General features: G+C 69.7%; 45 protein-coding genes (2 of these 45 only partly in view). 22 read left to right on the forward strand and 23 right to left on the reverse strand.

Annotation, left to right across the window (positions count from 1 at the left end):
- A protein-coding gene (locus tag ACN6M5_RS18125) for a GtrA family protein (protein WP_434951989.1) crosses the window boundary here: on the reverse strand, positions 1-361 show its 5' portion. Its footprint begins 182 nt before the window's first position; the window shows 361 of its 543 coding nt (coding positions 1-361); the start codon lies at positions 359-361; its stop codon lies off the left edge, out of view.
- A gap of 117 nt (positions 362-478) precedes the next feature.
- Between ACN6M5_RS18125 and ACN6M5_RS18130 the strand changes: the two genes are divergently transcribed.
- The 4 genes from ACN6M5_RS18130 to ACN6M5_RS18145 all read left to right on the forward strand — a co-directional run bounded on the left by ACN6M5_RS18130 (position 479) and on the right by ACN6M5_RS18145 (position 4,881).
- Entirely contained in the window at positions 479-1,618 is a 1,140-nt protein-coding gene (locus ACN6M5_RS18130; RefSeq protein WP_434951991.1) for a 5-(carboxyamino)imidazole ribonucleotide synthase, read from the forward strand.
- Positions 1,619-1,685: 67 nt separating this feature from the next.
- Positions 1,686-2,201 (forward strand): 5-(carboxyamino)imidazole ribonucleotide mutase, encoded by a 516-nt coding sequence (gene purE, locus ACN6M5_RS18135; RefSeq protein WP_085369147.1) that lies wholly within the window; start codon positions 1,686-1,688, stop codon positions 2,199-2,201.
- Positions 2,198-3,556, forward strand: coding sequence for an LCP family protein (locus ACN6M5_RS18140; RefSeq protein WP_434951994.1), 1,359 nt, complete (start codon positions 2,198-2,200; stop codon positions 3,554-3,556). Before purE ends, ACN6M5_RS18140 begins: the two co-directional genes overlap by 4 nt.
- A 98-nt stretch (positions 3,557-3,654) precedes the next feature.
- Positions 3,655-4,881, forward strand: coding sequence for an acyltransferase family protein (locus ACN6M5_RS18145; protein ID WP_434951997.1), 1,227 nt, complete (start codon positions 3,655-3,657; stop codon positions 4,879-4,881).
- On the opposite strand, the gene ACN6M5_RS18150 is transcribed toward ACN6M5_RS18145, so the two are convergent.
- Genes ACN6M5_RS18150 through rfbB form a run of 4 tightly spaced genes read right to left on the reverse strand, consistent with a single transcriptional unit; the run spans position 4,858 to position 9,111 of the window.
- Positions 4,858-6,066: an acyltransferase family protein gene (locus tag ACN6M5_RS18150; RefSeq protein WP_434952000.1), complete on the reverse strand. Its 1,209-nt coding sequence runs from the start codon at positions 6,064-6,066 to the stop codon at positions 4,858-4,860. The two genes, ACN6M5_RS18145 and ACN6M5_RS18150, sit on opposite strands and share 24 nt — an antisense overlap.
- 60 nt (positions 6,067-6,126) lie before the next feature.
- The gene (locus ACN6M5_RS18155; RefSeq protein WP_434952003.1) at positions 6,127-7,272 is read right to left on the reverse strand and encodes a glycosyltransferase family 4 protein; all 1,146 of its coding nucleotides are present in this window, start codon (positions 7,270-7,272) and stop codon (positions 6,127-6,129) included.
- Complete coding sequence (gene rfbD, locus ACN6M5_RS18160; protein WP_434952006.1) at positions 7,247-8,122, reverse strand: dTDP-4-dehydrorhamnose reductase; 876 nt, start codon at positions 8,120-8,122, stop codon at positions 7,247-7,249. Before rfbD ends, ACN6M5_RS18155 begins: the two co-directional genes overlap by 26 nt.
- Complete coding sequence (rfbB, locus tag ACN6M5_RS18165; protein WP_085369142.1) at positions 8,122-9,111, reverse strand: dTDP-glucose 4,6-dehydratase; 990 nt, start codon at positions 9,109-9,111, stop codon at positions 8,122-8,124. The genes rfbD and rfbB overlap by 1 nt, the downstream gene beginning before the upstream one ends.
- 128 nt (positions 9,112-9,239) lie before the next feature.
- On the opposite strand from rfbB, the gene ACN6M5_RS18170 reads away from it, so the two are divergent.
- The 5 genes from ACN6M5_RS18170 to ACN6M5_RS18190 all read left to right on the forward strand — a co-directional run bounded on the left by ACN6M5_RS18170 (position 9,240) and on the right by ACN6M5_RS18190 (position 17,403).
- Entirely contained in the window at positions 9,240-11,132 is a 1,893-nt protein-coding gene (locus ACN6M5_RS18170; protein ID WP_434952010.1) for a cell wall-binding repeat-containing protein, read from the forward strand.
- Positions 11,133-11,141: 9 nt separating this feature from the next.
- A complete protein-coding gene (locus ACN6M5_RS18175) occupies positions 11,142-11,753 on the forward strand; it encodes a dTDP-4-dehydrorhamnose 3,5-epimerase family protein (protein ID WP_434952011.1) in 612 nt (203 codons plus the stop codon).
- A 5-nt stretch (positions 11,754-11,758) separates the two neighbouring features.
- Positions 11,759-12,628 carry a glucose-1-phosphate thymidylyltransferase RfbA gene (rfbA, locus tag ACN6M5_RS18180; RefSeq protein WP_085369139.1) on the forward strand — a complete coding sequence of 290 codons (870 nt, stop codon included), beginning with the start codon at positions 11,759-11,761 and terminating at the stop codon, positions 12,626-12,628.
- 175 nt (positions 12,629-12,803) lie between these two features.
- Positions 12,804-15,143, forward strand: coding sequence for a cell wall-binding repeat-containing protein (locus ACN6M5_RS18185; protein ID WP_434952014.1), 2,340 nt, complete (start codon positions 12,804-12,806; stop codon positions 15,141-15,143).
- A 172-nt stretch (positions 15,144-15,315) separates the two neighbouring features.
- The gene (locus tag ACN6M5_RS18190) at positions 15,316-17,403 is read left to right on the forward strand and encodes a cell wall-binding repeat-containing protein (protein ID WP_434952017.1); all 2,088 of its coding nucleotides are present in this window, start codon (positions 15,316-15,318) and stop codon (positions 17,401-17,403) included.
- On the opposite strand, the gene ACN6M5_RS18195 is transcribed toward ACN6M5_RS18190, so the two are convergent.
- The 6 genes from ACN6M5_RS18195 to ACN6M5_RS18220 form a co-directional block, all read right to left on the reverse strand.
- Positions 17,390-18,208: a glycosyltransferase family 2 protein gene (locus ACN6M5_RS18195; RefSeq protein ID WP_434952019.1), complete on the reverse strand. Its 819-nt coding sequence runs from the start codon at positions 18,206-18,208 to the stop codon at positions 17,390-17,392. The genes ACN6M5_RS18190 and ACN6M5_RS18195 overlap by 14 nt on opposite strands.
- Positions 18,190-19,032 (reverse strand): glycosyltransferase family 2 protein, encoded by an 843-nt coding sequence (locus ACN6M5_RS18200; protein WP_434952022.1) that lies wholly within the window; start codon positions 19,030-19,032, stop codon positions 18,190-18,192. The genes ACN6M5_RS18195 and ACN6M5_RS18200 overlap by 19 nt, the downstream gene beginning before the upstream one ends.
- Before the next feature lie 33 nt (positions 19,033-19,065).
- Entirely contained in the window at positions 19,066-20,325 is a 1,260-nt protein-coding gene (locus ACN6M5_RS18205) for an ABC transporter ATP-binding protein (protein WP_434952025.1), read from the reverse strand.
- A 2-nt stretch (positions 20,326-20,327) separates the two neighbouring features.
- Positions 20,328-21,224: an ABC transporter permease gene (locus ACN6M5_RS18210; protein WP_434952028.1), complete on the reverse strand. Its 897-nt coding sequence runs from the start codon at positions 21,222-21,224 to the stop codon at positions 20,328-20,330.
- 47 nt (positions 21,225-21,271) lie between these two features.
- Positions 21,272-22,669 (reverse strand): glycosyltransferase, encoded by a 1,398-nt coding sequence (locus ACN6M5_RS18215; RefSeq protein ID WP_434952030.1) that lies wholly within the window; start codon positions 22,667-22,669, stop codon positions 21,272-21,274.
- A gap of 173 nt (positions 22,670-22,842) precedes the next feature.
- A complete protein-coding gene (locus tag ACN6M5_RS18220) occupies positions 22,843-23,928 on the reverse strand; it encodes a glycosyltransferase family 2 protein (protein ID WP_434952032.1) in 1,086 nt (361 codons plus the stop codon).
- A 66-nt stretch (positions 23,929-23,994) separates the two neighbouring features.
- On the opposite strand from ACN6M5_RS18220, the gene ACN6M5_RS18225 reads away from it, so the two are divergent.
- Positions 23,995-26,937 carry a rhamnosyltransferase WsaF family glycosyltransferase gene (locus ACN6M5_RS18225; protein WP_434952035.1) on the forward strand — a complete coding sequence of 981 codons (2,943 nt, stop codon included), beginning with the start codon at positions 23,995-23,997 and terminating at the stop codon, positions 26,935-26,937.
- Between the two features lie 28 nt (positions 26,938-26,965).
- Here the strand turns inward: ACN6M5_RS18225 and ACN6M5_RS18230 are convergent, their stop codons facing one another.
- Complete coding sequence (locus tag ACN6M5_RS18230; protein WP_434952037.1) at positions 26,966-28,447, reverse strand: DUF2142 domain-containing protein; 1,482 nt, start codon at positions 28,445-28,447, stop codon at positions 26,966-26,968.
- A gap of 6 nt (positions 28,448-28,453) precedes the next feature.
- Entirely contained in the window at positions 28,454-29,818 is a 1,365-nt protein-coding gene (locus ACN6M5_RS18235) for a hypothetical protein (RefSeq protein WP_434952040.1), read from the reverse strand.
- Between the two features lie 137 nt (positions 29,819-29,955).
- On the opposite strand from ACN6M5_RS18235, the gene ACN6M5_RS18240 reads away from it, so the two are divergent.
- A complete protein-coding gene (locus ACN6M5_RS18240; RefSeq protein ID WP_434952043.1) occupies positions 29,956-32,433 on the forward strand; it encodes a glycosyltransferase in 2,478 nt (825 codons plus the stop codon).
- 2 nt (positions 32,434-32,435) lie between these two features.
- A complete protein-coding gene (locus tag ACN6M5_RS18245; RefSeq protein ID WP_085369126.1) occupies positions 32,436-33,425 on the forward strand; it encodes a glycosyltransferase family 2 protein in 990 nt (329 codons plus the stop codon).
- Here ACN6M5_RS18245 and ACN6M5_RS18250 read toward each other — a convergent pair.
- From ACN6M5_RS18250 to ACN6M5_RS18270, 5 genes are read right to left on the reverse strand one after another with little or no spacing between them, the layout of a single operon-like run.
- Complete coding sequence (locus tag ACN6M5_RS18250; protein WP_434952046.1) at positions 33,400-35,112, reverse strand: DUF2142 domain-containing protein; 1,713 nt, start codon at positions 35,110-35,112, stop codon at positions 33,400-33,402. The two genes, ACN6M5_RS18245 and ACN6M5_RS18250, sit on opposite strands and share 26 nt — an antisense overlap.
- Before the next feature lie 25 nt (positions 35,113-35,137).
- Entirely contained in the window at positions 35,138-36,727 is a 1,590-nt protein-coding gene (locus ACN6M5_RS18255; protein WP_434952049.1) for a DUF2142 domain-containing protein, read from the reverse strand.
- A gap of 6 nt (positions 36,728-36,733) precedes the next feature.
- Entirely contained in the window at positions 36,734-37,111 is a 378-nt protein-coding gene (locus ACN6M5_RS18260; protein ID WP_085369123.1) for a DUF2304 domain-containing protein, read from the reverse strand.
- A gap of 2 nt (positions 37,112-37,113) precedes the next feature.
- A complete protein-coding gene (locus ACN6M5_RS18265) occupies positions 37,114-37,848 on the reverse strand; it encodes a glycosyltransferase family 2 protein (protein ID WP_434952053.1) in 735 nt (244 codons plus the stop codon).
- A gap of 30 nt (positions 37,849-37,878) precedes the next feature.
- Positions 37,879-39,435, reverse strand: a complete 1,557-nt coding sequence (locus ACN6M5_RS18270) for a DUF2142 domain-containing protein (RefSeq protein WP_434952056.1) — start codon at positions 39,433-39,435, stop codon at positions 37,879-37,881.
- Between the two features lie 91 nt (positions 39,436-39,526).
- On the opposite strand from ACN6M5_RS18270, the gene ACN6M5_RS18275 reads away from it, so the two are divergent.
- Positions 39,527-41,398, forward strand: coding sequence for a hypothetical protein (locus tag ACN6M5_RS18275; protein WP_434952059.1), 1,872 nt, complete (start codon positions 39,527-39,529; stop codon positions 41,396-41,398).
- A 15-nt stretch (positions 41,399-41,413) separates the two neighbouring features.
- Here ACN6M5_RS18275 and ACN6M5_RS18280 read toward each other — a convergent pair whose 3' ends face one another.
- Complete coding sequence (locus ACN6M5_RS18280) at positions 41,414-42,310, reverse strand: glycosyltransferase family 2 protein (protein WP_434952062.1); 897 nt, start codon at positions 42,308-42,310, stop codon at positions 41,414-41,416.
- Between the two features lie 80 nt (positions 42,311-42,390).
- Here ACN6M5_RS18280 and ACN6M5_RS18285 point away from each other — a divergent pair, with 80 nt between their 5' ends.
- Complete coding sequence (locus ACN6M5_RS18285; RefSeq protein WP_434952065.1) at positions 42,391-43,773, forward strand: lipopolysaccharide biosynthesis protein; 1,383 nt, start codon at positions 42,391-42,393, stop codon at positions 43,771-43,773.
- Here ACN6M5_RS18285 and ACN6M5_RS18290 read toward each other — a convergent pair.
- From ACN6M5_RS18290 to manA, 3 genes are read right to left on the reverse strand one after another with little or no spacing between them, the layout of a single operon-like run.
- Positions 43,715-45,004, reverse strand: a complete 1,290-nt coding sequence (locus ACN6M5_RS18290; protein WP_434952068.1) for an exopolysaccharide production protein — start codon at positions 45,002-45,004, stop codon at positions 43,715-43,717. The two genes, ACN6M5_RS18285 and ACN6M5_RS18290, sit on opposite strands and share 59 nt — an antisense overlap.
- Positions 45,005-45,014: 10 nt before the next feature.
- Positions 45,015-46,340 carry an O-antigen ligase family protein gene (locus ACN6M5_RS18295; RefSeq protein ID WP_434952071.1) on the reverse strand — a complete coding sequence of 442 codons (1,326 nt, stop codon included), beginning with the start codon at positions 46,338-46,340 and terminating at the stop codon, positions 45,015-45,017.
- Positions 46,341-46,364: 24 nt separating this feature from the next.
- Positions 46,365-47,585 carry a mannose-6-phosphate isomerase, class I gene (manA, locus tag ACN6M5_RS18300; protein ID WP_434952073.1) on the reverse strand — a complete coding sequence of 407 codons (1,221 nt, stop codon included), beginning with the start codon at positions 47,583-47,585 and terminating at the stop codon, positions 46,365-46,367.
- 128 nt (positions 47,586-47,713) lie between these two features.
- Between manA and ACN6M5_RS18305 the strand changes: the two genes are divergently transcribed.
- From ACN6M5_RS18305 to ACN6M5_RS18325, 5 genes are all read left to right on the forward strand, one after another.
- A complete protein-coding gene (locus ACN6M5_RS18305) occupies positions 47,714-48,892 on the forward strand; it encodes an acyl-CoA dehydrogenase family protein (protein ID WP_085369114.1) in 1,179 nt (392 codons plus the stop codon).
- A 72-nt stretch (positions 48,893-48,964) separates the two neighbouring features.
- Positions 48,965-49,927, forward strand: coding sequence for a UDP-glucose 4-epimerase GalE (galE, locus tag ACN6M5_RS18310; RefSeq protein ID WP_434952076.1), 963 nt, complete (start codon positions 48,965-48,967; stop codon positions 49,925-49,927).
- 194 nt (positions 49,928-50,121) lie between these two features.
- A complete protein-coding gene (locus ACN6M5_RS18315; RefSeq protein WP_082581223.1) occupies positions 50,122-50,442 on the forward strand; it encodes a WhiB family transcriptional regulator in 321 nt (106 codons plus the stop codon).
- 62 nt (positions 50,443-50,504) lie between these two features.
- Positions 50,505-53,894, forward strand: a complete 3,390-nt coding sequence (locus ACN6M5_RS18320; protein ID WP_434952078.1) for a glycosyltransferase family 2 protein — start codon at positions 50,505-50,507, stop codon at positions 53,892-53,894.
- A complete protein-coding gene (locus ACN6M5_RS18325) occupies positions 53,887-55,317 on the forward strand; it encodes a DUF5719 family protein (protein WP_434952080.1) in 1,431 nt (476 codons plus the stop codon). The genes ACN6M5_RS18320 and ACN6M5_RS18325 overlap by 8 nt, the downstream gene beginning before the upstream one ends.
- A gap of 24 nt (positions 55,318-55,341) precedes the next feature.
- On the opposite strand, the gene ACN6M5_RS18330 is transcribed toward ACN6M5_RS18325, so the two are convergent.
- Positions 55,342-55,785: a metallopeptidase family protein gene (locus ACN6M5_RS18330; RefSeq protein WP_085371336.1), complete on the reverse strand. Its 444-nt coding sequence runs from the start codon at positions 55,783-55,785 to the stop codon at positions 55,342-55,344.
- Between the two features lie 42 nt (positions 55,786-55,827).
- Between ACN6M5_RS18330 and ACN6M5_RS18335 the strand changes: the two genes are divergently transcribed.
- The 3 genes in view from ACN6M5_RS18335 to ahcY are tightly spaced (at most 59 nt apart) and all read left to right on the forward strand, a layout consistent with a single transcriptional unit that may run on beyond the window.
- Positions 55,828-56,049: a DUF3499 family protein gene (locus ACN6M5_RS18335; protein ID WP_085371335.1), complete on the forward strand. Its 222-nt coding sequence runs from the start codon at positions 55,828-55,830 to the stop codon at positions 56,047-56,049.
- A complete protein-coding gene (locus ACN6M5_RS18340) occupies positions 56,046-57,482 on the forward strand; it encodes a phosphomannomutase/phosphoglucomutase (protein ID WP_434952083.1) in 1,437 nt (478 codons plus the stop codon). Before ACN6M5_RS18335 ends, ACN6M5_RS18340 begins: the two co-directional genes overlap by 4 nt.
- A gap of 59 nt (positions 57,483-57,541) precedes the next feature.
- Positions 57,542-57,671, forward strand: partial view of an adenosylhomocysteinase gene (ahcY, locus tag ACN6M5_RS18345; protein WP_434952085.1) — the 5' end (the start) only. It continues 1,361 nt past the right edge of the window; 130 of the gene's 1,491 nt are visible here — the first part of the coding sequence; the start codon lies at positions 57,542-57,544; the stop codon falls past the right edge of the window.

Below are 57,671 nucleotides of genomic sequence, written 5' to 3' on the forward strand. Positions count from 1 at the left end.
TGTCGGCGAGGCGGCCATCGAAGCCGAGGACGACGCGGGACACGTAGACGCAGAGCACAGGGATGACGAGCCCGCAGATGCTCACGATCAGGAACTCGACACCCTCGCGGGCGACGTTCGACCTGCGCTCCTTGGCGAACGCCCAGTAGCGGTTGCCGACGTAGTTGGTGGCGATGGCGACGGCATTGGCGATGACCGTCGCGATCAGCGCACCCCCGTGCGACGCGGACATCGGCGTGAGCAGCAGCAGGTTGAACACGGCGAGGTTCACCACCACGCCGACAGCCCCGACCGCGCCGAACTTCGCCAGCTGCGGCAGCAGCCGCGAGCGGCGGGTTGCCGGGGGAGTGTCGATCGTCATGCGTCCAACCTGATCTGCGCGAAGATAGATGAGTGCGTGGCGAGCATACGCGCGAACGGTATCCCCAGTCTGGGAGTTGCCCCCACCCACCCTGAAGAGTATCGAGGAGACGATCAGATGGCGAAGAACACGGTCGGCGTTATCGGCGGAGGGCAGCTGGCCCGCATGATGGTCCCTCCCGCCATCGAACTCGGGATCGACATCCGCGTGCTCGAAGAGGCGGAGGGGATGAGCGCCGAGATCGCCGCGACCGGCGTCGGAGACTACCGCGACCTCGACACCGTCCTGGCGTTCGCCGAGACCGTGGATGTGATCACCTTCGACCACGAGCACGTCCCCCCGGCGATCCTCCGCGAGCTGGTCTCGCGCGGCATCGAGGTGCACCCGGGTCCGGATGCGCTGCTCTACGCCCAGGACAAGCTGCAGATGCGCGCCAAGCTCACCGAGCTCGGCCTTCCCGTCCCGGACTGGGCGGCCGTCGAGTCCGCCGACGAGCTGGGCGCGTTCCTCGCCGACCACGGCGGCCGCGCCGTCGTGAAGACCGCCCGCGGCGGCTACGACGGCAAGGGCGTCCGCGTCGTCTCGGAGGCGGCAGAGGCCGACGACTGGTTCCTCGCGCTCGCCGAGGACGGCAGGGGAGGGGCGCTCCTCGTCGAGGAGCTGGTCTCGTTCAGCAGGGAGCTCGCCCAGCTGGTGGCCCGCCGCCCGTCCGGCGAGATGAAGACCTGGCCGGTGGTCGAGACCGTTCAGCGCGACGGCGTCTGCGCAGAGGTCATCGCGCCGGCCCCCGGCTCGAGCGGCCGTGCCGCCGACCTCGCCGCGGAGATCGCGCGCACCATAGCCGACGGTCTCGGCGTCACGGGTGTGCTCGCCGTCGAGCTGTTCGAGACGACGGACGGCCGCATCCTGGTCAACGAGCTGGCGATGCGCCCGCACAACAGCGGCCACTGGTCGATCGAGGGCGCCGTCACCAGCCAGTTCGAGCAGCACCTGCGCGCCGTGCTCGACCTTCCGCTCGGGTCGACGGAGACGCGCGACGACTGGTCGGTGATGATCAACATCCTCGGCGGCCCAGCTGCCGGATCGCTGCAGGACAGGTACCCCGCTGCGCTCGCCGCACATCCGAGGGCCAAGTTCCACGGCTACGGCAAAGACCCGCGGCCCGGCCGCAAGGTCGGTCACGTCACGGTCGGCGGGGACGACCTGGACGACGTGGCGTACCAGGCGAGAGCGGCCGCGGCCTTCTTCACCGACTGACGCAGCCTTCACGGACTGACGCAGCGCGGGGCGTGCCGTCCGGGCACCGGGCCGGAGCGCATCTAGCATGGTGGTCATGCCCGCAGCCTCCACCAACCCGCTCGTCTCCGTGGTGATGGGGTCGGACTCCGATTGGTCGGTGATGCAGGACGCATCACGGCTCCTCACCGAGTTCGGCGTCGACCACGAGGTCGAGGTCGTCTCCGCCCACCGCACTCCGGAGAAGATGATCGACTTCGGAAAGCGCGCAGCCTCGCGCGGTGTGAAGGTGATCATCGCCGGAGCGGGAGGGGCGGCCCACCTGCCCGGGATGCTCGCGGCCGTCACGACGCTGCCCGTCGTCGGCGTCCCCGTGCCGCTCGCCAGGCTCGACGGCCTGGACTCCCTGCTGTCGATCGTGCAGATGCCGGCGGGGGTCCCCGTCGCCACCGTGTCCATCGGCGGCGCACGGAACGCCGGACTGCTCGCGGTCAAGATCCTCGCCACCTCCGATAACGCGCTCGCGTCTGCGCTCGAGACGTTCGCGGCCGACCTCGAGGCCAGCGTCGAAGAGAAGAACCGGGCCCTCCAAGCAAAGCTATGAGCATCGCGACTCCACTGCGGCACCCGGATGTGTCGTCCGCTCCGATCATGACGAAGCGGGCCTGGTGGCTCGTGGGCCTGAACGTGCTCCTGCCCGGATCCGCGCAGGTGGTCGCGGGCAACAGGACGCTCGGACGCGTCGGCATCGTCGCCACGCTGCTGCTCTGGCTGCTGGCGATCGTCACCCTGGTCGTCTATCTGATCTCGCCGTCGAGCGTGTACACGCTGTTCACCCAGACGGCCGGGCTGCTCGTGCTGCAGGTCATGCTCGTGGCGTACGCCGTGCTGTGGATCGTGCTCACCCTCGACACGCTCCGGCTCGTGCGGCTGGTCAAGGCCCGCCCGAACGCGCGCGGCTGGATCGCGGCGTTCGCGGTGATCGTGCTGGTGGGGCTCACCGGCACGGCCGGGTACGCATCCATTGTCGCCGGATCGGCGAGGGGCGCCCTCGGCGACATCTTCTCCGCAGGCCCGTCGCAGCCGCCCGTGAACGGCCGATACAACATCATGCTGCTCGGCGGCGACGCCGGCCCGGACCGCGACGGCCTCCGCCCGGACAGCATGTCGGTCGTCAGCATCGACGCGAGCACCGGCCAGGCGGTCACGATCGGCCTGCCGCGCGACCTCGACCCCGTTCCCTTCCCGGCGAAGTCGCCGCTGCACACGCTGTACCCGGACGGCTACGGCTACGAGGACCGCTGCGACGTCGACGTCTGCCAGCTCAACTCGATCTACACCGAGGTGGAGCTGTACAAGCCCGACCTCTACCCGAACGCGAAGAAGAACAACAGCGAGCCGGGCATCGAGGCGATGCGGGATGCGCTGGAGGGCGCGACGGGGCTCACCATCCAGTACTACGTGCTGATCGACATGCAGGGCTTCTCCGACCTGATCGACGCGCTCGGCGGCGTCGACATCACCGTCACCGACCGCGTCCCGATCGGCGGCGACGAGAATCTCAACGGTGTCGCGGAGTGGATCGAGCCTGGGGTGCATCACATGGACGGCTACCACGCCCAGTGGTACGCCAGGGCGCGCCACGGGTCGAGCGACTACGACCGCATGGCCAGGCAGCGTCAGCTCCAGGATGCGATCCTCAAGCAGGTCAACCCGGTCAACGTGGTGAGCAAGTTCCAGGACATCGCGCACGCGGGCGCCCAGGTGATGAAGACCGACATCCCGCAGTCGATGCTCGGATACTTCGTCGACCTGGGGATGAAGACCAAAGCGCTGCCGGTGAAACAGCTCGAACTCGTGCCGCCCACCATCGACCCCGAGAACCCCGACTACGGGCAGATCCACGCGCTCGTGCAGCAGGCGGTCGCCCCTACCACGCCGAAGCCCTCCGGCAAATAGGTCGGCGCGCAGCTCACAGCCGACCCCTGAACAGGTCACAGGAACCCGTGAGGCGCACGGGGTACCGTGGTCGGCCTATGTCGAGTACTGGTGTGAATGTGACGAAAAAAACGGGTGGACGGCTGGCCTCCCTCGATGGTCTTCGAGGGGCGGCGGCGCTGATCGTGGTGCTGCACCACGCGATGTACACGAACCCCAACTTCCCCGGCACACCGGGCGGGGGCACGGCTCCGAGCGGTTCTCCGATGTGGTGGATCAGCTACACGCCGCTGAAGCTGTTCACGGCCGGCTGGGAGTCGGTCATCGTCTTCTTCGTCCTCTCCGGGCTCGTCGTGACCCTGCCGGTCGTCCGCAAGCGCGGCTTCGACTGGATCGCGTACTTCCCCCGCCGTGCTGTTCGGCTGATGGTGCCGGTCATAGCGTCCGTGCTGCTCGCGGCCGGGTTCGTCGCGGCCATCCCGCAGGTGAGCACCCAGCCGAAAGGCACCTGGCTCAGCGACTCGTCGACGCCGGCGTTCAGCTGGGAGTACATCGTCAAGGCCTGGGACCTGCTCGGCGGAGACGGCCAGATCAACAACCCGCTCTGGTCGTTGCGCTGGGAGCTGATCTTCTCGCTTGCGCTTCCGGTGTTCGCCATCGCGGCCATCGCGGTGCGCCGCTGGTGGCTGGGCGGCCTCGCCGCCGCCGTGCTGCTCACCTGGCTGGGCGTCCGGACGGACGCCGGCGCACTGTCCTACCTGCCCGCGTTCTTCGTCGGGGCCGTGCTGGCCGTTCGCCTGGACTCGGTGCGGATCTTCGCCGAGCGCCTGAACGCGCGCCGCATCCGGCACCTGGTGTGGGCGGCGATGACGCTCGGCAGCGGCGCGCTGATGATCGCTCCGTGGCTGTTCGGGCCCGGTGTCGCCGACCTGCCGGAGCTCGTCGCCGTGCTCAAGGGACTGATGCCGCTCGCCGCAGCAGGACTGGTGGTCGCCGCGATCGGCTGGAAGCCGCTGCACGCCCTCTTCGAGTCGCGCCCGCTGCAGTACGCGGGAACCATCTCGTTCAGCCTGTACCTGGTGCACGTGCCGATCCTGATCTTCAGCACGTACCTGTTCGCCGGGCAGGCCTGGTACGTGCCGCTGCTGTTCGGCATCCCGCTCGCCGTTCTCGTCGCCATCGGCTTCACCTGGCTGATCGAGCAGCGCAGCCACGGCTGGTCACGCGCCGTCGGCGCCTGGGCGTCCGAGCGCTACCGCGCCTGGTTCGGCCCCGAGCAGGCGAGCGAGGCAGCAGGGACGGCCGAGCAGGCCGCCGTGGAGTCAGGCGCGCGGGTCGGACGCTAGCTCGCGCGCCGGGGTCTGCTGCGCATCCGGTGCAGCCGCTTCGGCGTTCCGGTTGGCGAAGACGCGGGCGACGGCGGCTCCGGTGATCTTCGACAGCGTGTGCGAGCGCTTCTCCACGAGCACGTAGAAACCGGCGGAGACCGCGATGGCCGTGACGACGGCGAGCACGGCGACCACGGGAAGCGACAGCGTCGGGAACAGGTAGTAGAGGGTGATGATGATCGGTACGTGCACCAGATAGAGGCTGAACGACACCAGACCGGCCCAGCGGAGCGGCCCGACCGACAGCAGCCAGGCCAACGGCGCCCACTCCAGGCAGCAGATCAGGATGAGCAGCGCGGCAACGGGCTGGAATCCGGCGAGCAGCATCAGCGGGATCGGCGTCAGTCCCGGGAACAGCCACGTGCCGATCAGCAGCAGCGAAGATCCGACGAACACCACCGCCCAGACCAGGTGCCCGAGCCGCCACGACGAGATCGTCGACCCCAGCTTCCGGATCTGCGGGAACAGCGCTGCTGCGACGGCCCCGACGAAGAAGGCGGGGAGGTAGCGGAAGCTCTTGCCCTGCGAATCGATGCCCAGGAACGTCGACAGGACGGCGAGAGCGAGCACGAGCGGCCAGAAGCGCCGCAGAGCCACCGCGAGCCCGACGAAGAGCGCCAGGGCCATCGAGAACGCCATTTCCCAGTAGATCGACCACAGCGGGTTGTTGAGCGCCACATCCGCGTTCAGCGGGTCGATGTTCACGACGAAACGCTCGATACTCAGCGGGTACACGCTGGTCGACGCCACCCACGCGCTGGTGCCGAACCGCGGGATCTGGGGCACCAGCAGGGCGAGAGCGGCGGCGAACACCAGCGAGCAGAGCACGGGCAGGCCGATGCGGACGAGACGGCGGGGGAAATACGCCATCCAGTCGAATTCCCTGGGCTTCAGAACAGGGAGGCTGAGCACGAAGCCGCTCAGCACGAAGAAGATGATCACGGCTTCCGGACCGGCCGTCAGGAGTTTGAGGGGGGAGTGGCTGAACCACCACGCCCACGATCCTTCGGACGGCAGCGTGCCGCCCACGTACGTCGCGGCCATCGGCTGGTACAGCAGGCTCACATGGTGCGCGACCACGATCAGCGCGGCGACGCCGCGGAGCCCGTCGAGGGAGGTGAGGCGGCGAGAAGAGGAAGACATGACCGGGTCAGAATAGCAACGACGGCCTGGACAGTCTCCGAGCGCGCCGTGCCGGGGTGCCTACAGGTCGGCGTGCAGCTGCCAGACGCGCTCTGCCGAGTCGCGCCAGCTGAACGCGCGGGCGCGGTCGGCGGCCAGGATGCCGAGCCTGCTGCGCAGCACATCGTCGGTCAGCACCCGGCCGATGGCCGCCGCGAGCCGCTCGGAGTACGCGGCGTCGTCCGGGGTGTCCGGTCGTTCCACCACGAGTCCTGCGCCCGCTGCGACCTCGACGAGGGCGGGGTCGTCGGAGTGGATCACGGGCAGGCCGAACTTGAACGCCTCGACGATCGGCAGCCCGAACCCCTCCGCCAGGCTGGGGAAGACGAACACCGTCGCGCGGTCGAGCGCGACGGCGAGGTCGGCGTCGTCCAGGTGGCCGAGCGCGCGCACCCTGTCTTCCGGGAGTCCGGCCGCAGCAGCGACCCCGGTGGCCGAGCCGTCGCCGTACCTGTCCGGTCCGGCGATGATGAGCGGGATGTCCTGGGCGTCCGGCAGGGCGACGGCACGGATGAGCGGTGCGATGCCCTTGCGCGGCATGATCGAGCCGAGCGTGAGCGCGTATCGCTCGGGGAGGCCGAGCCTGGCCGCGCGCTCGTCGGCGTCCGCGGGGAGGCGCAGCGTCGTGGCCGGGGCACCTCCGATGACGCGCACCCTGTCGCCGAAGTCGATGAACTCGCCGAGCTGGTCCGCGATGGCGTGCGTCGGCACCACGATGGCGTCCGCGTGCTTGCGGGCGCGCTTGGCCATCGCCTTGTGCCAGAGGGCGTTGGCGGAGCCGAGCGATTCCGGGTGCAGCCAGGGGAGCACGTCGTGGATGGTCACCGCGATCTGGTCGCCGTCGTTCACCCTGTCGTGCTTGCGCAGCGGAGCCAGCAAGCTGGGCGCGTGCACCATGCCGCTCACGCCGCCGAGCTTGAGCCCGGACTGCCAGGCCATGACGAGTTCGCGCCTGCCCATCGGCAGGGTCGTGATCGACGCGATGCCGGGCAGGAGCATCCGGAGGTCGTCGACGATGTCGTCGGAGACGTTGGGGACGATGCCCTCGACCTGGCACCCCGCCGGCGCCGTGGCGATGAGCTGCCTGGTCAGTTCCTCGGTGTACCTGCGCGCCCCGCCGGGGGCGTCGCCGATGAGCTCATCAACGACCACTCTCAGGGTTGTCATGCTGCTCCAGAACTCCGTGACGCGCTGCGTCTGCCAGTGCTTCGTCCCACGCGCGCATGGGCTCGAGGCCGGCGGCGCGCCATGCCTCGTGACCGAGCACCGAGTACGAGGGCCGAGGTGCAGGGCGGGCGAACGCGGAGCTGTCGGTCGGTGTGACCCTATCAGGGTTCAAACCGGCCTCGCTGAAGACCGCCTTGGCGAAGCCGTACCAGCTCGTCTCGCCCGCGTTGGTGCCGTGGTAGACCCCTACCGGGGCGTCCGCGTCGAGCATGGCGACGATCTGTGCCGCCAGGTCGGCCGTCCAGGTGGGCTGGCCGAGCTGGTCCTCCACGACGCTGACGGTCTCGTGGCTTCCCGCGAGCTTCACCATCGTCTTGGCGAAGTTCGCGCCGCCCGCTCCGTAGAGCCACGCGGTGCGCACCACGTACGTGCCGTCCGGATGCGCTGCGAGCGCCAGCTCCTCGCCGGCGGCCTTCGTGCGGCCGTACGCGTTGATCGGATCGCGCGGGGCGTCCTCGGCGTACGGGGCGCTGCCGTGGCCGTCGAACACGTAGTCGGTCGAGACGGTCACGAGCTTCGCGCCGTGCTGCTTCGCCGCGATGGCGAGGTTCTCCGGGCCGGTCGCGTTGATCGCGTACGCCTCGTCCTCGTGCGTCTCCGCGTCGTCGACCTTGGTGTACGCGGCCGCGTTGATGACCACGTCGTGGCCCGCGACGGCGGCGAGCACGGCATCCCGGTCGGCGACATCGAGGTCTGCGCGGCGCAGAGCGGTGACCTCACGGCCGGCGAGCGCCTGCTGCAGGTCGAGGCCGAGCTGCCCGGCGGCGCCGGTGATCAGGTAGCGCGTCATCAGTTGTCCAGCGCGGCGCGTGCCTTCAGCGGCTCCCACCAGCTGCGGTTGTCGCGGTACCACTGCACGACGTCTGCGAGGCCCTGCTGGAACGGCACGAGCGGCTCGTAGCCGAGCTCTGCGCGGATCTTGGAGATGTCGACCGAGTAACGCAGGTCGTGGCCGAGGCGGTCGGCGACGCGGTCGACGTACGACCAGTCCTTGCCGGTCGCGTCGAGCAGCAGCTGGGTGAGCTCCTTGTTGGTGAGCTCGGTGCCGCCGCCGATGTTGTAGATCTCGCCGGCGCGGCCGCCCACCAGCACCATCGCGATGCCGCGCGTGTGGTCGTCGACGTGCAGCCAGTCCCGGATGTTGTTGCCCTCGCCGTAGAGCGGGACGTGCTTGTCGTCGATCAGGTTCGTGACGAACAGCGGGATGACCTTCTCGGGGAAGTGGTACGGGCCGTAGTTGTTCGAGCAGCGCGTGATCGAGACGTTGAGGCCGTGCGTGCGGTAGTAGCTGCGCGCGAGCAGGTCGCTGCCCGCCTTCGACGCGGAGTACGGCGAGTTCGGCTCGAGCGGCCGCTCCTCGTCCCAGGAGCCCTCGGCGATGGAGCCGTAGACCTCATCGGTGGAGACGTGGACGAAGCGCTTCACGTCGTTGCGCAGCGCCGCGTCGAGCAGCTGCTGGGTGCCGAGCACGTTGGTCTCGACGAAGATGGATGCGTCGCGCACCGAGCGGTCGACGTGCGACTCCGCCGCGAAGTGCACGACGGCGTCGATCTCGGGGAACAGCTCGTCGAGCAGGCCGCCGTTGCGGATGTCGCCCTTGATGAAGGTGTAGCGGGGAGAGTCGGCCACGGGGGCCAGGTTCTCCAGGTTGCCCGAGTACGTCAGAGCGTCCAGCACGACGACCTCTGCGCCTTCGAGGCCGGGGTACGCATCCTGCAGCGTTCGCCGGACGAAGTTGGAGCCGATGAAACCGGCGCCGCCGGTGACGAGAATTTTCATGGAAAGTAGGACCTGCCTCACGGATTCTGGACTGCCGCAGAGATTCTACCCGGTCGCTCCCTGAGAGCCTTCACCGATAGGCAATGCGGATATTGCAGGGGTGCACGGTTCGTTCTAGGCTCGCGCTCGTGACTAACACGGGGGAGCGCGTCCGCACGCGCACGAAATTGTTCGGGATCATCGCGGCGGGGGCCACGGCGATCGCACTGCTCTCAGCGCCGACGGCGGCGGTGGCCGACACGTCGGACGACCAGAGGGCCGCCGCGTACTACGCCCAGGTGCAGGCGGCGGCGGCAGCGGCGGGCACGGCGACGTCGCCGGAAGCCGAGCAGCAGAACGTGATCGACGGGATGGGCGAGTTCCACGCCGCAGGGGCGTCCGACGCTGTCGCGTCGAAGTTCGTCGCGGGCAACCTGGTGAGCGACGCGGTCTTCTACAAGGGGAACGCGTGGAGCGCCGCGACCATCCAGTCGTTCCTGAACACCAAGGGCGCTGGGTGCACGACCACCGCGGCACCCGGATGCGTCAAGAATTTCAAACAGACGACGCCGTCCAAGGCGGCCGACCCGATGTGCGCGGCATACCAGGGGGCGGCGGGGGAGTCCGCGGCCACCATCATCGCGAAGGTGGGCGTCGCCTGCGGCATCAACCCGGTGGTGCTCGTCACGATGATCCAGAAGGAGCAGGGGCTCGTCTCGACCAGCGCTCCGACCCAGTGGATGTACGACCACGCCACGGGCTGGAACTGCCCGGACACGAGCCTCGGCTGTGACAGCAGCGCAGCATCCACCGGGTTCTTCAACCAGGTCTACGGCGCCGCGTGGCAGTTCAAGCGCTACGCGGACCCTGCCGGCACCACACGGTCGTTCGGCTGGATCAAGGTCGGCAAGGTGAACGCGGTGCGCTACAACCTCGACGCCTCCTGCGGCTCTGCCCAGGTCGCCATCTTCAACAAGGCGACCGCCGCGCTGTACTACTACACGCCGTACACGCCGAACGCCGCCTCGCTCGCCAGCTACCCGGGAACCGGTGACAGCTGCTCGGCATACGGCACCCGCAACTTCTGGATGCTGTTCAACGCCTGGTACGGATCGTCCACCGCTGGCTCGGTGCCCGCGCTGTCGCGCCTCTCCGGTGGGGACAGGTACGAGACGTCCGCCGCCATCTCCCGCGCCGCATACCCGAGCCCCGGCGCAGGCGTCGCCTCTGCGTACATCGCGAGCGGCTTGAACTTCCCCGACGCGCTCGCCGCCGCTCCGGCGGCCGCGAAGCTGGGCGGGCCGCTGCTGCTCGTGCAGACCACCGCTGTTCCCGCTCCGATCATGACGGAGCTGCGCAGGCTCAAGCCGGCGAAGATCTTCATCGCAGGCGGAGCGGCCTCCGTGACGGATGGGGTGGTCCAGCAGCTGCGCTCCGTCGCATCGTCGGTGACGCGGGTCTCTGACTACGACAGGTTCACCACCTCCATCGCCATCGCGAACCAGGCGTTCCCCGCCGGAGCCGACACGGCGTACATCACCTCGGGGTTGAACTTCCCCGACGCACTCTCCGCCGGCGGAGCCGCCGGAGCGCAGGGCAAGCCCGTGCTGCTGGTCAACGGCGCGCTCGGCTCGCCCGACAGCCTCACCGTCGCCGAGCTGCGCAAGCTCAAGGCCACCAAAGTGAACGTCGTCGGCGGCCCTGCCAGCGTGTCCGCCGGATTCGCCAACGGCCTGCAGAAGCTCGGCTTCACGGTCACCAGGCTCGCGGGCAGCGACCGCTTCGCCACCAGCGTGGCCGTCAACGCCGCCGCGTTCCCCGGGGCGACGTCCACCGCGCTGCTCGCCTCCGGGGCCGCATTCCCCGACGCGCTGTCCGGAGCGGCGTACGCCGCGGCGGCGAAGAGCCCGCTGCAGGTCACCCCGCAGGGCTGCGTGTACCCGCAGGCGGCGGAGCAGACGCTCCGCGCTCCGACGTACAAGCTCCTCGGCGGAACCACGGCGCTCAGCGATCTCGTGGGGAAGCTCAGCGTCTGCCAGTAGACTCCTGGGGTGCAGATTCGCGAATTGAGTATTCCTGACGCTTACGAGATCACTCCGAAGCAGCACGCGGACGACCGCGGACTGTTCCTGGAGTGGTACCGGTACGACCGTCTGGAGGAGGCCGTCGGCCACTCACTGAACCTCCGCCAGGGCAACACGTCCGTCTCCAAGCGCGGTTCGGTGCGCGGCATCCACTTCGCCGACATCCCCGTCGGGCAGGCCAAGTACGTCACCGCCACGCACGGCGCCGTGCTCGACTTCGCCATCGACATCCGGGTCGGCTCGCCGACATTCGGGCAGTGGGACACCGTGCTGCTCGACGACAAGGACCGCAGGGCGATCTACGTCTCCGAGGCGCTCGGCCACTGCTTCGTCGCCCTCACCGACGACGCGACCGTCAGCTACCTCGTCAGCGACGTGTATAACCCCACCAGGGAGCACGGGATCGACCCGCTCGACGCGGAGATCGGCCTGCGCTTCCCCGAGGAGGCCGGCGAACTGCTGCTCTCCCCGAAGGACACCGAGGCCCCCGGCCTCGCAGAGGCCGCAGCGGCCGGGCTGCTTCCCACCTGGGAGGCCGCCCGCGCGTTCTACGCCTCGCTCGACAACGGAGGTAACTGACCGACATGCGCGGAATCATCCTGGCCGGCGGCTCCGGCACGCGTCTGTGGCCGATCACCAAGGGCATCTCGAAGCAGCTGATGCCGATCTACGACAAGCCGATGATCTACTACCCCCTCTCGACGCTGATGATGGCGGGGATCAACGAGATCCTCATCATCACGACGCCGGAGTACAACCAGCAGTTCAAGGCGCTGCTCGGCGACGGGTCGGAGCTCGGCATCCGGCTCGAGTACGCCGTGCAGCCGTCCCCGGACGGCCTCGCGCAGGCGTTCATCATCGGCGAGGAGTTCATCGGGGACCAGTCGGTGGCTCTGGTGCTCGGCGACAACATCTTCCACGGCGCAGGGCTCGGCTCGTCGCTGCGCAACCACAGTGAGATCGACGGCGCACTGATCTTCGCCTACCACGTGAGCAACCCGACGGCGTACGGCGTCGTCGAGTTCGACGACAGCTTCACCGCCGTCTCCATCGAGGAGAAGCCGGTCAAGCCGAAGAGCAACTACGCGGTGCCCGGCCTCTACTTCTACGACAACTCCGTCGTCGAGATCGCCAAGACGATCGAGCCGAGCGCGCGCGGCGAGCTCGAGATCTCCACCGTCAACGAGCGCTACCTGGATGCGGGCACTCTGCAGGTGCAGGTGCTCGACCGCGGCACGGCGTGGCTCGACACCGGCACATTCGAGTCGATGATGCAGGCCTCCGAGTACGTGCGCGTGATCGAGGACCGGCAGGGCTTCAAGGTCGGCTGCATCGAGGAGATCGCCTGGCGCGCCGGGTGGATCGACGACGCGCAGCTCGCCGTCCTCGCCGCGCCGCTCGTGAAGAGCGGGTACGGTCGCTACCTCAACGGGCTGCTGGCCGTCGACGCCTGAGCGCCACGCGCATCCACGTCGGAAGGCTCCCGCTGTCGCGAACAGCGGGAGCCTTCGTCGTTTCCGCGGCGTGGCGAGCCGTCGCGCACGCGTGTGCTGTCGAATAAGGTGGCTGGTGGCGCCCGACCGCGCTGTCTACCGGCTCGCCCCGGCACACCGTCTCCGAGGAGCTCCCATGACCGACCTCCGTCTGGGTACGGCGATCGTCGCCGCCGTCTGCGCCACCATCGCCCTGGGGATCGCGGGCCCGGCCGCCGCAGCGCCGGCCGCGCCGGCGGCCTCCCTCGCGCGGCAGGCAGCCGACCCGGCCCCGACGCTGCCCGGAGGAACGCCGACAATGGGGGAGTACGCCCCCGAGACCTTCGCCGCAGCGGCGGCCCAGCTTCCCGCCGACCTCACCGACGCCGTCCAGCGTGACCTCGGTGTCACTCCCGAGGAGTACCTGAGCGACGCGGCGGCGGCGACAGACGCAGCAGCGGTCGTGTCGTCGCTGAAGAAGGACGGCGTCGACGTGGTGGCGTCGCGCATCGACGGCACGGACCTCCACGTCACCGTCGCGTCGTCGGCGGACATCGCTCCCGCGGAGGCGACGGGAGCGACCGTGACCGTCGGGTCCGCCCCTCCCGCCATGAGCGGTCTCCGGCTGAACGCGGCGGCAGCGCCCCTGCTCGGCGGGACGGCGTGGGGCTACCTCGTCGACGCGAACAGCGGGGAGCGCTGCTCGATCGGCTTCAACGGCACGGACGCGAGCAACCAGCAGCAGTTCGTGACGGCAGGGCACTGTGTGCAGGGAACGCCGTATTCCTCGATCATGCAGATCGTCCAGAGCAGGCCGAGCGACCCGGCCGCGCAGTTCGGAGCGACCATCGGCTCTCCCGTCGCCGGGACGTTCCGGTTCGGCGGCGGCTTCGACTCCGGCCGGATCGCGGTGACGAACACCGCGTTCGCCCCCCAGGCGGCCATCTCCACCTGGGGCGGTGCGCAGGGCGCGCCGACCGCGAGTTCGCTCGGCATCAAGGGCGACACGACGGCCGTCGTCGGGGCCTCGATGTGCAAGTCGGGGTCGAGCAGTGGCTGGACCTGCGGAAAGGTGCTCGCCGTCGACGCGATGGTCGACGTGGACGGCCAGGACGTCAACGAGATCATCAGCGACGCGTGCGTGCTGAAGGGCGACAGCGGCGGTTCGGCCGTCGTCGGTGCGTACGCCCTCGGCGTGACGAGCGCCAGCTCGCAGTCGGACACCTGCGGCTCAGGACAGCTCGGCGCCTTCTTCCCGCTGCGCTCCTCCGCATCGTCGAGCGTCGCATCGCAGCAGCCCGGCTGGAAGCTATCGGTGGCCGTCTCGGCGCCCGTGCCCTCCGTGCACGACGGTTCGACCGTGTTCGCTCCCGGATCGCTGACCGGAACCGTCGCGGGCGGGAACGCCCAGACGACTGTGTCCGTCTACTACGACGGCCGCACGGACGCCTCCGGCGCGAACACGACGGCCACGGTGTCGTCGGCGGGGGCGTGGAGCGTTCCCCTGCCCACGACGCCGGGGAAGCACACATACCGCCTGGTCTCGCGGTGGGGCACCACCGCGGCCGCGACCTCGACGGGGACGATCACGACCGTCGCCAAGCCCGCCGTCGCGCGGCTGTCCGGCAGCGACCGCTTCGACACCGCCGTGCAGATCTCGCGCGCCGGATTCCCCGGCACGGCGAAGGCGGTGGTCGTCGCCTCCGGAGTCGACTTCCCGGATGCGCTCTCGGCAGCACCCGCCGCGGTCGCGCTCGGCGCCCCGCTGCTGCTGACGATGCCCGGGGCGCTCCCCGCATCCATCGCCGCCGAGATCGCCCGGTTGAAGCCCACGAGGATCATCGTGGTCGGCGGGGTCAACGCCGTATCCGCCGGTGTCGCGAAGACCCTCTCGTCGTACGGCACGGTCACCCGGCTGGCCGGGGGCGACAGGTACGAGACGTCGAGGAAGGTCACGGCGTTCGCCTTCGGGAGCGCGAAGCGGGTCTACATCGCCACGGGGACCTCGTTCCCGGATGCGCTGTCGGCCGGAGCGGCGGCCGGATCGTTCGCGAATCCCGTCGTGCTCGTTCCCGGCTATGCCGCGGGAGCGGACGCGGCGACCTCGTCGCTCATCACGAAGCTCGGCGCGACCTCGATCGCCGTGGTCGGCGGCCCGGTGAGCGTATCCAACGCGCTCGCCACGTCGCTCGGCCGGATCGCCCCGGTCACGAGGCTCGGGGGCAGCGACCGCTTCGAGACCGCGCAGGTGGTCAACAAGAACGTGTTCTCCTCGGACACGGCCCTGTTCGTCGCCTCCGGGGTGACCTTCCCGGACGCCCTGGCCGGATCGGCGCTCGCGGGAGCGAAGGGCGCCCCGCTCTACGTCGTGCAGACCGGATGCGTCGCCCAGAGCACCGTGGCGGAGGTCGGCAGGCTCGGCGCGACCGCCATGACCGTCCTCGGCGGGACGGCGGCGCTCTCGTCCGGCATCTCGTCGCTCAGCGTCTGCCCGTAGCCGTTTCACCCCCGAACGGGGTGCGGCAAAACTGAGGCAAATTCAATAAACGAGCGTTCGACGCAATTTGCATGCAATTCCTTTGCGTCAGAGGGCCCGAACGCTGCGTATCCTGGCTAGGCTCGACGATGTGTTGACCCGCCACGCTCGCGCGCGCCTTCTCGCAGCGCTCATGACGACCATCGCCGTGACGCTCGGAGGCGCGATTCTCGGCGCGCCTGCGCAGGCCCAGGAGCCGGGGTCCGCATCGGCAGCGGTGTCCGCATCCCGACCGGCCGCCGGGGTTCTCGGCCCGGTGAAGACGGCTGTCGCCTCCGGGTTCGATCCGGGCAACATCATCAGCGACTACAACTTCTACAACGGCTCGGCGCTCGACGCCGGCGCCATCCAGGCGTTCCTGAACACCCAGGTCACCACCTGCCGCGCCGGATACACCTGCCTCAAGGACTACCGCCAGAGCACGTTCTCCCGGGCCGGAGACGCCATGTGCGCGGCATACACCGGAGGCGCGAACGAGACCTCGGCGACGATCATCGCCAAGGTCGGCGCCGCGTGCGGGATCAGCCAGAAGGTGCTGCTCGTGCTCCTGCAGAAGGAGCAGGGGCTGGTCAAGGACACCTGGCCGACCACGGGACAGTACAACAAGGCCACCGGGTACGCCTGCCCGGACACCGCGGCGTGCGACTCGCAGTATTTCGGTTTCTACAACCAGGTCTACATGGCGGCCTGGCAGTACAAGCGCTACGGCAACCCGCCGGGGACCAACAACTCGTTCACCTGGTTCCCGGTCGGCCAGGTCAGCGCCATCCGCTGGAGCCCCAACGCCGCGTGCGGCGCCGGCAACGTGCTGATCCAGAACAAGGCCACCGCCGCCCTCTACTACTACACGCCGTACCAGCCGAACGCCGCGGCCCTCGCCAACCTGTACGGCACGGGCGACGGCTGCTCCGCATACGGCAACCGCAACTTCTGGGTGCAGTACACGGACTGGTTCGGGCCCACCTCCGGTGGCGTCCCGCCGACCGGCAACTACGAGTCGGCCACGCTCACCGCGTCGTCGTTCTCGGTCGCGGGATGGGCGATCGACCTCACGCTCGCGACCTCGGTGGTGAGCGTGCAGATCACCTGGAACACCCCGTCCGGAGTCAGCACGCAGACGGTGGCTGCGTCGGCGTCCAGGCCGGATGTCGGCAACGCCTTCCCGGCGGCAGGCGCCAACCACGGGTTCAGCGCGAGCATCCCGCGCTCGGGCGACGGCCAGTACTCCGCCTGCATCACCGCCATCGCGGCACCGGGCAACACGGCGGGGAACGCGCCGTTCGGCTGCAGGACCGTGCTGTTCTCCTCCGGCATCAACGGCAGCCCGACGGCGGGCAGGGTGCAGGGAGCAGACCGGTTCGACACTTCGGTGGCCGTGTCCAAGGCCGCGTACCCGGCCGCGGGCGTTCCTGTGGCGTACATCGCATCCGGCGCGAACTTCGCCGACGCGATCAGCGCTGGACCGGCTGCGGCCGCCCAGAAGGGACCGCTGCTGCTCGCGAACGTCGGCTTCGTCCCCTCCTCGGTGCTGACCGAGCTGAAGCGGCTCGCGCCGAAGAAGATCGTGGTGGTCGGTGGAGCAGCAGCGATCGGGGACGACGTGCTGGCGACCCTGCGCACCGTCCAGCCCAACACCGTGCGGGTCGCGGGCTACGACCGCTTCGAGACCTCCAGGCAGCTTGCGAAGTACGCCTTCCCTGCGGCCACCGGCGCGTACTTCGCGTCCGGCGTCAACTTCCCGGATGCGCTCTCCGCCGCGGCAGCAGCTGGCGTCGCCGCGCAGCCCATGCTGCTGGTCACCGGCTCTGCTGCCCTGGATGCGCCGACGGCGTCGTACCTCGCCGCCTCGGCCGTGAAGACGGCCACGATCATCGGCGGGCCCAGCGCCGTCGGGAACGGCTACGAGACGGCGCTGAAGAACGTCGGAGTGACCGCGACGCGGATCGGCGGAAGCGACAGGTTCGAGACGAGTCACCTGATCAACGCGTCGAAGTTCCCGACCGCATCCACGGTCTACATCGCGGCGGGCACGACCTTCCCGGACGCGCTCTCCGGCTCGACGCTCGCCGGGGCGACCAGAGGCCCGCTGTTCGTCACACCCGGCTGGTGCGTCCCCCGCTCGATCGGCAACGACATCGCGAAGATGAAGGCGACGAAGGTGGTCTTCATCGGTGGCCCTGCCGTGCTGTCCGCTGACGCGGTGGCGTTCAAGCCGTGCTGACGTCGTCCAGCTGCAGGTAGCGGTAGAACTCCGCCTTGAGCTCGGCCAGGGAGTGGTGCTGATTGGTCTCGTCGAGGACGAACTCGATCGGGGTGTCGACCTTGCGCAGGCGCCAGCCGCGCTTGCGGGCGTAGCCGCACATCCACACGTCTTCGAGGAACGCGAAGTAGCGGGGGAGTTCGGTGAAGAACGACAGGTCGCTGACGATGTCGATGTCGCACGCGCAGCCGCCGGTGCCCACGTAGCTGACCCGGTCGCCAGGCTCTGCCGGCCTGCGGGCCCAGTAGTCCCCGTCCATCGTCCAGGCCCAGAACCCGGCGATGGTGTGCGGCCCAGACGCGGCGAGCAGGTCGGTGACCAGGTGGTCGCTGACGTCCTGGTCGTCGTCGAGCATCAGGAAGGCGCCGCGGTAGCCGTCGACGTAGAGTTTGCGCGCCACGAAGAAGCGGCCGAGGCCGCCCACGTTCACCCTGCTGGTGAACATGCTCACCTCGGCGAGAGCGCCGTGCGGGCGGTACGCGGCGATGCGCTCGCGGTAGTACGCGGCGTCGGCAGGGCGGTTGTTCCAGAACAGCAACCGGATGCGCGTGCCCTGCTGCGCATCCAGCTGGGTGAGGATCGCGTCGATGCGCTCACGGCGGTTCCAGAGGCAGATGATGATCGCGACCTCGCCGCCCTCCGCTGCGCCGTGCAGGCGCTGCGGGCGGAACCGGCCGGAGCGGTAGCGGGCCATCGCCCAGCGCCAGCGCGCGGCGGACACGGCGCGGCGCGCGAACGACGACGCACTCACCGGGAGACCCACCACAGGCGGCCCCACAGGCCGAAGCGGACGGCGAGACGCAGCGGGGCGAAGTACCAGCCAGCGTACTTGCGCGACAGATACCGGTATGCGCTGTCGTGGTGGGCCTTCTCCATCGTGTGCGCGTCGCGCGACGTGGAGTGCGCGCCGGTGTGCGTGACGACGGCGTCCGGGATGTACATGTTGCGCCAGCCCGCTTGCCCGAGCCTGGCGCCCAGGTCCACGTCTTCGAAGTACATGAAGTATCCGGGGTCGAAACCGCCCAGCTCGCGGTATGCCTCCGCACGCACGAGGACGCACGCGCCAGAGAGCCAGCCGGCCGCCCTGCGGGACTCCGTCTCGCGCTCTGCGCGGTAGCGCACCGTCCACGGGTTGGTGGGCCAGATGCGCCCGAACAGCGCGTGGGCGACGCCGGTGCGCAGGGAGGGGAGGCGGCGGGCCGACGGGTAGACGGTGCCGTCCGCATCCAGGATCTTGGGGCCGAGCGAGCCGGCGCCCGGCAGCTCCTGCGCCGCGGAGGCGAGCACGTCGATCGCGCCGGGCTGGAAGATCACATCCGGGTTCGCGACCAGGATCAGGTCGGGGTTCGAGGTCGCGGCGTCGACGGCGGCGCGCACGCCACCGCCGTATCCCTCGTTCTTCGGCAGCTCCACGAACGTGTACCCGGCCGCGCGCACCAGCTCGCCCGTCTCCGCAGCGCCGTCGGATGCGTTGTCGACCACGATGACCTCGACGACGCTCGAGCCTGCCGACGGCAGCGACGACAGGAACGGGCGCATGGCCTCGGTCGAGTTGTACGTCACCGTGACGACGAGAACGGAAGGAGTCATGCGTGCTTTCTTGTGCGGCCTGCTGGCGGGTGGTCAGGAGGAGAGGTCGATGACCTCCGGGACCGCGTGGATGACACCCACCGCGAGCGGGTAGTACGGCACATCGAACGAGCACGCCTGCGGCATGTCGGAGAGGTGACGGCCCGCGCTGTCCATGAGGGAGGCGTTGACGAAGTACTTGCCTGCGCCGAACTGGGCGTCCTTGAGCACGATGCCGACGGTGCGGCGCTCCTTGAGCCTGGACAGGTCGGCGCCGATGCGGGCGGTGGTGGTGCCGTAGACCGCCTGGCCCATCGTGTTGTCGATCTGGATGGCGCACATCCAGTCGTCGATGCCGGAGTCGTGCTCCAGGGTGACCTCGATGCGCACGTCGTCGCCCGGCTGGACGGGTTCGCCGGGTTCGCGGCCGACGGCGAACACGCGGGCGTCCACGACGCGGCCGTGCTCCACGGTGACGCCGGGGTGCTTGTTCGCCTGCACGGCGGCCTCCGCCTCGGCCTCGACGACGCGGCGGTCCTCCAGGATGTTCCTGAACTCCGTGACGGCGTCGCCCGGGTCGCCGTCGAAGACGACCTGGCCGCGGTTGAGCAGCACGGCCCTGTCAGCCAGCTCCGTCACCTGGTTGAGGTTGTGCGTCACGAGGATGATCGTGCGCCCCTCCTCCTGGAACGAGCGGATCTTGTCCAGGCACTTGCGCTGGAACGCCTCGTCGCCGACCGCCAGGACCTCGTCGACCAGGAGCAGGTCGGGGTCGGTGTGCACGGCGACGGCGAACGCCAGGCGCACGTACATGCCGGACGAGTAGAACTTGACCTGCGTGTCGATGAAGTCGCCGATGCCGGAGAAGCTCAGGATCTCGTCGAAGCGCTCCTCGGTCTGCTCCCGGCTGAGGCCGAGGATGGAGGCGTTGAGGTAGACGTTCTCGCGTCCGGTGAGGTCGGGGTGGAACCCGGCGCCGAGTTCGAGCAGGGCGGCGATGCGCCCGCGGCGGGAGACGCTGCCGGAGGTCGGGTCGATGATGCCGCCGATGACCTTGAGCAGGGTGGACTTGCCGGAACCGTTGTGGCCGATCAGCGCCACGGTCGTTCCCGCGCGCATGGTCAGGTTGACGTCTTTGAGCGCCCAGAACTCCTCGCGGTGCTGGCGGCCGCGGCCGAACGCCACCAGCCGCTCCTTGAGGGAGTTGTCCTTGCGGATGACGAAGCGCTTGGAGACGTCGGCGACGCGAACGACCTCGGGGGCCTCGCCCTCCGCACCGGTCGCCGTGTTGCTCTGCGTGATGTTGGTCGTCATCGTCACACCACCTGCGCGAAGTTGCCCTGCAGCCGCGAGAACACCCGCTGGAAGCCGAGGAGGAGGACGATGCCGATCACGAAGGCGATGCCCATGCGCAGCAGGAGGAAGTCGGGGTACTCCGCGACGCCCTGGCCGCCGACCCACATGGCCTTCTGGAAGCCGAGCACGGCGAGGGTCACCGGGTTGTCCGTGTAGATGTCGAGCGCGAGCGAGTGCCCGAGCGCATCCCGGACCATCGTCCAGGAGTAGACGATCGGCGACGCCCAGAGCAGGAGCAGCAGCACGACCTCGACGAGATACTGCACGTCGCGCAGGTACACGTTGATCGCGGACAGCAGCAGGCCGAACGCCGTGCCGAACACCAGCAGCAGGAGCACAGACGGGATGAGGTACCACGTCTCGGCGTGCAGCGGCGGCTTGCCGATCACGATGGTCGCAACCAGCAGGATCACGAACTGGATCAGGAAGTTGAAGATGGCGGAGCCCACGCTCGCCAGCGGGAAGATCTCGCGCGGCAGGTAGATCTTCTTGATCAGCCCGGAGTTGCCGACGATGGATGCCGTGGTGCCGCTGATGATCTCGGAGAACAGCGAGTAGACCGTCAGACCGGTGAAGACGTAGATCGCGAAGTCGGGGATGTTCTTCGCAGCCCCGAGCACCTTGCCGATGACGATCGCGTAGATGAGCAGCTGCGTCAGCGGGCGCACGAGCGTCCAGACGAAGCCGAGCACGCTGTCTTTGTAGCGCGACTTCAGGTCGCGGCGGACGAGGAGGGAGAGGAGCTCGCGGTGGCGGAAGATCTCGCGCAGCGAGTGCCACGATCCGGCTTTGCTGTCGCCTCCGACCGTCACCATCCGCTCTTGGGAGAGCGCAAGGTATCGATCCTGTGCAGTCATTCAGTCGTCAATCTGTGTCGGGGTATCGGTGTCGCGCGCTCGATGGATTATAGCTCGGCGCGTCGGCCGGGCAGTCGTCCCATCACCGCGCGCAGCGGCCGGGTGAGCCGCCAGGACGAGCTGTTCTCGAGTCCGGCGATGCGCTTGTGCAGGTCGTTGTTGATCCTGGTGCGCTCGGAGACGATGCCCCGGACGCGGTCGGGAGCCGGCGTCGGGTTCTTGCAGAACTCGATGAGCGGCGTGAGCGAGGTGGCCCAGGTCATCCCGGCGGCGAAGCGCTCGACGTTCCCGGCGATGCGGGTGCGCTCGTCGGCGTCGAAGAGGAGCTCCTCGATGGCGGTGGCCAGCGCATCCACGTCTTCCGGCGGCACGACGCGGCCCAGCTCGTTGTCGCGGATGAGCTCGGCGAAGGTGTCCCCGCCCGTGCTGACGATCGGCAGCGACGCCCACAGGTAGTCCAGGATGCGCGTGCGGAAGCTGAACGCCGTCTCGAGGTGGTCGTAGTGGGTGCTCACGCCGAGGTCGGCGTCGAGCAGGAAGTCTGCTCGCTCGGTGTACGGCACCCAGGAGTCGTTGAAGAACACGACGCTGCCGGTGAGTCCCAGGTCTTCCGCGCGCTTGCGGGCCTCCACGGCCATCCGCATGGTCGGGATGTTCGGGTTGGGGTGGCTCGCGCCGAGGAAGTAGAGGCGCAGGTCGGGGTGGGCCTTGGCCGCGATGGCGACGGCCTCGATGAGGGTCAGCGGGTCGAACCAGTTGTAGATGCCGCCGCCCCAGATGATGACCTTGTCGTCCGGCCCGATGCCGGGGACGGTGCCCTTGATGCCGTGGGCGCGCTGCACGGGGGCGTCGTTCTCGACGCCGAACGGTGCGACGTCGAGCAGGGAGCGCAGGCTCGGGTCCCTGTCGTACGTGGCCGGGTTGATCCTGGCGAGCCCGGCGAGCTGGCCGAGCCAGAAGTCGCGCTGCTTCTCGGAGGCGCAGACCATGAAGTCCGCGCGTTCCAGCTGGTCGTTCAGCACCTCGACGGTGTCGATGGCGACGGCGAGCCTGTCGGCGGGCCCCAGGTCTTTGCCCTGCTCGAGCTGCTCCAGGTGCATCGGGTCGTAGATGTCGGCCACGATGATCGTGTCGGTGTCTTTGATCCACTGGTGGGTGCGCAGGATGTGCCCCTGGAACACCAGGACCTCCGCCCAGTCCACGTGCTCGTGCAGCCCTGAATCGTCTGCGAAGTGCACGGGGAAGGCGTCGGAGCTGATCTCGGCCCTGTTCGTGGAGACGAGGCGGACGTCGGCGAACTCGGAGAGCGCCTTCGCGATCTCCCAGGCGCGGATCGCCGGCCCGGCCATCAGCTCACCGAGGGTGTCCGGGGTGACGACCAGGATGCGGCGCTTGGTCTCCGCGCCCCCTGCTGCGGTTTCGATCTGCGACGGTGTGGACGTCATGGAATAAGAGTCTCCTGCTTGCACGTGTGGGTGCGCCAGGGCATTCTGGCGTCTGCTGACGTGCTTCTCGCCCGCGTCGGGCACGCCCAGCACGAAAAGCCGTCGGCAGGCTACCACTGCAATCGGGGAGATCGGTGTGACCAGGACGCGCCCGGTCCCGGCTCCGTCGCCGCTCAGCGGCGGCCGCGGCCCAGCAGTCTGGCGGCGCCGTCCGCCATCCGCACGATGCGGCGGGAGGTGAGGCGGTCTATGAACTCTCGCAGACCCTGGTTCTCCGCCTTCAGCTCGTCGACCTCACGCTCCAGGCCTGTCGCCTGGGCGTCCGCGGCGGCGACGCGCCTGTCGAGGTCTGCGATGGCGAGGCCGATCGCGCGCGCCTCGGAGACGGACTCCTCGTCGACCGGGACGTCGGCGACGGGGGAGGGGACGGTGTCCGCGATCCTGCGGTCGAGCACGTACTCTCCGGAGGCGATCCCCTCGGCCAGCTCTGCGTCGTCCGGGTGGCGGCAGAGGTAGAGGGGGAAGAGGACGCCGTCGAGCAGGCGGCGGTAGTCGCGCATCCCGTGGTGGTTGGGGCTGGGGGTGAGGTCCGGCGCGTTCTCGTACGCGCTGCCGGCGTTGCGCACCTTCCTGCTGTACTGCTCCCAGGAGCGCCAGGGGAAGTGCAGCACCTCGACCTCGAAGCCCTCCGGCACAGGGCCGCGGTTCTCCAGGCTGACGAAGTGGTTGCCCTGCACCACCTCGACCTCCGCGTCTCCGATGTGGGCGGCGTCGTGGGTGGCGTGCGCCCTGAGGCCGACGCGGTGCAGTGCATCCACCGACCGCAGGTCACGGTAGGCGAGCCGCTGCAGGCCGGAACCGGCGATGGCCGCAGGCCCGATCATGTCGTGCACGGGCACGTCGAACGCCTGGATGCTCACCGGGATGTTCTCGAACGCCTCTTTCAGTGTGATGCCGGGGCGGGCAGGCAGCCAGAACTCGTCGGCGTCCGCGTTGATGACCCAGTCCGCGCCGTGCACGGTCTTCGCCTCGCGCGCCATCCGGGTCACGGTGACGCCCTGCTGCTTCTGGTGCACGGGATCGCTGCGCAGGTCGACGACGCCGCGCTCCGCATAGCCCTGCAGCAGCTCGTACGTGCCGTCGACGGAGCCGTTGTCGGTCACGATGATCACGTCGACGCCCTGCCGGAGGTGGTGATCGAGCATCGCACCGACGATGTCGACTTCGTCGCGCACCATCATGGTCATCGCCAACTTCACTCGCTGCCTCCTCGCCGCACAGTCTAGATGACCGGCGACAACCACTCCGCCGCTAGACTTGCCCGGATGAACCCCTGGAAGGACAGTGCCGGACGCGCGTTCCGATCGATGCTTCCGCCCGAGTCGGCCCCCCGTCGTGTTCTCCGCGCAACCCGTGGCGCGGCCCGCAGCTTCCGCGACACCTTGCACACGCAGGAGCCCGAGCAGGTCCACGAGGGGCCGGGGCTCACCGACTACGCCGAATGGCGGGCAGAGCAGCCCGCCCTCGAACCGCTGCCCAGCGACCATCAGGAGACGACGTTCGTCGTGGTGGTCGAGTCGTCCGCGCATCCGGACGATCGGGAGCGCGACGCCGTCGCCGCCACCGTCGCGAGCGTCGCAGCGCAGCGCTCGGTCACGGCCAGAACGGTCGTCGCCGTCACCGGAACCCCGCTGGCCGAGGTGCTCTCCGGGGCGGAGGAGCAGTTCGCAATGTTCCTCACCGCCGGCTCCGTCCTCGATCCGGCGGCGCTCGAGCAGGTGGCGAAGGAGCACAGGGTCGACCCCGTGCGCCGGGTGATCGCCTTCGACACCGACCAGGTCACGAGCACAGGCGAGCGCATCGCACCGCGGTTCCGTCCCGCCTGGTCGCCGGAGATCATGCTCGGCGTCAACTACCTCGGCAGGGCCTTCGCCATCCGCGCCGCGGCGGCCGCCGCCGACGAACGCGCCACCCTCGACTCCCACGGCATCTGGAAGCTGCTGCTCGGCACCGAGCTGTCGGATGCGGTCGTCGGCCTCATCCCGCACATCCTGTTGTCGACGCCCGCCGCCCCGATCCGGGATGCGACGGAGCAGGACGCCGCGATGGTGCAGCGCTCCCTGCGCGAGCGCGGCGAAGCGGCCACCGCCCAGGTGAGCAACGGGATCGTGCGCGTCGCGTTCGAGCTGGAGACCTGGCCGAGCGTGTCCATCGTCATCCCGACGAAGCACTCCACCGCCAATTTGGACCGGCTGCTGCCCAGCCTCGCCGGCACCGACTACCCCTCCTTCGACGTCACGGTCGTCGACAACGGGGGAGAGACGGAGGAGCACGAGGCCTGGTATGCGGCGCTCGACGCCGGTCTCCCCATCCGCCACGTCTGGTGGGACGAGGAGCCGTTCAACTACTCCCGCGTGAACACCGTCACCGCGGCGGCCACCGACGGCGACGTGCTGGTGTTCCTCAACGACGACACCGAGATCGTCGACCCGGACTGGCTGCGCGAGCTGGTCGGGATGCTGCACCGCGAGGGCGTCGGCACGGTCGGCTACCAGCACAGGAACGACGACGGCCTCGTGCAGCACGGCGGCGTGATGATCGGCCCTGGCGGGTTCGCTGCGAACCTGTTCGCCGGGATGAGCCCGGACGACGACAGCCTGCTCGGCCCTGTGCGCTGGTACAGGAACACGCTCGCCGTCACGGCGGCCTGCGTCGCGATCCGCCGCGAGCTGTTCGACGAGGTCGGCGGGTTCGACGAGCGCTTCCAGCTGACGGGCAGCGACGTGGTGCTCGGGCTGGACCAGATCATCCGGGGCAGGCGCAACGTCGTCATCCCGTTCGACGCCGTTCGGCACTTCGAGTCGCTGACGCGGGGCGCTCACGCCCCGCGCGCTGACTCGTTCGCGAGCTACTGGCGCTACCACCCGTGGCTCGCGGCGGGCGACCCGTACATCTCGCCGAACGTGTGCCGTCTCACCGAGGTTCCGCGGTTCGCCGCGGCAGACGACCCGTCGCCGCTGCAGCTGGCGATGGCCGGGCTCGGCCGCGAGTACCGCTCCGACGCGCAGAAGTCGACCATCTCGGAGGACGCGACGGCGCTGATGTCGCTCGCGACCATCTCCGCGGAGGAGGTCGCCGCCGTCGTCGAGTCGCACGCCTCCACGACCGGCCGCCGCGAGGTGCGCACGATCAACTGGCTGCTGCCCGGTTTCGACATGCCGTTCTTCGGCGGGGTCAACACCACGTTCCGCATCGCGGACAAGCTCGCGCGCGAGCACGGCGTCGTCAACCGGTTCCTGATCAACGGCCACCCGAACAACGAGTTCTACGAGTCGGCCATCGTCGCCGCCTTCCCCGGTCTGGCGGGGTCGGAGGTCGGCCACTACTACGGGGACGACGCCGGCATCGCCGAGGTCCCTCCCGCCGACGTCGCCATCGCGACGTTCTGGCTGACGGCGGTGGATGTGGCCAAGACGCCGGGCACACCCCGCAAGTTCTACCTCATCCAGGACTACGAGCCCTCGTTCTACCCGGCGAGCACGATGTTCGCGATGACCGAGCAGACGTACAAGCTCGGCCTCTACGGCATCTGCAACACCGAGAGCATGCACGACATCTACGCCGGCGGATACGGCGGTACCGCCACGTACTTCACCCCGGCGGTCGACAGGGGCATCTACCATCCCATCGGCCGCAGGGAGCGCGGTGATGACGAGCCGGTGACGATCTTCGCCTACGCCCGCGACCACTTCCGCAACTGCTGGGAGCTGGTGTTCGCGGCGCTCAGCGAGATCAAGCGCAGGCACGGCGACCATGTGCGGATCATCGCGGCCGGCGCCAAGTACCTGCCGCCGAGCGCCGACTTCATCGACCTCGGCCTGCTCGACTACCGCGCCACCGGCCGTCTGTACCGCGAGACGGACATCGGCGTCACCATGCAGATCTCCCGGCACCCGTCCTATCTGCCGCTCGAACTGATGGCGAGCGGGGTGGCGATGGTCGCGCCCGACTCCGACTGGTTCCGCTGGCTGTTCCACCCGGACGAGAACGCGCGCACCACGATGATGACCTACGACGACGTGGTCGCCGGGATCGACGAGCTGGTGCTGGATGCACAGAAGCGTCGCGCCATCCAGGCGGCGGGCGTCGCCACCATCGACGCCGCGCACTCCGACTGGGACGCCGCCCTCGACCACCTCTACGACTACCTCTGCGACCCGGAGGCCGAGGCCATCCCCTCCACGGCGCCTCGCACCATCGCCCCCTGAAAATCGAGTCCGAAGTTGTTCACGCCCCCTAACGGCGTGTCGCGTGAATAACTTCGGGCTCGATTTTCAGGAGGCGGGGGAGGGACCGGAACGTGCCGACCGTGAAGAAGGCGAGCGCGAGCACGACGGCGAGCGTGAGCGGGACGACGCCGCCCGGGGGCTGCCAGGTGGGGCTGAAGAAGGCCGCAGTCCACGAGGTGGAGCCCGCGGCGTAGCGGCGGAGCGTGAACGCGAACGCGGCGAGCTGGCCGACGGCGAGCACCACGGCGGCGGCGCGGAGCGCGGCGACCGTGTTGCGCGAGCCGACGCCGACCTCCGCCCTGTCGAGTGCCATGCCGCCCCAGATCGCCAGGACCAGCACGATCGCGAGCATGTACCGTCCCTGCCAGACGTCGCCGACCTGACGCCAGAGCGCCACCTGGATGACGACCGGGATCACGAGCAGCGCGCCGACGAAGCCGAGTGCGATCCACCGTTCGCGTCCGCGCCCGAGCACCACGGGGACCAGCACGACCAGCGAGAGCACGCCGAACCAGATCACGATCACCGCATCCGGGGCCCACACATCCACGGTGCCGAACAGCCCGATTAGCTGCTTCCAGTACGAGAACGTGTTCTCCACCATCGTCTGCGCAACGGTGAACAGGCTGCCGGGCGTCGGCTCCAGCTGCGCCTTCACCTGGTTCTCCGGCCGCGTGAACCAGAACAACTGCCCGGCTCCCACGACAGCCAGCAGCGCGAGCACGACCCAGGTGGATGCGCGGCGCAGCAGATACTCCCAGTCCGCCTTCCGCATGGCGAGCACGACGGAGACGGCGATGAGGAGGAGCCACAGCATCCCGAGGCTGCGGCCGCCGGTGACGAGTGCCGCGGAGACCACGGCGGTCACGCCGGACAGCCAAAGCCGCCACCCGGTCGGCCGATGCCTGGCAATGGTCAGCAGCGATACGAGCAGGGCGCCTGCGGACGCCGCTTCGACGGCGTTCGGGTTGATCGCGCCGCCGAGGAAGAACACCATCGGGGTGAGCGCGCCCACCGGGAGCAGCAGCGACCAGCGCGCGCCCGGCCAGGTGCGGACGAGCGCGGCGAGCACCGCGATCAGGGCTGCGGCGACGGCCCCGGAGAAGATGCGCATGGCGTGGATGGCCGCCTCGCCGGAGAACACCAGCGACGGCAGGCCGACCACGAGGTAGTAGACGGGGCTGTTGGTGTACGCCGTGCTGATCGAGCGGCGCGTCTCTCCCGGCGAGGCGTCCGAGCTGCCGACGCACGCAGGCGTGACGCTCGGCTGCCCGGCGAAGCAGCCGCCCGCGCCGGGGATGTAGAGGTAGGCGGGCGCGTCGAAGTACTTCCCGTCGCCCACGATCTGACCGCGAACGGCCGTCGTGGCACGCACGGTGTGCGACGCCTCGTCCGGCACGGCGTAGATCGGCGTCGCGAGCGACCACGCGGTGAGCAGCACGAACAGGGTGCAGAAGACGGCGGCGAACAGTCTCAGTGGAAACCGCATCCCCGGTCAGCCCTGCGGGATGAAGAGGGAGGCGATGAAGACGACGCCGCCGACGCCCGCCATGATCCAGCGCGGAACGGGACGCTTCGCCAGCAGCAGGGCGGCGCAGGCGAGGAAGAACGGGATGAGCGAGATGCCGTAGCGCGCAGGCGGCGGATCGGGGTATGTGCCGAGGGCGGCATACGTCACGATCGACAGCAGCGGGGCCGAGATGACGGCGGCGGCGAACGTGGCCCACGCGACGGCGGCACGACGGCCGCCCCAGCGTGCGACCATCAGCAGGCCGATCACGCCGGCGATGGTGACCCAGGCGACCGCGTAGTTCGAGATGAGGCCGGGCCCCTTGAGGAAGGTGGTCGTGTCGCCGACGCCGCGGGCCGAGCCGTCGATAAAGAGGCCGGACTGCAGGATCAGCGACGTGATCCCGAGCGGTCGCACCTTGCCCATGTCGGGCGCAGGGCCGACCGCGGAGACCGAGCTGTAGACGGTCCAGGCCAGCTGCAGGACCATCGACACCACCACCGAGACGATGCCCGTGATGGTCCGGCCATCGGCGAACGTGCGGCCGATCCAGCCGGCCCGGGATGTGCGGGTGCGGTACGCGTCGATGCCGGCGCGGATGATCAGGAAGAACACGGCCGCGGCGACGGCGGCGAGGTTCTGCACCTTCAGCAGCGTGACGAACGCGGCACCGGCGGCGAACCACACGTAGCCGCGTCTACTGTCGGCCAGGGTGGCGAGGTACAGCATCAGGCCGCCGGCGAACAGCGCGGTCGCATCCGTGCTGATGTACGTGTTCGACCAGTACGCGGGCAGCGAGCCGATCATCAGCAGCCCGACACCGGTCGCGGCCACCGGATGCACCTTCAGCCGTCGCAGCGCCAGATAGAGGAACAGGGCGGCGGCGGCCAGCCAGAGCGCCCCGACGAACCGTCCGGCATCCACCAGGTCGACGCCGAGGAACACCAGCGACTCGGCCAGGATGCGCGTGATGCCGAAGTACAGCGGGGTGTAGATGTACGCAGAGGTGGCGCCGTGGAACGGGAACAGCTCGGCGTTCTTCGCGTTGGAGAGGTCGCAGCGCGCATCCGGGCTCGGGGCGAGCAGCCGCAGCCCGCGGCAGCCCAGCTGCTGGCGGGCGTACGTGCCGGTCGGCTCTCCGCGGTTCACGGTGAGCTGGTGCCCCATCTTGGCGAAGTAGTCGATGTAGACGTACTCGTCGACGGGGGAGACGCCGCGGTGGCCCGGCACCTGCACGATGCCGACGAGCAGCGACGCGATGATGAGCACGGCGGGCGCGATGGCGCTCCGCGAGAACACGCGCGCGAAGAAGCCGCGTCGCCCCTCGGGGGCTGTCGACTCGGTTTCCATGCTGATGTGAGGCCTTACGCTCGTGGGCGGCGAACTGCGCCAGCTTAGCAATCGGTCGCTGGGAGGGGCGCACGACGCGGCCGCCACAGTACGCCTTGGTAAGCTGGCGGGCGCACACGCCCATGCGAAAGGACCGTATGCCTGCAACGCGTCACGGAGTCGTCTCGGTCGTCCTGGTCAACTTCCGGGGAACCGACGACACGCTCACCGCCATCGAACACCTCGGCCGCCTGGACTGGCCGGCCGACCGTCTCGAGATCGTGGTGGTCGAGAACGCCTCAGGCGACGACAGCGCCGCGCGCATCCGGTCGGCGGCGCCGCACGTGCTGCTCGTCGAGTCGAAGACGAACCTCGGGTTCGCCGGCGGCTGCAACCTGGGGGTGAAGGAGGCGAGCGGCGAGTACGTCGCCTTCCTCAACAACGACGCCAAGCCGGATGCGGCCTGGGTTCGTGCCGCCGTCGAGCGGTTCGAGTCGAGCCCGTCGGTCGGCGCTGTCGCCAGTCGCGTGCTCGACTGGGAGGGCCAGAACGTCGACTTCATCGGGTCGGCGATGACCTGGTTCGGCCAGGGATACAAGCCGCTCACCGCCCAGCCGGTGCCGAGCACGCCGGATGTGCCGCACGACGTGCTGTTCGGCACGGGATCCGCGATGTTCGTCCGCCGGTCGGTGTACGACCAGCTCGGCGGGTTCGACGAGCGGTACTTCATGTTCTTCGAAGACGTGGACTTGGGCTGGCGACTCAACCTGCTCGGCCACCGCTACGTCTACGAGCCCGCATCGCTGGCGTATCACAAGCACCACGCATCCATGTCGTCGTTCGGCGCGTTCAAGGAGACGTACCTCCTCGAACGGAACGCGCTGTTCACGCAGTACAAGAACCTCGGGGACGAGGCGCTCGCCAACGCGCTTCCCGCGACGCTCGCGCTGACCGTCCGCCGCGGTGTGGCGAAGGGCGGGCTCGACTCGACCTCGTTCGACCTGCGGAAGGGCGCATCCAACGACCCGACGATGGAGATCTCGAAGGAGACCGTCGCCGCCGTCTACGCGATCGACCAGTTCGTCGAGCACCTGCCGTCGCTGGTGGAGTCGCGCGAGCAGATCCAGCGCAGCAGGGTCGTCTCGGACAGCCGCATCTGGTCGCTGTTCGGCGAGACCGACGCCCCGTCGTACACGGCGGAGCACTACCTCGAGGGCTACGACAAGCTGGTCACGGCGTTCCCGGTCACCGAGACACCGGATGTGACCCGCGTGCTGGTCATCACCGGCGACCCGATCGGCGTCAAGATGGCGGGCCCGGCGATCCGGGCGTGGAGCATGGCGGAGGCGCTCGCGAAGGACAACCTGGTGACCCTCGTGTCGCTGTCCGGCGTCGAGCCGGTGTCCGCGCCGTTCGACATCGTGCACATCCGGCCGGGCGACGACCGTTCCATGCGCAAGCTGGAGCGCGAGAGCGACGTGATCGTCTTCCAGGGCCTCGCGATGGCGCTGTTCGACAGCCTGCGCAAGACGGACAAGATCATCGTCGCCGACGTCTACGACCCGATGCACCTCGAGCAGCTCGAACAGGGCAAGGAACTCGGCCGCGAGCAGTGGGACAAGCAGGTCGGCGACGCGACGGACGTGCTCAACGAGCAGCTCGAACGCGGGGACTTCTTCCTCTGCGCCTCCGAGCGCCAGCGGCACTTCTACCTGGGCCAGCTCGCCGCGCTCGGCCGGATCAACCCGGCCAACTACGCCGACGATCCCGACCTCGACCACCTCATCGACGTCGTTCCCTTCGGCCTGTCCGAGACGGCGCCGGTACACGAACGGGATGTGCTCAAGGGCGTCCTCCCCGGGATCGGCGCCGACGACAAGCTCCTGCTGTGGAGCGGCGGCCTCTACAACTGGTTCGACCCGAAGTCGCTCATCAGCGCCGTCGCGAAGCTGTCGGAGACGCACGACGACGTCCGCCTGTTCTTCCAGGGCACGAAGCACCCGCATCCCGGTGTGCCGGAGATGGCGATCGTCGCGGAGTCCCGTGCCCTCGCCAGCGAGCTCGGCGCGCTCGACACCTCGGTGTTCTTCAACAGCTCGTGGGTCGACTACGCCGACAGGCAGAACTACCTCACCGAGGCCGACGCGGGCGTCAGCACCCACTTCTCGCACGTCGAGACGACGTTCTCGTTCCGCACGCGCATCCTGGACTACCTGTGGGCCGGGCTGCCGATGGTCGTCACCGCCGGCGACCACTTCGCGCAGCTGGTCGAGGAGGAGAAGCTCGGCGTCGTGGTCCCGTCCGGAGACGTGGATGCGCTGACCGCCGCCCTCGAGACCGTGCTCTACGACGAGAAGTTCATCGCGGCCGCCAAGCGCAACATCCAGCGGGTGCGCAAGCGTTACTTCTGGAGCGTGGTGCTCGCGCCGCTCGTCGACTTCGTCTCCGACCCCCGGCATGCGGCCGACCTGGTCGCGAAGGGTGTCGTCGGGACGGGCGGAGCGCCGCGCAAGGCGACGACCAGGCGCAAGAAGCACGGCGTGCGTCACGATGTCGGCCTGTTCTTCCACTACATGAAGAACGGCGGTCCGGCCGTCGTCGTCAAGAAGGTGCGGAGCAGGCTGGGGAGACGCTGACCGTGACCCGACCGGTCTCCGTCGCGCTCTGCACGTTCAACGGCGCGACATACATCCGCAGGCAGCTGGCGAGCGTGCTCGCCCAGACGGTGCCCCCGACGCAACTGGTCGTCTCGGACGACGGCTCGACGGACGCGACCATCGCGATGGTCGAGGAGGAGCTGCGGGCGCACGAGGCGGCGACGGGCTGGAACCCCGAGGTAGTGCTGCTGCGCAACGAGACGCCGCTCGGGGTGACGGCGAACTTCGAGCAGGCGCTGCGCGCATCCACCGGTGAGCTGATCGCCCTGTGCGACCAGGACGACGAGTGGGAGCCGCGGAAGCTGGAGAAGCTGGTCGCGATGTTCGACGCGCGGCCCGGGCTCGGCTTCCTGCACACCGACGCGCAGCTGATCGACGATGACGGTGCACCCACCGGCGGCACCATCTTCGGAGTGCTCGAAGTGTCGGAGGAGGACAGGCAGGCCGTGCACTCCGGACGCGCGTTCTCGGTGTTCGTGCGCCGCAACATCGCCACGGGCGCGACGGCCATGGTGCACCGCGACCTGGTGGCGGCGTGCGCGCCGTTCCCCGCCGAGTGGGTGCACGACGAGTGGCTGGCCATCCAGGCCGCAGCACGCGACAGGCTCGACCTGAGCGAGGAGCCGCTGACGCGCTACCGGCGGCACGCCGCCAACCAGATCGGGGCGGGCGACCCGACAATCGGCCACAAGATCCGCCGCGTGCTCGGCGCCCGCGGCGACCGCAACCGGATGCTCGCCGCGCGGTCGCGCATCCTGGCGGACAGCCTGCGCGGTGCGGACGGCGTCGACTCGTCGAAGGTGGCGCTCGCCGAGGAGAAGGCGGCGTTCGAGGCGACGCGCGCCGAGCTTCCGGCGAACAGGGTGAAGCGGTTCGTGCCCGTGCTCCGGCTCGCGGCGGGCGGGGCGTACCCTCGCCTGGCGAGCCAGGGCTGGATGGATGTGGTCAGAGACCTGTTCCAGCCGGCGTGAGACCGGCGGTGGGCGCCGGCTCGGTCGCGTCCGCCTCCTCCACCGGTTGCACGGCATCCACCGGTTGCACGGCATCCACCGGCTGCGCGGCATCCACAGGTACAGCGGCATCCACCGCCGCAACCTCGTCCTCCTCGGAGCGCGACCACGCGGAGACGTGCAGCAGGAGCGCGGTCGCCAGCACGAGCAGCACGGCGAACAGGGCCAGCCACAGCCAGGTGCCCCCGGGAGGCGTCCACGCGGACTGCCCGAACAGGTAGGTGCGCATCGAGCCGTTGGAGCCGACCGCGTAGCGGCGGAGCGTCGACTCGAAGGCCCAGAACTGCGCCCCGGCGGCGCCGACGGCCACGATCACCGCGATGCGCCGCCAGGCGTACGGGGCGCGCACGAACGCCGTGTCGCCGAGCAGCGCGGCGAGCCCGACGATGAGGCAGAGGAACAGCGGCAGGTTGTACCTGCCCTGCCAGATCATCCCTCCGCCGTGGATGTACGCCGCCTGCACCAGCGCAGGGCAGAGCAGGAAGGCGGCGACGAGCAGCCACGCGACGAGCAGGTGGCGACGTCGCAGCACGACGACGGCGCCGACCACGATGGCCCCGATGGCGAGCCCCCAGAGGTAGAGCACCACATCCGGCGCAGGGGTGTCGAGCCAGCCGAACAGGCCGACGAGGCCCTGGCTGTATCCGACGGTCCCGATGAAGACCTTCTGGAAGCCGACGAGCGGCGACGCCCCGATGCCGGGGAAGGAGAGCGCCTGGTCCGGATGCTCGATGGCGTTGGCGAGCGAGTTGGTGCCGACGGTCCACAGCCCGGCAGCGATGGTGCCGGCGGCGACGACGGCGATGAGCACGATGACGGCGCGTCGTTTGAGGAGCGCGACCAGCGCATCCCGGTCGGCGAGCAGCAGCAGAGGCACCACGAGCGCGAGCGCCACCCACAGGGGTGAGAGCCCGCGCGCGTTGACCGCGACGACGGCCCCGGCCATGACCACGACGGCCCGGCCGGTGAGCCGGGAGGCGTCGGGGGAGAGGGTGATCGCGAGCATCCCGCAGAACACGGCGAGGGTCGCCGTCGCCTCCAGGGCGCTCGGGTTCACCGAGCCGCCGAGGAACAGCAGCATCGGCGTCACCGCCACGGCGAACGCCAGCAGCGGCAGCCTGCGGTTGCGCATCGTGGCCACGATGGCGAACGCGAGCGCGGCGAACAGCGTGGTCAGCAGGCCGCTCAGGATGCGCATGGCGTAGATCCCGGACGCATCGTGGAAGACCAGGGACGGGAGCCCGACGACGGCGTAGTAGAGCGGGTTGTACAGCCCGGCGGTGGTGGGGGCCTCGACGCTCTCCCACGGGTCGGCGCTGGGCGTGTACGCGCAGTTCGCCGTGACGGTCGGGTTGAACGCGAAACAGGTGACGGCGTGCGATTCGGCGATGTAGCGCGGCACCGTGACGATGTGGCCGGCCGGGGACGGCGTCCCGACGAGCTCGCCCCGCACGACGCTCGCGGCGCGCACGATGTGGGCCGGCTCATCCGGGGAGGCGGACGGCGGGGTGGCGAACACCCAGGCGGTGGTGAGCGCGAAGAGCACGGCCCACGCGACGAAGAACGGCTTCAGCGGGATGGAGCGGCGTCTCGGTGCCTGAGCGGCGGCGGGCGCGACCGTGCCGCTTCCCGCCTGTGGGTTTCCCATGAGGCAAAGGTATCGGACCGGACGGTCAGACCGCGGCAGGCTCCTCCGTCGGGGCGAGGCGTGCATCCACACGGGCCACCCGGTCGATGGACCGCAGCACCAGCCAGCCGGCCACCACGACCACCGCCGTGAACACCAGCAGCCACAGCAGGTTGCCGCCGGGCGGCGCCCAGGCCGGCGTGCCGAACAAGAACTGCTTGAGCGAGCCGATCGGGGTCACCGAGTATCGCCGCAGCGTGTTCTCGAAGGCGTAGACCTGCCCGAACGCCAGCACGATCACCACGAGCCAGCCGAACCGCCTCCAGACCGCGGGGGCCCGCTCCACCCGGATGCGCCGGCCGAGCACGACCGAGTGTCCCACCAGCAGACAGAGGAACAGCGGCATGTTGTACCTGCCCTGCCAGATGATGCCGCCTCCGGTGATGTACGCGGCCTGCACGATGGGCGGGAGCAGGATGAAGGCGCCGAACAGCACCCAGGCGAAGACGAGCATCCGGGAGCGGAGGAGCACGAGGGCGGCGGCGAGCAGGATGCCGACGAGGGCCGACCAGATGAAGAACACCTCGGGAGGGGCCGGCGTGTCGAGCCAGCCGAAGATGCCGATCAGGCCGTGGCTGTACTCGGTGGTGCGCACGAGGGTGATGAAGAAGCCGCTCAGCGGGTTGGTGCCGACGCCGAGGAAGCTCTGCGGCGTCTGGTCCGGGTTCTCGACGGCGTTGTAGAGCGAGTTGGTCCCGACGGTCCAGGCCAGGGCGGCGATGGTCGCGAGCACGACGCCCGCCGCCGCGGCGATCACGGGCGGTCGCCGCAGCAGCGAGACGACCTGCCGCCACGGGACGAGCGCGAACGGGATGAGGATGGCCAGCAGCACCCACAGCGGCGAAAGCCCGCGCGTGTTGACCGCCACCGCTCCACCGGCCAGCACGATCATCGCGCGCGACAGCAGCCGGGAGCGGTCAGGGTCGAGCACGGCGGCCATGATGCCGACGAACACGGCGAGGGTGGCCGTGGCCTCGATGCCGTTCGGGTTCACCGAGCCGCCGAGGAAGAGCAGCATCGGCGTCACTGCGACCGCGAAGCCGAGCACCGGGATGGCGCGGCGCCGCATCCCCCACAGGATCGAGAACGCGAGCGCGGCGAACAGCGAGGTGACGATGCCGCTGACGATCCGCATCGCGTAGATGCCGGAGGTGTCGTGCAGGAGCAGCGTCGGCCAGCCGACCAGCAGGTAGTACACCGGGTTGTAGAGCCCGGCGGTGGTGTACGAGGTGGTGAGGGCCCCAGGGTCGGTGAGTGGGGCGAGCCCGCACTCGGCCGGACGCTCCTGATGGAAGGCGAAGCAGGTGTCCAGCTGGGTGCGCGCGACGTACGCGGGGACGGTGACCCGGTGGCCGTCCTTCGATGGCGTTCCGATGAACTGGCCGCGCGCGACGCTCGCCGCCTTGACGATGTGCGCAGGCTCGTCCGGGGATGCACCGATCGGGGTGGCGATCGCCCAGCTCGCGCAGAGGGCGGAGAGCAGCACCCAGACCACCACGAAAGCGCGCCAGACCCTGGGCCGGTCGCCGGGGAGGGTGGATGGGCCGGCGGTCGGCATGCTGGCGGTGGTGCTCACCCTGCGCTACTCCTTTTCGTCGCTGAGTGCGGCGATGCGCTGCTCCAGCTCGGCGATCCGCAGCTCGTGCAGAGCGCTGCGCTCTGCGAGGGTGCGGGTCTTGCTCTCGAGGGTGGTCAGTTCGGAGCTGTGCTGGATGCAGACCAGGAACAGCACGGCGATGCTCACGAAGAACACCAGGTTCACCGGAGCCCCGACGCCGATCAGTCCGGCCGCCCAGTCCAGGATGGTCGGGAAGACGCCGATGATCAGCGCGAGCACACCGGCGATGAGCCACCAGATCGCGTGGCGTTCGCGCATCCGGCCGCGTCGCAGCATCTCGATCACCACAGCGAGGGTGAGCAGGGCTGCGAGGATTCCGAAGATGTAACTGGTGATCGACATGGTCAGGCCGTTGCCGTTTCCTTGATGGCGGTGCGGGGGCGCATGAGCGCGACGAGGAGGGCGATGAAGGCGCGGGCCAGGTAGACGGCCGCCTTGATCGGGTTGTGCGACGGCTGGCCGCCAGCGCGGGGACGCATCGAGGTCGGCACCTGGGCGACGCGCAGACCGCCGCGGGCGGCGATCACCAGCGCCTCGATGGTGTCTCCGAGGTATTCGGCGGGGAAAGAGTGCGCGAACAGGGCGATGGCGCGCGGACCGGCGGCCTTGAAGCCGCTGGTGGTGTCGTTCAGGCGCGTCCGAACGACGCGGCTGAGGACGGTCGAGAGCACGTTCATGGCCCAACGGCGCGGGCCACGAACCTCGTAGTCGCCTTCGCCGGAGAAGCGGGCGCCGATCACCAGGTCTGCGCCGTCGAGGGCAGCGATCAGGGACGGCACGTTGCCAGGGTCGTGCTGACCGTCCGCGTCGATCTGCACGGCGACGGAGAAGCCGTTGTCCCTCGCGAACTGGTAGCCGAGGCGCAGTGCTCCGCCGACCCCCATGTTGAACGGCATGGATGCGACCAGGGCCCCCGCCTCCTTGGCGATGCGCGCCGTGTCGTCGGTCGAGCCGTCGTCGACGACGAGGCAGGTGACGCCGGGAAGTTTGGCGTAGACCTCGGCGACGACGGCTGCGACGGATGCCTCCTCATTGAAGGCGGGCATCACGATCAGCGTCTGGGAGAGATCGAAGGGCATGGAAGTCAACGTACTAGATCGGTGTGGGCGTCAGAGCGGGTGCGACCGGCCGGTCGGGAGCTCGGCTGTCGGTTCGATATTCTCGCACGTCCTGCTGAGCGCCCTGATCAGGAACCAGACGGACAGCCCGGTCGCGATGGCGAACACGACGGCGACGGTCGGCCATCCGCCCGGCGGCTGCCACTGCGGCGCCCTGATCATGTCGATCCAGGTGAGGTTCGGCTGCAGCCCGGTGACGTACCGGCGGAGCATCCACAGGAACGCGGCGAGCTGGCCGATGCCGAGCAGCACGACGGACACGCGCATCACGGCGGTGAGCCGCCTGTCGGCGGCCGGCAGGGCGCGGTCGAGCCCGATCCCCGCGAGGATCGCGAGGAGCACGGCGGGTGCGATGGTGTACCTGCCCTGCCAGATGTATCCGGCGTCGTGGATGACCGCCGCCTGCGAGAACGGCGGCACGAACACGATGGCGAGGCCCAGCAGGAGCGCGCCGATCTTCACGGGGCGGGGGCCGAGAGTCGCGCCGAGCAGGATCACCAGGCCGCCGACGCTCGCCCACACGGCCACGGAGAGCGCAGGCGCCGGGATCTCCAGCCAGCCGAACTGGGCGATCCAGCCGACCATGAAGCTGAACGTGTTGTCGATGGTGTTGGAGAATCCCTGCCACCAGCTGCTGCCCGCTCCTACGGGCGCGTACCCGGGCGTCAGCGACCGTGGCCGCAGGTAGAACAGGGTCGCCGCCACGGCGACGGCGCCGATCACGACGATGCCCACCCAGGTCAGCCACGACCGGAACACCGTGCGCAGCACGTCCCGCCTGCCGAGCAGCAGCGCGATCACGAACGCGAGCGCCAGCCACAGCATCGCGATGCTCCTGGTGTTCACCAGCAGCAGGCTGACCACCACGATGCCCAGGATGCGCAGCACCAGCCACCGCCCGGCCGCCGGCGTTCCGAAGGTCAGCAGCAGGAGCGCGAACGCCGCGGCGGAGGCCGCGACCTCAATGCCGTTCGGGTTGAGCGTCCCGGAGAGGAACAGCACCATGGGGGTGACGCCGACCGCGAGCCCGCCGAGCGCCCAACGGGAGCGGGGGAGGCTCCGCAGTGCCGTGAAGGCGAGCGCGAGCAGGGCGGAGCAGAGCAGCGCGTTCACGAGCCGCATCGCGTACAGCCCCTTCGCGCCGTCGAGGAACGCGGTCGGCCAGCCGACGAGCACGTAGAAGACGGGCGTGTTCACGGTGGTCGACGTGTGGCCGGTGGTCGGCGCATCCGGGTTCTGGATGGGGGTGACGCAGGAGGCCGTGACGGCCACGTTCCTCTTGAAGCACGGCATGTGCGACTCGAGTTTCGCGAAGTAGGTGGAGACGGTCTGGTCGATGGTGCCGGGGATGGTCTTCGACTCCGGCCCCCAGAGCTCGCCGTGGGCCGCGGCGTTGGCGCGGATGGCGTGCGCAGGCTCGTCCGGGCTCGCGCCGGGAGGGGTGGCGACCGAGAAGCTCGCCATCAGGAGGAACAGCAGCCCGAAGGCGATGCCGAACACGGTCAGCGGGCGGCGAGCGGGGCGGATGTCCCCGTCGTGCTGGGTCATGCACCGTCCTGTCGTCGTCCGGATGGCCGATGGCCCGGTGGTGAGGTAGGTTCGGTTCTCGAACAACCGGGTTCCATCGGAGAGGAACACAGTGGACGATATCACCCGTCGCCCCGCGTCCCGCTGGTGGGTGGCCGGTGTGCTGCTCGTCTTCGTCGCGGCCGGGCTGGTCGTCGTCGGGGCTGGCTGGACCGTGTGGGTCCTCGCCGCTGCCGCCGCCCTCTGCCTGGCCACGGGCGTCGCCGCGTTCGCCGGCTGGAGCCTCGGTGTGGTCTCCGCCATCGCCGTCCCGCTCGCGGTCGAGGCGTACGGCATCCGGATCTTCCACAGGATCGGGCTCGGCGTCTTCACCGGCAACCTGCTCGTCCTGGTCGTGATCGCGCTGGCCGGGCTGGTGCTCGTCGCGCTGAGCGGCGACCGGATGCGCCTGCCGGGCAGAGCCGTCTGGTGGGGCGTCCTCCCCGCGGCCGTCGTGCCCGCGATGGTCGGGACGGTCTTCGCGATCCTGCCCGCCCTGCGCGACGGCAACGCGCTCTCCTGGGCGATGCGCAGCGACGCCGTCTGGAACCTGGTGTCCGCGCGCTTCCTGCTCGACGACCGCGGCCTGAACCCGTCGCTGCACCCGAACTCGTCTCCGATGACCGCCATCCTGCTCGCGGCCGGTATGGCGCCGGGCAGGGCCGGGGCGAAGACGACCGAGCTGTTCCACCACGACATCGCCGCGATGGCAGGCGTGTTCGCGCTCGCGACGGTCATCACGAGCCTGCTCGCCGGCCTGATCGTCGCGCAGCTGGTGCGGCCGGAGCATCCGGTGTTCCGTGCGATCGGGGCCGTACTCGGGTCTGCACTGATCGCATCCTGGTTCGTGGCAGGCTTCTCGTTCGAGTTCGGCTTCTACAACGTGATGCCGACGGTCGCCTGCCTGCTCGGCAGCTGGCTCGCCTGGCGGGCGGCGCCGCGGGCTCCTGTGGTGGCCGTCGCGCTGCTGCTGGCGATGACGACCGCACTGCTGGCGCTCTGGGCGTTCCTCGCCATCGTGCCGCTCGCGCTCGCCGCGGTGGCCGCCATCCGGCTCATCCTGCGCCGCCCCCGGTCGTTCGGCTGGCTGTCCTGGACGATCCTCGCCGTCGCGGGCGCCCAGCTGCTGGTGTATGCCGTGCTGGTCTCCCTGCGCGACCTGCGCCGCGACCAGGGCGAGCTGGCCCAGGGCGGTTCGATGGCGCCGGTGAGCCCCGCCCTGTTGTTCATCCTGATCGGCCTGGCGGTAGCGATCACGGCGGTCACCGCCCGCACGGCGGCACACCGCGCCGACCTCACGGGCGTCGTCACGGTGTCCGCGGCGCTGGCCGGGCTGTACGCGTACCTCGGGACGCAGGTGCAGGCCGACGCGTACTGGTGGGGCTACTACCCGGCGAAACTCGTCTGGTTCGGCGGCATCCTGCTGCTGGTGGTGGTGATCGGTCTTGCGCTCGACCGGCTGTCGCGGGTCGACCTCGCCGTATGGCCCCGGGTGGCGGCGACGGCGGGCGTGCTCATCGCCATCGTCGCGATCGCGGCCAGTGTGCTGCCCAAACCGCCGACGCTCGGCGCACTGGTGCCGTACGGCGACATCCTCGCGGGGGAGGGTGTCGCCTCCGGAGACGACGTGCTCCCGGCGATGTTCGCCCTCGACGACCCGACCGACGCCAAGAACATGTTCGTCGGCTATTACGACTGGAAAGCCGACGGCTTCGCCAACCTCTGGCTCCTCGGAGCATCGGCGACCAGCGGCACCGACCCGATCCGCCCGTATTCGTACTACCTGGACGTCCGCTCGCTGAAAGACGTCTGCTCCGCGGTGAAGGCGTGGGACGGCGGCGTGACCATCCGCACGAGGGACGAGACGCTGCGGGCGAAGCTCGCGGCGACCTGCCCCGGCCTGGACGCGACGGTGCTGGTGGGGCGTATCCCGGTCAGCGGGTGAGGTCGGCGGCCCTGCTCACCGCTGTCGCCACCCCAGAAACACGTGCCGCAGCAGCGCCCGCAGCCCGGCCCCGTCGCGCTTCGCGAGCGCCGACGGCAGCTTGGTCGCCGCGTTCAGCCGCGACGACCAGTGCGCCGACGCGACGCGCGCCGCCCTGCGCCAGCCGTGCCGCCGCAGCACGCCCGCCTTCGTGAGGAAGAAGGCGCGCTCCTCGTCGAAGCGGGTGCCGTCCTGCGCCGTCCAGGAGGAGACGCTGCCCGCGTGCCTCCGGTAACGGAACTCGTGGTCGGGCAGCAGCACCAGGCTGCCGCCGTCGAGCACGATGTCGATCTGCAGGTTGAGGTCGAGCACGACGTCGAAGTCGGGGTCGAAGCCGTGGCGTCGCACCGCCTCCGTTCGCCAGCAGATCGACGGGAAGTACGTCCAGTTGCCGCGCAGCAGGCTCACCGCGATGGCTTCCCCGCTGAGCTCGATCGGCGCGCTGTGGGTGGGCCGGTACCAGCCTTTGACCCGGTCGGCGAGGGGGAGCGTCTCGCGGCCGTCGTCGCCGATCACGGTCACCGCCGGCTGGAAGTATGCGCCCGTGGGATGCGCGGCGATGGCGGCGCGCATCCTGGCGATGTAGCCGGGCTCCAGGAGGTCGTCGCAGCCCATCAGGACGAAGTGCTCACTCGTCACCAGCTGCACCGACTTGGTGAAGTTGCCGCTCACACCGAGGTTCGTCTCGTTGCGCAGATAGTGGATGCGCGGATCGCCGAGCGCGCTCACCCACTCGCCGGGCTCCGTGTCCGGGTACACGTCGTCGATCACGACGAGACGCCAGTCGTCGTCCGTCTGGGCGATGACGCTCTGGACGGCGTCGCGGAACAGCTGGGGGTCGCCGTAGAACGGCATCATGATGTCGATGGTCACGGTGGAGGTTTTCGTCCGCTCGGAGCTTTTCGTCGTATGGTTGGCCTGCCGCGCCCGAGGCGCAGAGCATCCATCCTGTCATGCCACCCCTGGAGTCTCCCATCACCAGCTATGAGCCGCTCAACGAGCCGATTCCCGACGAGTGGGAGACGCAGCCGGCCGGGTCGGGCGGGCGTTCGTCCGTCGTCCTGATCCTCGGTGCGACGGTCGTCTCCGGACTCGCGGGATACGTGGTCACCTGGCGTGTGTTCACCTCGGTGGGCGCCGCGGGCTACGGCGTGTTCTCGGTGTTCTGGTCCGCGCTGTTCCTGGTCGTCGGCATCCTGTTCGGGCTGCAGCAGGAGTCGACGCGTGCCGTGGCGCAGACCGCCGTCCAGGCCGTGGATGCGGGCGCCGGCCGAGTGGGCGCAGGAGCGGCGGCCGCGGTCCGCCGCACCTCCATGTGGTCGTTCGCGGCGATGGTCGCGGTGGTCGTCGTGATCGCCGTGCTGGCGACCAGCCTGCTCTGGGCGACACCGAGCCTGGGCGCGCAGAACGCCGGCCTCGCCTGGTTCGTCGCGTTCGGCGCCGGCCTCAACTGCCTGGTGGCCGCCGCATCCGGCGTCATGGCCGGGGCGGGGATGTGGCGGCAGCTCGCCGCGATCGTCGCGCTCGACGGCGTGCTGCGCGTGATCGGCGTCGTCGCCGTACTGGCGTTCACCGACGACCTCGTGGCGCTCGCCATCGCCGTCATCCTGCCGTTCCCCGTCTCGCTGGCGATCGTGTTCGCCTCGGCCCCGAAGGCGCTCGTCGCCAACGCGCGGGTGAGCATCGGGCTCTCCACCCTGATCGCGAACACCGGCAGGACGATGCTGGCTGCGTCCGCGACCGCCGTGCTCATCAACGGCTTCCCTCTGGTGCTGTCGTTCTTCTCCGGACCGGACAACCATGCGGACCTCGGCTCGCTCGTCCTCGCCGTCACGCTGACGAGGGCGCCCATCCTGGTGCCGCTGATGGCGCTGTCGAGCTTCCTGGTCAGCCAGTTCTCGCACCATCCGGAGCGCGCCACCCGCACCATGCTGACGATCATCGCCGGGATCGCCGCGGTGATCGTGGTGCTCTGCCTGGCCGCCTGGCTGTGGGGCGTGCCCGTGATGCAGTTCGTCTTCGGCGCGCAGTTCGACCTCGGCGCCGACGTGCTGGTGGCCCTGATCGCGTCCTCCGGGCTGATCGGCGCGCTCTGCGTGAGCGGCTCCGCCGTGCTCGCGAAGGGGCTGCACGGGGGATACGCGACCGGGTGGGTGGTGGCGTCGCTCGTCTCGCTCGCCGTGCTGTTCATCCCGCTCGACCTGCCGATCCGCGCGGCGCTCGCCCTCGCCTCCGGACCGGCCGTCGGGCTCGTGGTGCACCTGGTGTGGCTGCGGGTCAGCTCTGGTCGTGCCGTGCCAGCCGAAGTCGCCAGCTCATCCCCTGCGAGGCCTTGACCGCGCAGATCACGAGGAGCAGCCAGCCGGCCTCCACCAGGATCGAGCTCTCGAACACGCTGGTCACGAGCAGGGCGACCAGCACGAGGGGCGCCCAGGCGTAGACCACGCTGCGCTTGTTGGACGCGAGCAGCCACGAGCGGCCGAACGCGAGCGCGACCAGCGCGACGAACAGCAGCAGCCCGATGATGCCCACCTGCAGGTAGACGTCGAGATAGGCGTTGAGGCCGTCCGAGTGGTAGACGCCCGTGGCCGCTTGGATGGCCGTGAACGGGTACAGCTCGGTCGGCCAGCTGCCCACCCAGCCCCAGCCGACGGTCTGCTCCACCGGGATGAGTTCCCAGATCTGGATCCACAGCTTGTAGCGCACCTGGAAGTCGGCCCTGGCGTTCAGCAGGTCGATGACCCTGGTGCGGTAGATGTACGCCGAGACGAGGACGGCGATGGTGAACACCGCGAGACCCCACTGGTAGTAGGGCCGCTGGTGCGCAGGCACCTTGCGCAGGCCGAACAGCGCCAGCGTCGCGAGGCCGACGACCACGGCGACCGCCGCGATGACGGGGGAGTGCGCGAACAGCAGACAGAGCACGGCCAGCGAGATGGAGACGGCGGCGAGCGGCGCCCGCACCGACCGCGTCCTCAGCTCGACGAGGAACGTCACGAACGCGATCAGCGCCACGATGCTCAGCGCGTTCCGCGACCCGAACAGTCCCTGGATCGGGCCGCCGAGCGCGATGTTGCCCTGGATGCCGAGGAACCGGATGGGCAGGTCCAGCAGGATTCCGCTCAGCACCTCCAGGGCGAGGGATGCGGTCAACAGCACCCGGAGCACGTCGCCGACGACGCGCACGATCTGGATCGCATCCCGCACCAGGGCGATGTAGACGGCCAGGAAGGCGAAGCTCAGCTGGTAGATCACCCCGGCGAGCGTGGCCCACTGGTACGTGCTCCAGAAGATCGAGATGGCGCACCAGCCGACGAACAGGAGGATCGAGATCGGCAGCAGGCCGTGCCACTCGATCAGCTTCCTCTGCGCGACGAACGACAGTGCGGCGAGCACGACCACGACGCCGAGCGCGCCGATGAGCCCCGGCCAGCCGATGAGAGCCCGGATCGCGTGGGTCGAGAACCCGACACCGACGGCCACCAGCGAGAGCGCCGAATTGAACCGTGCCGAGCCCAGGAATTCGGTCACCGCGACGGGGACCAGGGTTCGACGGGTCGCGGCCATGAACGCAATCCTACGGTGTGCTCTGCTTCGTCTTCACGGACAGCACCACGAGCAGCGCCCACCCCGCTTCGATCAGGATGCGGCTCTCCGCTGCGCTCTGCGCGATGAGCGCGGCGATCAGCAGCAGGGGCAGCAGCCCGAGCGCGGTGTACGGCTTGTCGTCGGCGATCGTGGTCCTCGGCCGGTCGACGGCGAAGAACCAGGAGCGGCCGAGCGTGGTCGCGACCAGCAGGATGAACACCACGAGTCCGACGATGCCGAGCTGCAGCCAGACGTCGAGCCAGGCGTTGTGCGCCTGCAGGTAGGTGACGCCGTTGCGTTCGGCGAGGTTCTTGAACGGGGAGACCCACGGCGCCCAGTAGCTCACCCAGCCCCAACCGAACACCGGGCGTTCCTGCGCCAGTCCGATCACCGAGTGCCAGATGTCGAGGCGCCCCGTCAGGTCCTCGCTCTTGCCGAACAGGGCGGGGATGCGCGAGGCGAACGCGATCAGCAGCCCGGCGGCCACCACGACGAGCGCGGCGGCGGTGAGGTAGACGGGACGGCGCCGGTCCGGCGCGACTCTGCGCATCCACAGGGCGAACGCGAACACGACGGCGGTGGCCAGCCCGGCCACGATCACCGTCGACGAGCGGGTGAGAGCGAGCGTCCCGACCGCGATCACCAGCCAGGTGATGCCCGCCCCGCGGCGCACGGTGCGGTCGGCGAGCTGGATGCCGAACACGATCACGGCCAGCAGCGCCACCATCGCCAGCAGGTTGCTGTTGCCCTGGATGCCCTGAATCTGCCCGCCGTGGAACAGCAGCCCCCTGCTCCAATAGAACGCCGACGGCAGCTTGCCCTCGGGGTACGACGCCCAGAACGGCAGCACAGGATGCCGCACGAACGCGGCCACGACGAACTCGAACAGCAGCGAAAGCCCCAGGATCCAGCGGAACGCGTTCGCCAGCGCGCGCAGCAGCTGCGGCCAGTCGAGGGCGAGCGCCAGGTAGAGCGCGCCGGCAGTGGTCGCGAACTGGGCGATCACGCCGAGCGCGCTCGCGCCGGGGTATGCGGACCACGCGATCGAGACGGTCGCCAGCAGGAGGAACAGCACGAGCATCCTGGGCAGCCTGCGCCAGTGGAAGGCGGGCCGCGTGCGCACCAGGACGACGATGCTCGCGGCGGCGAGCAGCCCGGCCAGCACGAAGTAGCCCGGCCAGCTGATCATGTTGCGCCAGAAATCGCCCGCGAACAGCGTGAACAGCAGCAGTGTCGCGAACGCCGCGGCGCCGGATCCGGACGCGGTGGCGGCCACGCGTGCCCGGACGGACGAAGCGGAGGGTGCGGAGGTCACCTCGGAAGACTAGCGGACGGGAATTCAAGCGTTCGGTGTCGCGACGAACACCGTCCCGTCGCCGGAGAGGGAGACGAACTCCTCGTCCGGCGTGACGAACACCGACTGCCCGCGTTCCAGCGTCAGCCCGCCGTGCGCTCCGGCGAGCTCCACCGTGCCTGCCGTGCAGATCGCGATGGCCGCACCGGGCAGCGGGATGCGCGTGGACGGCGTCCCTGCCCCGACCGCGATGTGGTCGAGCGCGAAGTCGGGCACATCCGGTCGGAACACGTCGACGCCGGGCGCCGGATGCTCCGCGGCCATCGGCGTCGCCACGATCGGACGGAAGTCCAGGATGCTCACCAGCTCCGGCACGTCGATGCGCTTCGGCGTGAGGCCGCCGCGCAGCACGTTGTCGGACGCCGCCATCAGCTCGATCCCGAGCCCCCGCAGGTACGCGTGGATGTTCCCGGCCGGCAGGTACAGCACCTCGCCCGGACGCAGCGTCGCGCGGTTGAGCAGCAGCGCGAGCACGATGCCCGGATCGCCCGGGAACGCCTCCGCGAGCATCCGGACGGTGTCTGCGGCGACAGCGAGATCGTCGCCCGCCGGGTCCGGCTCGACGGAGAGCGCTGTGGCGACGACGGCGCCGACCAGCTCGCCCACCGCAGGATCGCCGCCGAGCAGCCACTCCGTCGCGTCGCGGAGCACCGCGGTCGGCTCACCGGCGAGGGTGCCGGCGAACGACGCGATCACCGCGCGCTCGCCGTCGTCCGCCGTCTCAGCGAGCGCGGAGAACAGTGCTGCGCTGCGCTCGACGTCGCGGAAGCCGCAGAGCGCGTCGAAGGTGTCGCTGAGCGCGTAGATCAGCTCCGGCTTGTGGAACGGGTCCTTGTAGTTGCGCTCGGGGGAGTCGATGGGGATGCCCGCGGCGTTCTCCCGCGCGAACCCGGCGGCGGCCTGCTCGGACGACGGGTGCGCCTGCAGCGACAGCGGGCCGGCGGCGGCCAGCACCTTCAGGAGGTACGGCAGGTGCGCATCCTGCCGACCGAGCGAGGTCTGCGGGTCTGCTGCCGTCCACGCGGCGAGGTCCGCCGCTCCACCGGTCTGCGCCGGGTCGGCGATCACCGACGGCGATCCGGGATGCGCGCCCAGCCACAGCTCCGCCTCCGGTCGTCCGCTCGGTTCGGTGCCGAGCAGCCCGGCGATGGCAGTGGTCGAACCCCAGGCGTAGTCGCGGGGGGTATTGCCGATGCGCACAAACATCCGTCGTGGTCCCTTTCGATTCGTTAGACCAAACTACCAATCGCTTTTGCGCGGCATTGCCGGTTCCCTAGGCTGGCGCTGGTCGCCAGCCGACCCGTCATCCCGCCGTACGACGCAATGGAGCAGCTATGTCCTTCGAGTCCCTCGCCAGCGATTTCTACGGATACGAGGACCTTCTCAGCACCCAGGAGAAGGACTTCCTCGCCCACCTCCGCTCCTACCTGGAGACCGAGGTGAAGCCGATCGTGAACGAGCACTGGGAGCGGGCGGAGTTCCCGCACCAGATCATCGAGGGGCTGCACAAGACCGGCACCGTCGGGCTCGGCTTCCCGGAGACCGCTCCGTTCGAGAACTCGGCCGTGTTCCGCGGCTGGGTCGCCCTGGAGCTTGCGAGGGTGGATGCGTCCGTCAGCACTTACGTCGGCGTGCAGAACGGCCTCGCCCTCGGCGCCGTCGGCGTCTGCGGCTCCGAGGAGCAGAAGGCGGAGTGGCTGCCGAAGCTCGCCAGCGGCGAGGTGCTCGGGGCGTTCGGCCTGACCGAGCCGCTCTCCGGCTCGGACTCCGCGCAGGGCCTGCGCACGATCGCGACGCGCGACGGCGACAACTGGGTGCTCAACGGTTCGAAGCGCTGGATCGGCAACGCCACGTTCAGCGACATCACCATCATCTGGGCGAAGAGCGCGGAGGACGGCCAGGTGAAGGGCTTCATCGTTCCGACCTCGACGCCCGGGTACACCGCGACGAAGATCGAGGGCAAGCAGTCCCTCCGCATGGTGCAGAACGCCGACATCACGCTCGAGAACGTCGTCGTGCCCGAGTCGCTGCGCCTGCAGAACGCCAACACGTTCAAAGACACCGCCGCCGTGCTCCGCCTCACCCGCGCCGAGGTCGCCTGGGCGGCCGTCGGGGTCGCGATCGGCGCGTACGAGGCAGCCGTCGCGTACTCGAAGGAGCGCATCCAGTTCGGCAAGCCTCTGGGAGCGCACCAGCTCATCCAGGATCTGCTGGTCAAGTCGCTCGGCAACATCACCGCATCCATCGCCCTCTGCACGCGCGTCTCCGAGATGCTCGACACCGGCAAGCAGCGCGACGAGCACTCCGCACTCGCCAAGGCGTTCGCCACCTCCCGGATGCGCGAGACCGTCGCCTGGTGCCGCGAGATCCTGGGTGGCAACGGCATCGTGATCGACTACGACGTCGCCCGCTTCTTCGCCGACGCCGAGGCCCTCTACTCCTACGAGGGCACCCGCGAGATGAACACGCTGATCGTCGGCCGCTCGATCACCGGCCAGGCGGCCTTCGTCTAGCGGGCGATCCGTTCGGCGCCGGCGGGCCGGATAGGCTGGGCGTTCGGCAGTCGAGCGTTTGAGGAGGACCGCGTGGCGTGGTTGGTGACCGGAGGAGCTGGATACATCGGCTCGCACATCGTGCGGGCGTTCCGTTCGGAGGGCATCGACGTCGTCGTGGTCGACGACCTGTCCAGCGGGCATGAGGAGTTCGTGCCGGCGGACGTCCCCTTCTATCGGGGGACCATCCTGGACGGCGCGCTGCTCGAACGGGTCTTCGCCGAGAACAGCGTCTCCGGCGTCGTGCACGTCGCCGGTTTCAAGTACGCGGGCGTCTCCGTGCAGCGTCCTCTGCACACCTACGAGCAGAACGTGACCGCGACCGCCGTGCTGCTCGCCGCCATGCAGGAGGCGGGGGTGGATGCGATGGTCTTCTCGTCCTCCGCCGCCGTCTACGGCACGCCGGACACGGACCTCGTCACGGAGAGCACGCCGAAGAGCCCGGAGTCCCCGTATGGCGAGTCGAAGCTGATCGGGGAGTGGCTGCTGCGCGACCAGGGCATCGCCGCTGGTCTCCGCCACACCAGCCTGCGCTACTTCAACGTCGTCGGCTCCGGCGATCCTTCGCTGCGCGACACCAGCCCGCACAACCTCTTCCCTCTGGTGTTCGACGCGCTGGTGGACGGCCGCACGCCGCGCATCAACGGCGTCGACTACCCGACGCCGGACGGCACTTGCGTCCGCGACTACATCCACGTCTCCGACCTGGCCGTCTCGCACGTCGCTGCCGCGAAGCGACTGGATGCGCACGAGGCGATCGAGCCCGTCTACAACCTGGGTAGCGGCGACGGGGTCTCGGTCGGCGAGATCATGTCGACCGTCGCAGCGGTGACCGGAATCGACTTCACCCCAGAAGTGGGGCCGCGCCGCGCCGGAGATCCTGCGAGGATCGTCGCATCCGGTGAACTCGCCGCCCGGGATCTGGACTGGAGAATGCGCCACACCCTGGACGAGATGGTTCGGAGCGCCTGGGAAGCGCGCCAAGCGGCATCCTGAGCCCTCTCCTGGCCGTCCGACGGGGGTAGAACGGCCGGGCGTGTCGGGATTGTTGTGGAGCGTCGGCGCGTCGCGAACTCTCGACCAGGACTCAAGGCTTTACGATTTGCGACTTGACTCTTGCGAATGACAACGGTGTAATTATTCCAACACGTTGTCTTGCGTGCTTAGCAGTTAATGGGTGGGAGTCCGATATGACAGTTCCTGAATATCGCTCTGGAGTACCCGACGACTGGTTCATCGACCCGGTCAAACTGGGGGTTCCGGGTGTCCGGCCGAATGTCGACGACGACAATCCGCTTGCCTGGCAGTCCGACTCGCTGTGCGCTCAGACCGACCCGGAGGCGTTTTTCCCCGAGAAGGGCGGATCGACCCGCGACGCCAAGCGCATCTGCACCTCGTGCGAGGTTCGCACCCAGTGCCTCGAATACGCCCTCGCGAACGACGAGCGGTTCGGCATCTGGGGTGGGCTGTCCGAGCGCGAACGCCGCAAGCTGCGCAAGCGCGCCAGCTGAATTCGCGCCGCGCCCGATCTGCCTCCACGGATCGACGCGACGCCAACCTAGGCTGACTCCCGATGTATCCGAGAGTCACTGCCATCGTCGTCGCCCAGAGTGGCGGCCCCCACCTTCAGCGCACTCTCGACGCCATCGCGGCACAGACGAGACAACCGGATGCCGTGATCGCCGTCGACTGTGCGTCGACGGACGACGCCGCCAAGCTGCTCGCCGATTTCCGCCCCACCCAGCTGCTCTCCGTGCCGGAGAAGCTGCCGTTCGGCGCTGCCGTGGCGACCGGGGTGCGAGTGACCGCTCCTCCGTCGTCCGACCACGAGTGGCTGTGGCTGCTCGCGCAGGACACGGCACCCGAGCCCGGTGCTCTCGAAGCACTCCTCGGCGCCGTCGAGGTCTCGCCCTCCGTCGCCGTCGCAGGACCCAAGCTGGTCGACTGGGACGACGCATCCTTCATCCGTGAGTTCGGCGAGGCGATGACGCCGCTCGGCGCCGCGGTGCCGCTGGTCGAGAACGAGATGGACCAGGCGCAGCACGACGGCCTCACCGACGTGCTCGGCGTCTCGTCCGCCGGGATGATCGTCCGCCAGACCGTATGGGACAAGCTCGGCGGTTTCGACCCAGGCCTGCCGACCGCCGACGACGGACTCGATTTCTGCACCAGGGTCCGTCTCGCGGGCTTCCGCGTCTCCCTCGTCGCCCAGGCCAGGGTGGCCATCGCCGGCGACGGTGTCGCAGGACCCAACCTCTCGCGCAAGTGGACCGTGCGGCGCCGCCTCACCAAGGAACGGCGAGCGGCCCAGCTGCACCGCAGGATGGTCTACGCGCCTGCCGCTGCCGTGCCGTTCCACTGGCTCAGCCTCGTGCCGCTCGCGATCCTTCGCTCCATCGGCCGCATCCTGCGCAAGGAACCGGGCTCGGTCGGCGGCGAGCTGGCCGCGGCGTTCAGCGTCGCGTTCTCCGGGATGCGCGTGAGCAACGCCCGCCGCACGCTCGCCCAGAACAAGACCGTCGGCTGGGCGGCCGTCGCCCCGCTGCGCATCCCGTTCGACGAGGTGCGGCGTGGACGCGCGCTGAAACGCGAGGCCGCGCAGGTCGGCCAGCAGGGCGAGCGACAGGAACTCGACTTCTTCGGTACGGGCGGCGGCTGGACGGTGCTCGCTGCACTGGTCATCGGCGTCGCCCTGTTCTTCCCGCTCTTCGGAAGCGCGGCACTCACCGGGGGAGGGCTGCTCCCTCTCAACGCGTCGGTCGGCCAGCTGTGGGCGAACCTCGGCTACGGCTGGCGGGATGTCGGGCTCGGCTTCACCGGAGCCGCCGACCCGTTCGCGGCGGTGCTCGCCGTGCTCGGAACGCTGACCTTCTGGCAGCCGTCCGTCTCGATCGTCGGCCTCTACTTCCTCGCGGTCCCGCTGGCAGCGCTCGGCGCCTGGCTGGCGGCGGCGCGGCTCACCTCCAAGACGACGCTGCGCATCTTCGCCGGCCTCGCCTACGCACTCGCGCCGACACTGCTGGTGGCGCTGCAGGGCGGCCGTCCTGCTGCCGTGCTCGCGCACGTGCTGCTCCCGTGGCTGTTCTTCGCCGGGCTCGCCGCTCGCCGGTCGTGGGCGGCCAGCGCCGTCACCGCGCTGCTCGCCGCGGCGACAGCGGCGTGCGCGCCCGTGCTCATCCCGGCCCTCGTGGTCGCCTGGATCGCGGCCATCGCGTTCGGTGGGCGCCGTGCCGCACGCATCGCGTTCATCCCGTTGCCCGCTGTTGTGCTGTTCGCTCCTCTGGTCTGGCAGCAGATCTCCCGCGGGGCGTGGCTGTCGATCTTCGCCGACCCCGGCGTCGCACTGGATGCGCGACAGACCCCGGCCTGGCAGCTCGCCCTCGGCTTCCCGGACGGCACGCTCGGCGGCTGGCACGCGCTCGGCTCCGTGCTGCCGTTCGACCTCGCCGAGGCCGCCCCGAACATCATCGTGCCCATCCTGCTCGCGCCGCTCGGCGTGCTCGCCATCCTGGCCCTGTTCCTCCGCGGGTCGAGCAGGGCGATCGTCGCGCTGCTGGTCGCCCTGGTCGGCTTCCTCACCGCGGTCGCCGCGCTGCACGTCCAGGTGACGTTCGCCGGTTCCAGCGTCGTGCCGATCTGGCCGGGAACGGCCGTGAGCCTCTACTGGCTCGGACTGATCGGGGCAGCGGTCCTCGCGCTCTCCGCCATCGGCCGCGCCGCCGTCTACCCGGCCTGGGTCGCGCTCCTCACGCTCGCCATCGCCGCCGTCCCCTCCGCCATCGCACTGCACGACGGACAGTCGAAGGTGGTCGAGAGCGACGGACGCACCATGCCGGCCGTCGTCACGGCCAAGGCCGCCACCCAGCCCCGCACGGGAACGCTGCGCATCACGCCGCAGCCGGACGGCGGCATCGCGGCGGAACTCATCCGCGGCGCCGGGCAGACGCTCGACGCGCAGAGCACCCTCAGCTCGACGGAGCGCACGCTGTCACCCGAGCAGAAGGAGCTGGCGACGCTCGCGGGCAACCTGTCGTCCCGGAGCGGCTACGACGGCTCTCCGACGATGAAGCGCCTCGGCATCGACTTCGTGCTGCTCGCACCGGCAGCGGTGGACCTGAACCAGAGCACGGGCGGGAACGCGCCGGTGAGCGAGCCTGCCAAGGTCAGCGGCGTGCGCGCATCCACCGCCCTCGACGCGAATCCGCTGCTCGCCCCCGTGGGTGCGACGGTGAGCGGGCAGCTCTGGGCGTTCGACCGCGGCACCTCGGCGGAGCCGAAGGCCGCGCTCGTCCCCGCGGACGCTGGAGGGATCTGGCGGCTGATCGTGCTGCTGGCGCAGGGCATCGTCATCGGCATCACGCTGCTCATGGCCATCCCGACCACGCGCTCGGCCGACCGCGTCGCCGAGCTGAACTCCCGCCGACCGAAGCGCCGCCACGGCGACGAGGACGACCTCGTCGTCACGCCCGACGACGAGCCGGAGCAGCCGAAGGACGGCGAAGAGGCCGTGGCTGACGAGACGCTCTCGGAGTACGAGGCGGAACCCGACGACGAGGCGGCCGTCGAGTCCTCCGAGGTGGAGGAAGCGGCGGAGCCGGAGCCAGAGCCGGAGGTTGCGCCGGAGCCTGTGGTCGAGCCAGAGCCGGTGCCTGAGCCCAGCCCGATGGCCGAGCCCGAGTCTGCCCCCGAGCCAGAGCCGGTGGTCGAGCCTGAGCCGGAGCCCGCGCCTGTCGTCGAGCCACAACCGGAGCCCGCCCCCGAGCCGCAGACCGCCGAGCCCGAGCCAGAACCAGAGCCCGCCCCCGAGCGCGACACCGCCCCGGAGCACCAGCACCCCTCATCCACCCCGGATGCGCTGGTCCCCACCCCGTCCACCCCCACGACGCTCGAGGAAGGCCTCGAGGAGACGATCATCCGCCCCCGCCGCGGAACCGAGCGAACTGAAGGAGGCGACCGTGGCTGACAAGCGTGGAATTGCCAGGGTCAGCATGCGCGTGGTCGGCGGTGTGATCGGCCTCGGCGTCGCCGGCATCGCCATCGCGGGTGCATCGTTGCTGCCGCTGCCGTCGTTCCAGGTCGCAGCCCCCGTCTCGACTGTCAAGCCCGTGCCTGCCGACCAGCAGAGGGTCTGCCCCGGCCCGCTGCTCGCCCTCGCGGCCGACGCGGGCGCCGCCACCACCGCATCCCCGTTCGGCGCCCCCACCTCTACATACGGGGCGGACGGCGGCAGCGTCGACACCCGGTCGCTGAAGGCCGACGCCGACGGTTCGTCGCGCGCCGAGGCTCCCCAGGTGCTCACCGTCGCCACCCCGCAGGGCGCGAGCACCCCGCCGCTCGTCGCGGGCGCCCAGTCGCAGAGCGCGACGACCGACGACCTCGCCGGTCTCGCCGCCTCCGCCTGCGGAGAGGCGAGCGCGGACAGCTGGCTGGTCGGCGGTTCCACCGCGCTCGGCCAGACCAGCCTCGTGATGCTGTCCAACCCGACCTCGGTGCAGGCCACCGTCAACCTCTCGATCTTCGCCGAGACCGGCCAGGTGGATGCGCCGGGAGCCGCCGGCATCGTCGTCCCCGCCGGCGCGCAGAAGGTCGTCCCGCTCGCCGGGCTCGCTCCGTCCGTCGCCGCCCCCGTCGTGCACGTTCAGAGCACGGGAGGGCAGGTGCTCGCCTCGCTGCAGCAGAGCTTCGAGCAGGGCATCGACCCGCGCGGCGTCGAACTGTCCGGCGCGACAGGCTCCCCGTCGCGCGTGCAGGTGATCTCCGGCATGACCATCGCGAACCTGGCGACCATCGAGGGCGCCCAGTCCGGCGAGGGCTACGGGGCGGACCTCCCCGCCGTCCGCGTGTTCGTGCCCGGCGACCAGGATGCGGACATCACCGTCGGCGCCGTCGGCGAGAACGGCACGGCGGCAGGCAACTCGTACGCGCAGACGGTGAAGGCGGGCGTGGTCGCCGAGATCCCGCTGGATCACCTCAAGGACGGCAACTACACCGTCACCGTCCGCTCCTCCGTGCCGGTCGTCGCCGCGGCCCGCACCTCGGTCGCCGGCGCGAAGACCCACGACTTCACCTGGTTCGCCTCGTCGCAGCCGATGGGCGAAACCTTCCTGGCCGCCATCCCGTCCGCCCCGACCCCGATGGTGCACTTCGCCAACCCAGGCGAAAAGGACCAGAAGGTCACCATCGAGGGACGCAACGGCAAGCCGGCCACCCTGACCATCCCGGCCGAAGGGGCCGCGAACGTCAAGGTGGGCGCCGGGATGTACACGGTCACCGGGGGAGACGGCCTCTACGTGAGCGTCAGCTTCTCCGCCGACGGTGCCGCAAGCTCGTTCGCCCTCAACCCGCCCGGCCCGCTGGCCGCGCCGATCGAGGTGTACCCGCGCTGACCCGGCGAGAGATCGGACCGGGGATCAGAAGTGCCGGTACCGGTCCGGCGCCAAATCCCACGGGTCCTTCCCCAGCAACTCGGCGACGGCGCGGAACACGCAGCCCTCGACGAACATCCTGCGGTGGAGGTCGTCGTTGCGGTGCAGTTTGGTGAGGCGCTGGATCGGGACGCGGTAGAGCACGATGCGGCGCTGGGCGTGGTCGACGTGCCAGCGGTCGACGCCGTCGCTGCCCGTGTTGCCGATGGGGGTGGCAGCGACCTCGAAGTGCACGTCCGCGAGCTCGTTCGGCCAGACGCCTTTGAGGTAGTCGGCCGTGGAGGCGACGGTCATGTCGAAGAAGTCGATCCTGTTGTTCAGCATCGGCAGGTGGGGTCCGGTCACCGGGCCTCTCGCACCCCTGCCGTGCCTGCTGCGCCACCGGGAGGTGGCAGGCGGCTGGCTGCTTGAGCGGCGGTTGCGGGGCATGTCGCAATCCTACGTCGCCCGCGCTCGGGTATTCTGAGCCCGATGTTGAGCCGTCCATGTTCCCGCGTGGCGTGTCCACGCGATGCCGTGGCCACGCTCACCTACGTGTACGCCGACTCGATGGCTGTTCTCGGCCCGCTGAGCCTGAGCCACGAACCGCACTCGTACGACCTGTGCGCCATCCACGCCGAGCGTCTGTCCGCGCCGCAGGGCTGGCAGGTGATGCGGCACGAGGTGTTCGGTGAAGTAGGTTATGGGGCGTGAGCAGCAACAACAACGTCCCCAGCAATTCCTCTCTCGACGCCGTCGTCAAGACCTATGACATCCGCGGTCTGGTCGGCAAAGACCTGACGGAGGAGGTCGTCACCGCCATCGCGGCCGGCTTCGTCGACGAGGTCGGGGCTGCCGGGCAGGACGTGATCGTCGGCCACGACATGCGCGACTCGTCGCCCACCTTCGCCGCGGCGTTCGCCCGCGGGGCGCAGGCCAGGGGTGCCAACGTCGTGTCGATCGGGCTGTGCTCCACGGACGAGTCGTACTACGCATCCGGAGCGCTGGCGTCCGCGGCGGCCATGTTCACCGCGAGCCACAACCCGGCGACGTACAACGGCATCAAGCTCTCCCGCGCCGGAGCGCAGGGCCTCAGCATGAACACCGGGCTCGCCGGGGTGCGCGACCGTGCTGCCGTGTACCTGCACGACGGCGTCGACCCGGTGGACGAGCAGGGCGGCTTCCGCGAAGTGGATGTGCTCGCCGACTACGCCGCATACCTGCGGTCGCTCGTCGACCTGTCCGTCATCCGTCCAATCACGGTCGTGGTCGACGCCGGCAACGGGATGGGCGGACTCACCGTCCCGGCGGTGCTCGGCGAGGCCGCCGGCCTTCCCGCTCTGCCGCTCACGATCATCCCGATGTACTTCGAGCTGGACGGCTCCTTCCCGAACCACGAGGCGAACCCGCTCGACCCGAAGAACCTGGTCGACCTGCAGCGCGCGGTGGTCGAGCACGGCGCCGACCTCGGTCTCGCCTTCGACGGAGACGCCGACCGCTGTTTCGTCGTGGACGAGAAGGGCGACGCCGTCACCCCGTCGGCGGTCGCCGCGATCGTCGCGCTGCGCGAGATCGCGCGCGCCAGGCGGGAGGACCCGGACGCCGACATCACGGTCATCCACAACCTGATCACCTCCAACGTCGTCCCGGAGACCATCGAGGCCGCAGGTGCGACGCCGCTGCGCACCCGCGTCGGCCACACCCTCATCAAGGACGCGATGCGCGAATCCGGCGCCGTCTTCGGCGGGGAGCACTCGGCGCACTACTACTTCCGTGACTTCTGGAGCGCAGACAACGGGATGCTCGCGGCCATGCACCTGCTCGCCGAGTTCGGCGGCCAGGACAGCCCGCTGTCCGAGCTGTCCGCCCGGTTCACGCCGTACCCGATGTCCGGCGAGATCAACTCGACGGTCGACGACGTTCCCGCCGCGTTCACGCGCGTGGTGGAGGCCTTCACCGGTCGTGCAGAGTTCGACGAGCTCGACGGTCTGACCGTCACCGGCTTCGTCGGGGGAGACGAGCCGTTCTGGTGGTTCTCGGTGCGCCCGTCGAACACCGAGCCGCTGCTGCGACTCAACGTCGAGGCGGCGGACCTGGCGACGATGCAGCGCATCCGGGACGAGGTGCTGGCGCTCATCCGCGCCTGACGGAGAGCCGGCGCGACACACGACTGTGAGAGTCGGGCACCGGATGCGACAATGGGGCAATGGCCACAACCACCGTCGCTGAATCCACCTCCACTCTTCCGTTCAAGGTCGCAGACCTCTCCCTCGCAGAAGCGGGACGTCACCAGATCCGTCTGGCCGAGAACGAGATGCCCGGTCTCATGTCGCTCC

Origin of the sequence: Leifsonia araucanica, from assembly GCF_051161895.1 — a bacterium.
Taxonomy (GTDB): Bacteria; Actinomycetota; Actinomycetes; order Actinomycetales; family Microbacteriaceae; genus Leifsonia.

Excerpts from the sequence above, each read along its gene's own strand:
- ACN6M5_RS18130 (WP_434951991.1), top strand. The coding sequence starts at position 479 with ATGGCGAAGAACACGGTCGGCGTTATCGGCGGAGGGCAGCTGGCCCGC.
- purE (WP_085369147.1), top strand. The coding sequence starts at position 1,686 with ATGGTGGTCATGCCCGCAGCCTCCACCAACCCGCTCGTCTCCGTGGTG.
- ACN6M5_RS18140 (WP_434951994.1), top strand. The coding sequence starts at position 2,198 with ATGAGCATCGCGACTCCACTGCGGCACCCGGATGTGTCGTCCGCTCCG.
- ACN6M5_RS18150 (WP_434952000.1), bottom strand. The coding sequence starts at position 6,066 with ATGTCTTCCTCTTCTCGCCGCCTCACCTCCCTCGACGGGCTCCGCGGC.
- ACN6M5_RS18155 (WP_434952003.1), bottom strand. The coding sequence starts at position 7,272 with ATGACAACCCTGAGAGTGGTCGTTGATGAGCTCATCGGCGACGCCCCC.
- rfbD (WP_434952006.1), bottom strand. The coding sequence starts at position 8,122 with ATGACGCGCTACCTGATCACCGGCGCCGCCGGGCAGCTCGGCCTCGAC.
- rfbB (WP_085369142.1), bottom strand. The coding sequence starts at position 9,111 with ATGAAAATTCTCGTCACCGGCGGCGCCGGTTTCATCGGCTCCAACTTC.
- rfbA (WP_085369139.1), top strand. The coding sequence starts at position 11,759 with ATGCGCGGAATCATCCTGGCCGGCGGCTCCGGCACGCGTCTGTGGCCG.
- ACN6M5_RS18185 (WP_434952014.1), top strand. The coding sequence starts at position 12,804 with ATGACCGACCTCCGTCTGGGTACGGCGATCGTCGCCGCCGTCTGCGCC.
- ACN6M5_RS18190 (WP_434952017.1), top strand. The coding sequence starts at position 15,316 with ATGACGACCATCGCCGTGACGCTCGGAGGCGCGATTCTCGGCGCGCCT.
- ACN6M5_RS18200 (WP_434952022.1), bottom strand. The coding sequence starts at position 19,032 with ATGACTCCTTCCGTTCTCGTCGTCACGGTGACGTACAACTCGACCGAG.
- ACN6M5_RS18205 (WP_434952025.1), bottom strand. The coding sequence starts at position 20,325 with ATGACGACCAACATCACGCAGAGCAACACGGCGACCGGTGCGGAGGGC.
- ACN6M5_RS18210 (WP_434952028.1), bottom strand. The coding sequence starts at position 21,224 with ATGACTGCACAGGATCGATACCTTGCGCTCTCCCAAGAGCGGATGGTG.
- ACN6M5_RS18215 (WP_434952030.1), bottom strand. The coding sequence starts at position 22,669 with ATGACGTCCACACCGTCGCAGATCGAAACCGCAGCAGGGGGCGCGGAG.
- ACN6M5_RS18225 (WP_434952035.1), top strand. The coding sequence starts at position 23,995 with ATGAACCCCTGGAAGGACAGTGCCGGACGCGCGTTCCGATCGATGCTT.
- ACN6M5_RS18230 (WP_434952037.1), bottom strand. The coding sequence starts at position 28,447 with ATGCGGTTTCCACTGAGACTGTTCGCCGCCGTCTTCTGCACCCTGTTC.
- ACN6M5_RS18235 (WP_434952040.1), bottom strand. The coding sequence starts at position 29,818 with ATGGAAACCGAGTCGACAGCCCCCGAGGGGCGACGCGGCTTCTTCGCG.
- ACN6M5_RS18240 (WP_434952043.1), top strand. The coding sequence starts at position 29,956 with ATGCCTGCAACGCGTCACGGAGTCGTCTCGGTCGTCCTGGTCAACTTC.
- ACN6M5_RS18250 (WP_434952046.1), bottom strand. The coding sequence starts at position 35,112 with ATGGGAAACCCACAGGCGGGAAGCGGCACGGTCGCGCCCGCCGCCGCT.
- ACN6M5_RS18260 (WP_085369123.1), bottom strand. The coding sequence starts at position 37,111 with ATGTCGATCACCAGTTACATCTTCGGAATCCTCGCAGCCCTGCTCACC.
- ACN6M5_RS18265 (WP_434952053.1), bottom strand. The coding sequence starts at position 37,848 with ATGCCCTTCGATCTCTCCCAGACGCTGATCGTGATGCCCGCCTTCAAT.
- ACN6M5_RS18270 (WP_434952056.1), bottom strand. The coding sequence starts at position 39,435 with ATGACCCAGCACGACGGGGACATCCGCCCCGCTCGCCGCCCGCTGACC.
- ACN6M5_RS18285 (WP_434952065.1), top strand. The coding sequence starts at position 42,391 with ATGCCACCCCTGGAGTCTCCCATCACCAGCTATGAGCCGCTCAACGAG.
- ACN6M5_RS18290 (WP_434952068.1), bottom strand. The coding sequence starts at position 45,004 with ATGGCCGCGACCCGTCGAACCCTGGTCCCCGTCGCGGTGACCGAATTC.
- manA (WP_434952073.1), bottom strand. The coding sequence starts at position 47,585 with ATGTTTGTGCGCATCGGCAATACCCCCCGCGACTACGCCTGGGGTTCG.
- ACN6M5_RS18305 (WP_085369114.1), top strand. The coding sequence starts at position 47,714 with ATGTCCTTCGAGTCCCTCGCCAGCGATTTCTACGGATACGAGGACCTT.
- ACN6M5_RS18315 (WP_082581223.1), top strand. The coding sequence starts at position 50,122 with ATGACAGTTCCTGAATATCGCTCTGGAGTACCCGACGACTGGTTCATC.
- ACN6M5_RS18320 (WP_434952078.1), top strand. The coding sequence starts at position 50,505 with ATGTATCCGAGAGTCACTGCCATCGTCGTCGCCCAGAGTGGCGGCCCC.
- ACN6M5_RS18330 (WP_085371336.1), bottom strand. The coding sequence starts at position 55,785 with ATGCCCCGCAACCGCCGCTCAAGCAGCCAGCCGCCTGCCACCTCCCGG.
- ACN6M5_RS18335 (WP_085371335.1), top strand. The coding sequence starts at position 55,828 with ATGTTGAGCCGTCCATGTTCCCGCGTGGCGTGTCCACGCGATGCCGTG.